This window comes from Phenylobacterium sp. (assembly GCF_030651185.1).
Classification (GTDB): Bacteria; Pseudomonadota; Alphaproteobacteria; order Caulobacterales; family Caulobacteraceae; genus Phenylobacterium.
Genome location: NZ_JAUSCJ010000022.1, coordinates 223,977 through 280,011 on the forward strand (window position 1 = coordinate 223,977; position 56,035 = coordinate 280,011).

The window sequence follows — 56,035 nt, forward strand, 5'->3', positions numbered from 1 at the left end:
GGGCGTTGGTCGTCCGCTCCCACTCGGCGCTGATCTGGCCGAAGATCTTGTCCCGCACCCCCGCATCCTCCACCAGGCACGAATAGCGCCGGGCGATGGCGATATCGGCCTTGGCCAGCACCATCTCCATATTGGCCAGGGTCGTGGAGAAGAACGGCCAGTTGCGGTGCAACTCGGCAAGCTGTTCGAGCGGGATGCCCGCGGCCTCCACCGCCGAACCGAAGCCGTACCAGCCGGGCAGCATCACCCGGGCCTGGGACCAGGAGAACACCCAGGGGATGGCGCGCAGGCCCTCGATGGTCCGCGTCGCTTGGCGCGAGGTGGGCCGGCTGCCGATGTTCAGATCGGCGATCTCGGCGATCGGGGTGGCGGCGAAGAAGTAGTCGGCGAAGCCTTCCGTCTCGTAGACCAGGGCCCGGTAGGCGCGGAAGCTTTCGTCCGACAGCCGGCCCATGATCACGCCATAGGCCTCGCGGGTGGAGACGTCGCGCTTGCGCAGCGAGGCCAGCACTACCCCGGCGGTCAGGGTCTCCAGGCTTTGCCGGGCAAGTTGCGGATCGGCGTACTTGTTGGCCACCACCTCCCCCTGCTCGGTGATGCGGATGTGGCCGTTCACGGTCCCGGCCGGCTGGGCCAGGATGGCGTCGAAGCTCGACCCGCCGCCGCGCCCCACCGTGCCGCCGCGGCCATGGAACAGCTGCAGGGATAGCCCCGCGGCCTTGGTGGCCGCCACCAGGGCCGTCGAGGTCTGGTGCAGGGTCCAGGTGGAGGTGAGGTAGCTGCCGTCCTTGTTGCTGTCCGAATAGCCGATCATCACCTCCTGCCGCCCCTTGCCCGCCAGCAGGGCGCGCACCAGGGGCAGGGCGAGATAGCGGGTCATGGTCTCGGGCGCGTCGCGCAGGTCGGCGATGGTCTCGAACAGCGGCTCGGCGAAGATCCCCGTGCCGGCCGGATCCTCGGGCCTGTAGAGGCCCACCTCCTTCAGCAGCAGATAGACCTCCAGCAGGTCGGAGACCGAGGTGGTGTTGGAGACGATATAGGCCTTGATGGCCTCGGGGCCGTAGAGGCGCACGGCCTCGGCGGCGGCCTGCAGCACGCCATGCTCCTGGGTCGTCTCCTCGCTGTAGGCGGCGTAGGGCGAGTGCAGCAGCCGCCCGTGCGAGAGCTCCTTGACCAGCAGGTCGCAGCGGTCGGCCTCGGGCAGGGCCTCGTAGTCGGGGCAGACCCCGGCCACCTTCAGCAGCTCGGCCGCCACCCGGGCGTGGACCGCGGAGTTCTGGCGCATGTCCAGGGTGGCCAGGTGGAAGCCGAAACAGTCGACGGCGCGGATCAGGTCGGGCAGGGCGCCCTCGGCGAACACCTCCCCGTGCTGGGCGATCAGGCAGTCCTGCAGCACCAGCAGGTCGGCTTTCAACTCGTCGGGGCTCGTATAGGGAGGGCTGAGGAAGGGCGTCGGCCGCGGGGAGCCCCCCGTCAGGCCGGGATAGGCCGCGGCCAGGCGGGCATAGATCCCGGTGAGCGCCCGGCGATAGGGCTCATCAGCCCGGTTGAGGGACCTGTCGGGCGAGCGGTCGGCCAGGGCCTGCAGCTCCGGGGTGATCTGGGCCAGGCTGGCGGAAATGGAGAGCTCGGCGCCGAGCGCGTTGATCCGCGTCAGGTGGCTGTCCAGCGCCGCCCGCGCCTGCCGGGCGAAGGCGTGGCGCAGGATGTCGGCGGTGACGAAGGGATTGCCGTCGCGGTCGCCCCCCACCCAGGACCCGACCCGCAGGAAGCTGGGCAGGGCGGTGTCGGGTGTCAGGTGTCGCCAGTGGGCGTAGAGCCGGGGCAGTTCGGTCAGGAAGCTGCGCTCGAAATAGGAGACCGCGTTCTCGATCTCGTCGGTGACCCCCAGCTTCACGCCGCGCAGCAGCCGGGTCCGCCAGATGATGGCGATCTGCCGGACCAGCTCGCGCTCGTGGGCCGCGCGGGCCGCCTCGTCGGGGGTGTCGTGGGCGTCCAGGGCCTGGGTGATGGCCCCGGCGCGGTCCAGCAGGCTCTTGCGGCGCACCTCGCTGGGGTGGGCGGTGATCACCGGGGCGATGACCGCGTCGGCCAGCAGTTCGGCGACCTTGTCGGGCCCGACGCCGGCCTCGGCCAGGGTGCGCAGGGCGCCGGCCAGGGTGTCGGCGCGGCCATCCCCCTCGCGGCTTCGACGGCGCTGGATCTGGTCCTCGGCGATGTTGGTGATTTGCAGGAAGCAGGCGAAAGAATGCGCGAACCGCACCGCATCCGGCAGCGGAAGGGCGCTCAGACGGCTTTCCACGCCCTTTTCGCCAACCTCCGGCCCATTCCTGTGCAGGGCCACGGAGGCCTGGCGGATCTGCTCGATCTCCTCATAGACCGCCAGCCCGTCCTCCGAACGGATCACGTCCCCCAGGATACGCCCCAGGAATCGCACGGTGGCGCGGAGCTGGACGGGCAGGGAATGGGGCATGGCGACCTCTCGACAAACGCTTATGACACCGGTGTCAACGGTCCCGCAAGCCGGGGGAACAACTTCATGCGGCGCCCAAACCTCAACGCCCCGGCCGGTAGGTTCGCTCCGTGTGGCCGGCCAGTTGCTCGGGATAGAAGTAGACCTCCCGCAGATCCCCGGCGGCGTAGCGGCCGGCCTGGTCGTTGAAGTGAGGGGAGGCCGGATCGCCGCTCTCGCCGCCGGCCGTCACCGCCCGGGCGCGCACCCTGTCGCCGAACTCCACCACGGCCACGAAGCTGTTGCCGCTGGTCCCGTAGTACCGCCGGGTCCCCGGCTTGCGGCCCGCCCCGAAGGAGGCCAGCGACCCCCACTGGGCCGAGGCGAAGGGCACGGGAATGCTGGGGGCGGCGTCGCTGAAGGGCTGCACCAGGTCGCCGGTCAGGCGCTGGAAGCGGTTGATCTCGCCCCAGGGCGTCTTCCAGTTTCCGAAGTCCGCGGCCAGCCGATCCGAGGCGGTGGCCAGGGCGGCCAGCTTCTGCTCGGCGGTGGTCCGGCTGACCATGTCGTCATAGACCGGCCGCCGCGCCGCGCGGGCGGCGACCGCCACCTCGCTCCACAGCTGCTCGCCCCAGAACACCGCCAGGGAGGTGGCCTCCGACCCTGCCGAGGACCGCCGGTCCCAGGCGCGGAGCAGGGCGATCTGGTCGGCCAGCCTGGCCTTCAGCGGGCTCGCCGCCGGGGTCCCGTCATAGGCCGCCAGCAGGGGCGGGATCAGCTGGTCGAAGGCGGTGAGATGCGGATCATAGGCCGCCGAGATCAGGCCCGGCAGGGTGAAGTCCTTGCGGTCCCTCAGCACCGCGATGGCGTGGATCCCGCGCGGGTTCTCGCCGGCTGAGTCCATGTAGCGGGGGAAGTCGGCCTTCCGGGGGCTCTCGGCGCCGGCCGCCGAATAGGGCCAGTTGTTAGTGTTGGTGATCCAGCCGTTGGCCGGGTTCAGCAGACGCGGCGCCTCGTCCAGCGCGTGCAGCCCCTTCCAGTCGGTGGCCGGGTCAGCGCCGTCCACCGGCGCGGTGTAGTCGAACTGGTCGTCTCGCCGGGGGATGAACTGCGGGTGCAGATAGGCCACCGCGCCCTTGGCGTCGGCGAACAGGGTGTTGTTGGACGAGTTGGCCTGCAGGGCCATGACCTTCATGTAGCCGGCATAGTCGCTCGCCTTGGTGCGCAGGAAGGACTGGCTGAGCGCGGCGATGGGCCGGTGCATCAGGGCCACGCTGATCGCCTTGCCGTCGGCCTCGCGGACGATCGGGCCATGGTGGGTGCGGTAGGTCGTGAAGGTCTTGGACTTCATCGCGCCGTCGGCGGCGCGGTAGGGGACGGTGATGAGCTTGCTAGTGACCGGGCGGTTCTCGGTCCCGTAGCGATAGGTGAGCTTGTCGCCGGATAGGGTCTCGGCGAACTCGTCGATCACGTCCACGCCGCTGGAGGTGTGCATCCAGCCGGCCTTGGCGTTGAAGCCCTGGTAGATGAAGAACTGCCCCCAGGTCGCGGCCCCGTAGACGTTCAGCCCCTCGTCGCTGGTGACCTGCTGTTCGGAGCGGAAGAAGAAGCTGGTGTGCGGGTTGATCAGCAGCAGGGCGTGACCGGCCGTGGTGTTGCCGGGCGCGATGGCGAAGCCGTTGGAGCCGGAGGGCTCCCTGAACCGGGCCAGCGCGAACTGTTCCTGGGCCATGGAGGTCTGGCGGCCGCCGTAGAAGGCCTCGAGCTGGCTGAGCGAGATGCTCTCGATGTCCCCGCCGATGCTGCCCTCGGTGAAGGACAGGGCCATCCAGGGCTCGAAGTGGGTGATCACCCGCGGGGTCACCTTCGGGTGGGTGGCCAGGTAGTAGTTCAGGCCGTCGGCCCAGGCGGTCATCAGGGTCTGCAGCCAGGCCGGGCTTTCCGCGTACTGCGCCTTCAGCTCCGCCGGATCGATGAACATCTTCATCCGCAGGTCCTGCCAGACGGCCTTCTCCCCCTCGGCCTCGGCCAGTCGGCCCAGGGCGTTGAGGTAGTTGGTCTCCACCCGGTTGAAGTCGTCCTCGGCCTGGGCGTAGATCATCCCGAACACCGCGTCGGCGTCGGTCTTGCCGTGGACGTGGGCAATGCCCCAGTCGTCGCGGGTGATGCTGATCCCAGCCGCCTGCCTGGCCCATCGAGCGCTGTCGCCGGTGGCGGCCGCCGCGGGCGAAGCGAAGACGATCAGGGCGACAAGGGCGAGGGCGCGAGGAAGCATGTGCATCCCGCGACGCTAGGGTCTGGGCCCGGCCACCACAACGTCGGTGGTGCGGAAATCGGCGCGGGCCGATCCAGCGCTAGCCGATCAGGCGCCGCGCGGCCGCCTCGAGCACGGCCTGGGTCTGTTCCGGGGTGAGGCCCTGCTCCTCGCGCAGCCGCGACCACGCTTCGAAACTCAGCAGCAGATCCAGCGCCTCGAGGATCTGGACGTCGACCTCGTCGCCCACCACCCGCTCGAGGATTTCCCGGAGTCGCTGGGACAGCCGGTTGGCGTCGTCGCCGAGGAACCGCGACCGGTGGCGGAACGCGTCCGAGGCCCTCCGGAAGGGGCCGATCTTCTCGAAGGCGACGCCACGCCGTCCGGCCAGTTCGACCACCCGGCCGCGCCAGTCCGTCGCCTTGAAGGGCTGGTCGGCCACGGCCTGGACCTCGGCCTCGATGGCTTCGGACATCTCGCGGTAGAGGCTGTCCATGTCGCTGAAATGCCTGAAGACCGTGCGCAGGCCGACGTCGGCCCTTGCGGCCACCTGTTCGGCGTTGGGGGCGATCTCGCCCGACTGGACGATCTCCAGCATGGCCGCGACGATGCGGGCGCGGTTGTCCTCGCCGCGCCGCCGCCGGCCGTCGGACGAGCCCCCCGCCGCGTCAATCTTCAGGTCCGCAAGGTCCGCCACGCGATCTCACTCATCCAGCCACAACCGGTGATTAAGGCCGCTCGCGCCGTCACGCCAGTGCTCAGGCGAAGAGGGCCATGCATCCCGTCGTCGCAAGCACGGCATCGACCCGTTCGCGGGCGCCTGCCTCCAGGTCCGCCCGCGACTGCCGCAGCCATTGCAGGCACTTGGCCTGGTAGGGGAAGGGCTGCTGGGTCCAGGCCTGGCCGTCCACCACCGCCTCGACCTCAGGGGCGCCGGCCATCACCGCCCGCGCATTGGCCAGCATGACCGGCGGATAGACCCGGCCGATCTCGGTCAGCAGGGCGGTCAGGGTCTGGGGCAGGTCGGCGATGTCGTTCCAGCCGTCCTGCGCGGGTTCGACCCCGGACTGGTCCTCCATCATCCCGACCCAGGCGGTGACGCGGGGCGCGGTCTTCAGGGTCAGCGCCATCGGCGTCGGGTCAAACTCCGCGAGCTGGGTCATCTGGCCGAACACGGCGAAATCGGCCGACGAAGGCCGCTGGCCCAGCAGGTAGGGCTGGCGCGTCAGGTGGGCGTCGAAGGCCTTCAGGAAGCGGACATAGGCCGCCTCGATAACCGGGCCGGTGACGGGGTTGGAGCCCACATAGCGCAACCGCCCGATCTGGCGCTCGGCGAACATCGCGCCTCGCGCGGCCAGCTCCTCGTCGGGCACGCAGAATCCGCGCCAGCAAGGCAGGATGGCAGCCGCCTTGGCGATGTCGGCCTGGTAGGCCCAGCGGTAGTGGAACATGGCCTTGGTCAGCCACTCGTCCGCATAGTCCTCGATCAGCTCGTTCAGGAAGGCCAGGGCCGGGTCATCGGGGATCAGGCTGCGGCCTTCGTGCTCCCGCTCCAGCCGCCGGATGATCGGGGTGGAGTCGGTGACCGCCTGCAATTCTCCCTCTTCACCGGGCAGGTAGAAGGTCGGCAGCAGGGCGACCTTCGGCTGCGGAAGGCCAGACAGGGCCGGGCCGCTGGGCGGCAGGAAGCGGTAGGGGATGCGCCGATAGCGCAGCACCGCCAGCATCTTGCGAGTGTAGGGCGAACCGGGCGCACCGGAGAGGGCGATGGGGTCAGACATGGGAGACATCCTCAGCGGAAGGTCATCAGCCGGTTGGAATGGGTGATCTCCGTGGAGCCGGCCGGCAGGCTTGCCAGGTCGCCGTCGTGGCCCACACGGATCTCGCCCTTGAAGATGTCCCGTGACTTGCCGAGGAACGGGCCCTCCAGGGCGCGGACCGGCAGGGGCGGGATGACGTGGGTGAACAACAGGGACTTCACCCCGGCCCGCTGGGCGATGCCGGCGGCCTGCTCCGGGGTGGTGTGGTAGCTGAGAATATCGTGGAAGATGGCCGCCAGGTTGGCGCGGCCGTCGGCCAGGGCGGCCTTCCGCTGCAGGCCCACCAGCTCCGGCGACAACCCCTCGTGCACCAGCAGGTCGGCGCCCTTGGAGGCCGCCTCCAGGCGCGGCGAGGCCGCGGTGTCGCCGCTGATCACCACCCGGCGGTCCTTGTAGATGAAGAGGTAGCCAACCGCCGGCTCCACCGGATTGTGGTGGACCGGGAAGGCGATGACCTTGAGGTCCGGCTCGTCGATCACCGTCACGTTGGGCAGGTCGGGCCGGGCCTCGAAGGGATGGGCCGCGCCGCCGAAGCCGGAGGGGGGCACCACGGTCGCCCCGTGGTGGGCGACGCGGTAGCCGCTGTCGAGGACATAGGCCGCCTGGAACCCCGCCACCACCTGGTCCACCCCGGTCGGGCCATAGACCGGCAGCGGGCTGGTGTTGGGCCCGCTGGCCCAGCGCTGCAGCATCAGCTCCCCAAGGCCGTCGATGTGGTCGGAGTGGAAGTGGGTCAGGAAGACCGCATTCACGCGGGCCGGCGGCAGGTTCATGAGGGAGAGGTTCTTGGTGCTGCCGGCGCCAGCGTCGATGACGAACAGCTTCTTGCCGGCCAGCACCACGGTGCAGGGCCCGGCCCGGGTAGGATCGGGCATGGGCGAGCCGGATCCGCAGAGGCCCACGTGCAGCCCGTCCGGCAGCCCGGCATAGGGATCGGCGGCCATGACCCGCAGATAGGTCCGCTCCATCGCCGCCGTGGCCAGCTTGCCCCGCATCAGCCAGGCGCCTGCCAGGACCACCGCCGCCACACCCATCAGAACCAGGGCTGCTGTCCGCCGCTTCGACATATCTTGTCCTCCCACCCGCTTGACCCGGGAATGTATTGGCACTCATATTGCCACTAGTTTTGATCAAGGGCCAGAGAGAACTGGCGAGAGGATTGGCATGCAGGTTCTGAGGACCCCGGACGAACGCTTCGAGCGCCTGGCCGACTGGCCCTTCGCGCCCCACTACGCGCAGATCAAGGATGCCGACGGCACGGTCCTGCGGCTGGCCTATGTGGACGAAGGTCCCCGCGATGGGGCCGTCGTGCTGCTGATGCATGGCGAGCCGTCCTGGTCCTACCTCTACCGCACGATCATCGCCGCTCTGGCGGCCAAGGGGCATCGGGTGATCGCGCCCGACCTGATCGGCTTCGGGCGCTCGGACAAACCCACCCTGCGCACCGACTATACCTATGCCCGCCACGTGGATTGGATGAGCCAGTGGCTGACCCAGATGGATTTGAAGCAGGTCACCCTCTTCTGCCAGGACTGGGGCGGGCTGATCGGCCTGCGGTTGGCCGCCGCCTTCCCCGAACGGTTCGCCGGGCTGGTGATCGCCAATACCGGCCTGCCGACCGGATCGGGCATGACCGAGGGCTTCAAGGCGTGGCTGGAGTTCAGCCAAAGCATCCCGGAAATGCCGATCGGCATGATCGTCAACATGGGGACCGGCCGCGAGCTGACACTGGCAGAGATCGCCGCCTATGACGCGCCCTTCCCAGACGAGACCTACAAGGAAGGCGCGCGCCAGTTCCCGACCCTGGTGCCCGTGACGCCCGAGCACGGCCAGGTGGCGGAGAACAAGGCTGCCTGGGAGATTCTGGAGCGGTTCGACAGGCCCGTGGTCACCGCCTTCAGCGACGGCGACGCCGTCAGCCGCGGCGGCGACGCCGTCTTCCAGACCCGCGTCCCCGGCGCCAAGGGTCAGCCCCACGTCACCACCAAGGGCGGCCACTTCCTGCAGGAAGACTGCCCAGACGACATCACCGCCATCATCGACACCCTGATCCGCGCCCGGAGCTAAGCCCCATGAACGTCGTCAACGCTGTCCTGCCCCCCATGCAGCAGGCCATGGAATTCTTCGGGGCGCCCGAGGAGGGGCCCTTCGTCATGGTCAACCTGTTGAAGTTCAAGCCGAAGGCCGAGTATGCCGACGGCAGCGACGCTCACCTCAGCGGCCGCGAGGCCTATGCCCGCTACGGCGAGGAGGTCGCCCGGCTGGTGGAGGGGCTGGGGGGAAAGATCCGCTACAGCGGCGAGGTCACGGGCCTGATGATCGGTGAGGTGGAGGACCTGTGGGACATGGTGGCGCTCGCCGAATACCCCTCCCTGGCGGCCTTCCGCGAGATGGCGATGTCGCCGGCCATGCACGCCATCGAGCATCACCGCGTCGCGGGCCTGGCCGGCCAGCTCAATATCAAGACCAAGCCCGGGGGATAGGGGCGTGATCTCGGAGCTGTTTCTCTAGCGGCGTTCCGAGCGAATCTGGACGCCCACGAAAACCAGCGAGGCAAAGACTGCGATGGCGCCACGGGCTGTGAGGTGTCCAGCAGGCCCGCGAAGGTTATTCAGGTCGCCGTGGGAGGGCATGCCCTAGCCCGCAACTTCGCCCACACAATCTGTTGCTCGGCCCGGCGGCGGCGGGCGGGCCTGGCTATTCCAACGCCATTGGCGCTCTTCAGCCTCGACGCGGACGCAGGGCCAGAATTAGGAACACCAGGGCCAGGGCCACAAACACGGGGCTGCCATAGTGGGCAGGAGGGTGGTGGCCGCTGACCGGTGGCGACAGCACCCAACCGTGCAGGCTCATCAGGCCGCGCTCAACGATCACCAGGGCCAGGAACAGCGCCGTGAGGGTCTGATAGCGCAAGGCCACCGCCAGCAGTCCCATTCCCAGCGCCAGCTGGGTCGCGCCCTCCCATCGGAACAGACCGATCACCATGTCGCGCCTGTCACCCATATCCAGGCCCCCGATCACACCAGCTCCGCCGTCGGGAAGAAAGCTGTGGATCAGACCGGGGACCAGGGTCAGGACCGCGGACAGTCCCAGGAACCAGACCGAACTCCGAGCCCCGAGGTACTGAGAATTGGTCGAGGGCGGAAAGAAGCTCATGGCTGGGCCTTCATCTGTTCAAGCACGATCTCGGCGATCGCCTCGCCGTGCGTGTCTTGGAGAAAGTGTCCGGCGTCGGGCAGCAGGTGGAAGCTGGCCTGGCTGTAGTTGGCCGCCCAGGCCCGGCCCCAGTCCTCGGTAAACACCGCGTCGTTGCCCCCCCAGATGAAATGGATTGGCTTTGGCCAGTCCAGCAGTGTTGCAAACCATTGCGCCTGGACCTCAGCGGCTCCGCCCACCGGATTGTCGAAGGGCAGGCTGAGGGGAAACCGTCGCGGACCGGCATGGCCAGCACGATCAAGGCCGACAAAGGGCGCATCGTAGCCGCGACGGATGGCCTCCTGTTCCGCCGTCAGGGTGGGATAGGTCCCAGTGGTGATGATGCCAAACAGGTCGGCCGGCTTCATGCAGCCGAGCGGCAGCATCATGAACCAGCCCAGGGACAGCTTTGCCGGGATATTGATTCCGAACAGGCCGTCGGTCTGCCATTGGGCGTTCCACTGCCTCAGGGCGTCGGTGTAGGCGTAGGTGGCATGGTGCAGCCAGGTGTTCATCACCACCAGGCGGGAGAACCGCTCCGGGTGCTCGGCGGCCTGGGCCAGGCCGATCGGGCCGCCCCAGTCCTGGCAGAACAGGGTGACGCCCCTCAGGTCTAGGGCCTCGATCAGCAGCTGGTGGGCCGCGACGTGCCGCGAGATCGAGTACCAGGCGTCGTCCGTCACCTTATCCGATCGCCCGAACCCAATGTGGTCGGCCGCCACGCAGCGCCAGCCGGCCGCGACCAACCGGTGGATGATCTTCCGGTTCAGGTAGCTCCACGTCGGCATACCGTGCATCAGCAGCGCAACCGGGCCGTCGCGCGGGCCTTCGTCCACATAGTGAAGCCGCAGTCCCTCGAAGCTCAGATAGTTGGGCGCGAAGGTGTAGTCGGCCAAGGCTTCAAAGGCCCCATCTGACGACCGGATGAAAGGCACGCCGGCCTGAGTCGCGTGGATCTGCGGCATATCAATTGTCCCAGAGGATGTATTCCTCGCCCGCCTTCTGCGGCTGGCCACTCGGGTGGTCGATGAAGACCGGACCCTGGAGCAGGGACGGCCACATGGGCTTTTTCGTCTGCGCGTCCTGGGCCTTCAGCAGGGCCTTCAGCGCCGCCACCTTCTCTGGATTGGTCTTGGAGAGGTCGCGCTGCTCGGTGGGGTCGGCGGCCAGGTCGTAGAGCCAGACCTTGTCCCGGGCGCCGCTGACCTGAAGTTTCCACTCGCCGTCTAGAACGCTGCTGTATTGGCCTGAGCGCCAGAACAGAGTCTGGTGCGGGCGGCCCGTGGCCTTGCCCTGCAGATAGGGCGTCAGGTCGACGCCATCGATCACCCGGTCGGTGGGGACCGCCGCTCCGGCTGCCCCGGCGGCCGTGGCGAAGATGTCGATGTGGCTGACCGGGCTGGCGTAGCGGGAGCCCGGCGCGATCTTGGCGGGCCAGCGCATGAAGAAGGGCGCGCGGATGCCGCCTTCGAAGAAGGTCGACTTGAAGCCGCGATAGGGGCGGTTGATCTCCGGCAGGCCGACATAGCCCGCGCCGCCGTTGTCGCTGGTGAAGATCACCAGGGTGTTGTCGTCCAGGCCCTCGTCCTTCAGGGTCTGCAGCACGCGGCCCACATTGCGGTCCAGGTTGCGGACCATGGCGGCATAGACCCGCAAGCGGTGATCCTTGATCTGGGGCAGGGCGTCATAGTCGGCCTTGGTGGCCTGCAGCGGCGTATGGATGGCGTTCGGCGCGTAGTACATGAAGAATGGCCGGTTCTTGTTGGCCTTGATCGCGCTCACCGCCTCATCGGTGAGGTAGTCGGTCATGTAGCCCTTCGGCGCGAACATGGCCGAGTTGTTGTACTGCACCTGATAGGGAAGGTTCGGCCACAGGAAGCGGTCGATGGGGTCCCAGGGCTGCTTGGCGTTGACCACGTCAGGCGCCTTTTCCGGCAGGTACATCGAGCCGCCGGCGATAAAGCCCAGGCTCTCGTCGAAACCCTGCGCCTCGGGACGCGACCCTTCCGCCCCGCCCAGGTGCCACTTGCCCAGGTGAATGGTGTGGTAGCCGCGGGTCTTCAGGACCTCAGCTATGGTCACTTCACTGGCGGGCACGCTCAGGGTGTTGACGGCGGTGGGCGACGGCGCGGTGCTGCCGGGGGGCATGTCCTTGACCCGGTCGCCGAAGAACTTCGGTTTGACGATGGAGTCCGGCTCCGCCTCGGTGCCCACCAGCTTGGCGAAGCCGACGGGGGCTGGTGTGAATTCGAAGCCGAAGCGCGTGGGGTAGCGGCCGGTCATGATGGCCGCCCGGGACGGGGCGCAGGTGGCGTTGCCGGCATAGCCGTTGGTGAAGTCGACCCCGTCGCGACCGATGGAATCGATGTTCGGCGTGGGGACGACGCCACCCGCCACCCCCCCGCCGTTGATGGTGATGTCGTTGAAGCCCATGTCGTCGACGAGGATGAAGACCACGTTCGGCGGCGCTTCGCCGGGCGCCGGGGCTGTTGGGCCCTGGGCCCAGTTCACCGGACGGTTGGGTTCGATGTGCGGCAGCCTCGCACGAGCGATCATCCCAATGATGGCCGGCTTGTTCATCGACGCGACGCCGACGCCGGCGGCGATCACCAGGGCGGTGGCGCCCAGCCAGATGCGCTTCTTCATCGGTTTCCCCTACGACGATCAGATCGCTTTTATATATTGGCACTCAACGTGTCATTATATTCCGACCGTGTCCAGGCTCGACGGGCGCCCCCGGCGCGTTGATCTCGGTCAAGGCGCCGGCTCGGTTCCCCCTGGATATTTCGCATTCGAGAGAATGGGCTGCGGAGCGCCTTTCCGAGCGCCAACGGAGGATCGATGGGATGACAAGGGTGCTGAGGATTCGCGCCATTGGCCGGCTCTGCGCGCCGCTGTTGCTTGTCGCGGCCTGCGCCAGCGCCGCCGCATCGACCCCGTCGCCAAGCCGACCTGCCGCGGATGTGGCGGTCGAACGCGGCCGAGACCTGGCCGAACTCCGTTGCGGCGGCTGTCATGGCCTGGGCCTCTACGGCGAGAGCCCCCGGTCCCCCTCAACCCCGTTTCGCGACATGCGGCGGGGCATGACCGCCCTGAGCTTCCAGCAGCGCATGGAGAACATCGCTGAGGGCCGCCACTACGACATGCCCAAGATCGGTCTGACCGCCGGCGAGGCCGATGACATCGCCGCCTATATCGAGAGCCTCGAGCTCCCCTGAGGTCATCGCCGCGATGATAGGCGCCCGGACCCGCCACTGCCTAGGAGACGGGCGCCGGACGAGTTGATGTCGTTGGTGACGTATTACGATTTGAGCGGATCGTAATACTGACCGCACATCGGCGCATGAACGTCGAAACCCTTCCCCTGGCGCGATTGAGTCTGAGCATGCCCGCCGAACTGGTGGCCCAGCTCGACGCCATGGTCACCGAACGCGGCCTGCCCAGCCGGTCTCAGATGATCGCCGAACTGATCCGCCACGAACTGGCCGAGCATGGCGAGACCCGGCCCGCGACGGTCCTGGCGGGCGCCATCACCCTGATCTACCGCACTGAGAGCGGCCGGGTCCGCCAGGCGCTGGCCCAGGCCCAGCAGGCCTATCTGGAGGAGGTGATTTCCTCCCAGCACGTCTTCCTGGAGGACGACCAGTCCCTGGAGGTGCTCCTGGTCCAGGGGCCGTCGGAGCGCCTGCGGGACCTCTGCGACGAGCTGCGCAAAATCCGGGGCGTGCAGCAGCTGAAGCTGGTGACCACCACCGCTCTGCTGCCGCCCCTGCATGCCCTGTTCGATCCCGAGGACGCGACATGACCGACACCGCCAACCCCTATGCCGCCCAGGCCCACGCCCGGGCCATGGCCGGGACGCAGGTCGAGGCCATGCCCACCGTGCCCGCGAGTTCGGCGACCGACCTGCCGGTCGAAGTGTCGCCGGCCGACATGCTTTGGGCCGAGACCGTCGCGCCGGGTGGCTACGCCGCCAAGCGCCTGGACCGCGGCGCGCGGCTGCAGCTCACCGACCTGGCCGGCGACGCCTGCGCCTCGATGCTGGTGTTCAACGCCGAGCGGCCCATCGAGCGGCTGAACGTGGCCGACACCCTGAAGGTCCAGTGGAACGCCTATCTGGGGGCCGGCAAGCTGGTCCTGTCGGACATGGGCAAGGTGATGTTCAGCGTGCTGGAGGATGGCGCGGGAACCCACGACGCCTTCTGCGGGGCTTCCAACCAAATGACCAACGCCGCCAGGTACGGGACCGGCGACAACTGGGGGCCGCACCCGAATGCGCGGGACCGCTTCAGTCTGGCGCTCGCCAAGTTCGGCCTGGGCCGCCGGGACATCCACCCCTGCCTCAACTGGTTCAAGGGCGTGAAGGTGGAGGCCGACGGGTCGCTGACCCCACAACATGGCCCCTTCGCCGGCAGCCGGAGCCTGACCCTGCGGGCCGAGATGGACCTGATCGTGGTGCTGGCCAACTGCCCCCACGTGTTGGACGCGCGGTCGGACTACAGCGTCACGCCCCTGCGGGTCGCCGCCTGGCGCGGCCCGGTGACCCCGGCGGACGACCCCATCCGCAACGCCACCCCGGAGGGCCAGCGGGCCTTCCTGAACGTCGAGGCCGAGTACAGCCGATGAGTAGCCCCCTGGACGGCCTGACCGGACCCATCGCCCGGGACGACGTCGTCCCGGCCCGCGCGCCCTGGGACGCTGTGGTGCGCAAGGGCCAGACCCTGCGCATCGTCGACCTGGAGGGCAACCAGGCCGTGGACTTCCTGATGTATGCGCTGGCCGACGACGCCGAGCGCTACTCGGCCCAGGACACCATGGCCGCGCAGGGGAACATCTTCCTGCGCAACGGCTCGGTGCTGCTGTCCAATGAGGGCAATGCGATGGCCACCGTCACCGCCACCTCTGTGGCCTATCACGACACCATCGGTGGCGCCTGCTCGTGCGAGAGCAACACCCTGCGCTATGGCCACCACACCAAGAGCCAGCACGCCTGCGTCGAGAACTTCCTGCAGGCCAACGCCAAGCACGGGCGCGGCAAACGCGACATGGTCTCCAACATCAACTGGTTCATGAACGTGCCGGTGGAGGCCGATGGGGCGCTGGGCATCGTCGACGGCATCTCGGCGCCGGGCCTCTATGTGGACCTGCGCGCGGAGATGGACCTGGTGGCCATCGTCTCCAACTGTCCGCAGATCAACAATCCCTGCAACGGCTTCAATCCGACGCCCGTGCGCATGATCATCGCGGGGTAGGGCGGTTGTTCACCAAGGTCCTGATCGCCAACCGGGGCGCCATCGCCTGCCGGATCATTCGTACCCTGAAGACCATGGGGGTTGGCTCCGTGGCGGTGTTCTCCGACGCCGACGCCGGCAGCCTGCATGTCTCCCAGGCCGACGAGGCCGTGCACATCGGCCCCGCGGCCGCCGCCCAGTCCTATCTCGACATCGACGCCATCCTGGCCGCGGCCCAGGCCACGGGCGCCCAGGCCATCCATCCGGGCTACGGCTTCCTCAGCGAGAACACCAATTTCGCAGAGCGCTGCGAGGCGGCGGGGATCGCCTTTATCGGCCCGACCCCGGCCAATATCCTGGCCTTTGGCCTCAAGCACACCGCCCGCGACCTGGCTCAGGCCCAGGGTGTGCCCCTGGCGCCCGGCACCGACCTGCTCACCGACGCCGAAGTGGCCCGCGAGGCGGCCGAGCGGATCGGCTTCCCGGTGATCCTCAAGGCCACGGCCGGGGGCGGCGGCATCGGCATGCGGGTCTGCGAAACGCCAGAGGCCGTGGCCGAGGCCTTCGCCGCCGTGGCGCGGCTGGCGGGCTCCAACTTCTCCGACGCCGGGGTGTTCCTGGAGCGATATGTGCGCAAGGCGCGCCACATCGAGGTCCAGGTGTTCGGCGACGGCGCCGGCAAGGTCGTGGCGCTGGGCGAGCGCGACTGCTCCCTGCAGCGCCGCAACCAGAAGGTCATCGAGGAGACGCCCGCCCCGCACCTGCCGGTCGCCACCCGCGCCGCCCTCATGGCCGCCGCCGTCCGTCTGTGCGAGGCCGCCGACTATCGCTCCGCCGGCACCGTCGAGTTCCTCTACGACGCCGAGCGGGACGACTTCTTCTTCCTGGAGGTCAACACCCGGCTGCAGGTCGAGCACGGGGTGACCGAGCAGGTCACCGGCGTCGATCTCGTCGAATGGATGATCCGCGGGGCGGCCGGCGACTACGCCTTCCTCGACAGCTTCGACGGCGCCGCCAAGGGCGCCTCGATCCAGGCCCGGCTCTATGCCGAGGATCCGGGCCAGGACTACAGGCCCTCCTCAGGCGTGCTCACCAAGGCCAGCTTCCCGGAGGGCGTCCGGGTCGACACCTGGATCACCGACGGCTCTGAGGTCAGCGCCCACTACGACCCCCTGCTGGCCAAGCTGATCGTCACTGCCGACGACCGAGAGACGGCCGTCCGCGCCCTGCAGCAGGCCCTGGACCGCACCGCCCTCTACGGCCTGGAGACCAACCTCGAATGGCTGCGCCAGGTGGCGCGCAGCGAAGCCTTCGTCAGCGGCGAGGTCTCGACCCGTGCTCTGGCCGACATCGTGTTCAAGCCCCGCACCATCCGGGTGCTGAGCGGCGGCCCGGCCACCACGGTCCAGGACTATCCGGGCCGCCTCGGCTACTGGGACGTGGGCGTACCGCCGTCGGGGCCGATGGATGCGCTCGCCTTCCGGCTGGGCAACAAGCTTCTGGGCAATCCGGAGACTGCGGCGGGGTTGGAGATCACCGCGCTGGGCCCCAGCCTGATCTTCAACCACGAGGCCGTGGTCTGCCTGACCGGCGCCGAACTGGAGGCCCGTCTCGATGGCGAGCCGGTGGCCACCTACGCGCCGTTTGCCATCGCGGCGGGCCAGACCCTGAAGATCGCCCGGGTGAAGGGCGCGGGCCTGCGGGCCTATCTGCTGGTGCGCGGCGGGCTGGATATCCCGGCCTATCTCGGCAGCCGCTCGAGCTTCACCCTCGGCGGCTTCGGCGGTCATGCGGGGCGCACCCTGGCGGCCGGCGACGTGCTGCACCTGGGCGACGCGCAGGTCGAGGATGTCGCCCAGCCGCTGGCGCCGTCCGCGCGGCCCAAGCTCGGCAAGGCCTGGGCGATCCGGGTGCTGGCGGGACCGCACGGCGCGCCGGACTTCTTCACCCCCGGCGACATCGCCATGGTCCGCTCGGCCGAGTGGAAGGTGCACTACAATTCCAACCGCACCGGCGTGCGCCTGATCGGCCCCAAGCCGCACTGGGCGCGGCGCGACGGCGGCGAGGCGGGGCTGCATCCCTCCAACATCCACGACAACGCCTACGCCATCGGCGCTGTCGACTTCACCGGCGACATGCCGATCATCCTGGGGCCGGACGGGCCGTCGCTCGGCGGGTTCGTCTGCCCCTTCGTGGTGATCCAGGCCGACCTGTGGAAGGTGGGCCAACTGGCGCCCGGCGACACCGTCAGCTTCGACGTGGTGGACGACACCGCCGCCACCCTGGCCGAGGCCGAGCTGGACCGGCTGGTGGCCAGCCTGGAGCCCGGCCCGCCGCCGACTCCTGCGCCGCATCGCGAACTGCCCGGGGGCGACATCATCAATCCGGTGCTGGCGGTCATCGAAGCCACCGGTCACCGGCCCCAGGTGGTTTACCGCCGCCAGGGGGACCGGCACCTCCTGGTCGAATACGGCCCCATCGTTCTGGACCTCGAACTGCGCCTGCGCATCCACGCTTTGATGCTGGAACTCCAGGCCAAGGCCCTGCCCGGCGTCATCGACATCACGCCCGGCATCCGCTCGCTGCAGGTCCACTATGACAGCCGCGTCCTGCCCCAGGTCGGCCTGCTGCAGACGCTCGCCGACATGGAAGAGCGCCTGGGGGGGCTCGACGACTTCGAGATCCCCAGCCGGGTGATCCACCTGCCGCTGTCCTGGAAGGACCCGGCGATCTACGAGACCATCGACAAGTACATGGCCTCGGTGCGCGACGACGCCCCCTGGTGCCCGGACAACATCGAGTTCATCCGGCGCATCAACGGCCTGGAGAGCGAGGACGACGTCCACCGCATCGTCTTCGACGCCCGCTACCTGGTGATGGGCCTGGGGGACGTCTATCTGGGCGCGCCGGTGGCCACCCCGGTCGATCCGCGCCACCGGCTTGTCACGACGAAGTACAACCCCGCCCGCACCTGGACCCCGCCCAACGTGGTGGGCATCGGCGGGGCCTATATGTGCATCTATGGGATGGAGGGGCCGGGCGGCTACCAGCTGTTCGGGCGCACCATCCAGGTGTGGAACACCTATCGCCAGACCAACGCCTTCACCGAGGGCAAGCCCTGGCTGCTGCGGTTCTTCGACCAGATCCGGTTCTTCCCCGTCAGCCACGAGGAGCTCACCGAATGGCGCCGCGACTTCCCCCTGGGCCGCCGCGAGATCCGCATCGACGAGGAGACCTTCCGGCTTTCCGACTACCGCAGGATGATGGCCGACAACGCCGAGTCCATCGAGGCCTTCCAGGCGACCCGCCAGGCCGCCTTCGAGGCCGAGCGGGCCGATTGGGAGGTGAAGGGCGAGTTCGCCCGGGTCGAGGCGCTCTCCAGCGAAGCCATCGATGACGCGCCCGCCGCCGCCTTCGAGGCGCCCGGCGGTTCGGAATTCGTCGAGGCGCCCCTGGGCGGCAGCGTCTGGAAGATGCTCGTCGAGGTGGGCGACCACGTGGAGAAGGGTGCGATCATCGCGGTCATCGAGGCCATGAAGACCGAGTGCGACGTGGCCAGCCCCAGCGCCGGCGTGGTCCGCCAGGTCTATGCCCAGGAACGCCAGCCCATTGCGCCGGGCGCCCCGATGATCGCCCTCGAACCGGCCTGAAATCCCATGACCCGTCTCTCCATCGCCGCCATCGCGTCCGACGTCTCCAGCGGCAAGCGTTCCGCCGAGGCCGTCATCGCCGAGGCCCTGGACTCCATCGCCGCCTATGACGAGGTTCAGGCCCACGCCTGGATCATGCGGCCAGATCCGCAAGTCGTCCTGGCCCAGGCCCGCGCCATCGACGCCCGCGTCGCGGCGGGCGAGACGTTGCCCCTGGCCGGCGTGCCCTTCGCGGTGAAGGACAATATCGACGTGGCGGGCCTGCCCACCACGGCGGCCTGCCCCGCCTACGCCTACGAGCCGCAGGCGACCGCCACCGTCGTCGCCCGGCTGCTGGCGGCGGGCGCGATCCTGATGGGCAAGACCAACCTGGACCAGTTCGCCACCGGCCTGGTGGGCGCCCGCAGCCCCTATGGCGCGCCGGCCTGCGTCTACAACCTGGCCTATGTCAGCGGCGGGTCGAGTTCCGGGTCGGCGGTGGCCGTAGCGGCGGGGCTCGTGGCTTTCGCGCTGGGCACCGACACGGCGGGCTCGGGCCGGGTGCCGGCGGCCTTCAACGGCCTGATCGGCTTCAAGCCCACCAAGGGCCGCTGGAGCACCTCGGGCGTTGTGCCGGCCTGCCGCTCCCTCGACTGCGTCACCGTGCTGGCCAACGACGTCGCCGACGCGGCTCTGGTGGACAGCGTCGTGGCGGCCTTCGATCCCACCGACGCCTATTCGCGGCCCGCGCCAGCCGCGCCCGCCCTGCTGGGGCCGAGCTTCCGGTTCGGGGTTCCGAAGGCGGATCAACTGATCTTCATGGGCGATGACCAGGCCCAGGCCTTCTACGCCAAGGCGGTCGAACGCCTCACCGCCACCGGCGGCGTCCCGGTCGAGATCGACATCGAGCCCCTGCTGGAGGCGGCCAAGCTGCTCTACAGCGGCCCGTGGGTGGCCGAACGCACCGCCGCCACCGAGTCCCTGCTCCGCGAGACCCCGGCGGCCGTGAACCCCACGGTCCGCGCCATCCTGCAGGGCGGCTTCGGGGTCACAGGCGTGGACACCTTCCGCGGCCTCTATGCGCTCGCCGACCACGCTCGGGCGGCTGAGGCGATCTGGCCCCAGGTCGACGTCCTGCTGCTGCCCACCACGCCGACCATCTACCGCCTGCGCGAGGTCATGGCTGAGCCCTTCGCCCTGAACGGGGCGCTCGGCCTCTACACCAACTTCGTCAACCTGCTGGACATGAGCGCCATCGCGGTCCCGGCCGGGTTCCGCGACAACGACACCGGCTTCGGCGTCACCCTGGTGGGTCAGGCCTGGGCCGACAACCTCCTGCTCGACCTGGCCCGCCGCTACGAGGAGATCTCCCCCATGCCCGACGCCCCTGTCCTCGACGCCACCGGAAAGGCCCAGACCGTGAAGCTCGCCGTGGTCGGCGCCCACCTGGCCGGCATGCCGCTGCACTGGCAGCTCACCTCCCGCGAGGCCAAGCTGATCAGCCGCACCAAGACCGCCCCGGCCTACAGGCTGTTCGCCATGACCAACACCACGCCGTTCAAGCCGGCTCTGATCCATGTGGGCGAGGGCGGCGGGGCCATCGAGGTGGAGGTCTACGAGATGGGCGTCGAGGCCTTCGGCAGCTTCGTCGTCGAGGTGCCCGCGCCGCTCGCCATCGGCACCGTCACCCTGGAGGGGGGCGGCTCGGTGAAGGGCTTCGTCGCCGAACCTCGCGCCATCGTCGGCGCAGAGGACATCACGGCCCTGGGCGGCTGGCGCGCCTATATCGCCAAGCTGCCGGCCTAGCGGATCACAGCGGAGCCTTGATAGAAGGGAGCCGACGCTCCTCTCGACAACAAGGCCGCCATGCTGAGCTGGATCCATTCGACCCTGGGCTACGCCTGGGGACCTCTGCGGCTCTTCGAGTCCTTCTTCTTCCTGGCGGGCATCGGCTTCGCGCTCTGCGCGCTCTCCACCTGGATTCTTCTGCCCAGGCTCTGGTCGCGCCTGCCCACCGACCGGGGCCGCGCCTTCGCTGTCAACGCCGAGATGAGCGTGGGCAAGCCGATCAGCGCAGGCCTGATCTTCGTCAGCATTTTCTGCCTGGCCTGTCTGATCTTCGTGCCCTTTGGCGCGCGATGCCTCCTCACCCTGCCGTTGATGGTGGCGGCCATGCTGGTGGGCTATTTCGACGATCGGCGCGGCGGTTTCTCGGAGTACCAGCTGGCCCTGATGGACGCGGCCATCGCAGTCGGCGCGGCCATGGTGATCTGCGGCTTTGAGCCCGTCACCATCTGGCTGCCGATCTGGAAGGGGACCCTCATCCTCGGCCCCTGGCTCTCCATTCCGCTGGCCTCGGGCCTGATCTGGCTTTCCATCAACGCCACCAACTGCTCCGACGGGGTGGACGGGGTGTCGGGCAGTCTGACCGGCACCGCCATCCTGCTGCTGGGCGGCCTGCTCTACGCGGTGCTCGGCAACGAGGTGGTGGCCGGACACCTCAACGTCCCCTTCACCCGCGAGGGCGCCAACTGGGCGATCATGGCCTTCCTGATGGTGGGCTGCGTGGCCGGCTACCTCTGGTACAACGCCGCCCCCAGCCTGGTGCTGATGGGGGATGCCGGATCGCGGCCGCTGGGTCTGCTGATCGGCATGCTGGTGGTGGCCACCAACAACCCGCTGTTCCTGCTGCTGGTGGGCTCGGTGATCCTGATGAACGGCGCCACGGGCCTGGTGAAGGTCGCCCTGCTGCGGTTCTTCGGCCTGAAGATTCTGGCCGGCATCCGCTTCCCCCTGCACGACCATTGCCGCAAGGAACTGGGCTGGTCCAACACCCAGGTGCTGGTGCGCTTCATGCTGGTGCACCTCGGCCTCTCGGCCCTGCTGGTGATCCTGGCCCTGAAGGTCCGTTAAGTGCTCACGAGGCCCTTCAGAACCGGCGGCACGGCGCGGCTCTTCTTGTCGTCCAGCGGGAAGTCGTAGACCGCGGTCGAGCCGTAGCGGTGCGGCGCCTGGGGATCGTGGCGGCGCTTGTCGAAGGCCACCACGCGGGTGCCCAGCTTGAAGGCCTCCTTGATGTCGTGGGTGACCATCAGGATGGTGAGTTTGTGCTCGGTCCACAGCTCGGTGATCAGGGCGTGCATGTCCAGGCGCACGCCTGGGTCCAATGCGCCGAAGGGCTCGTCGAGGAGCAGGATGCGCGGCCGGGTGATCAGGGCCTGGGCGAGGGCCAGCCGCTGCTGCATGCCCCCCGACAGCGCGCGCGGATAGGTCTTGAAATTGTGCTCCAGCCCGACGCGGGCCAGCAGGGCCTTGGCCGCCTCGCGGGCCAGTTTCTTGTCCTTGCCCCCCAGCCGACCGCGCAGGGGGGAGCCCGCGCAGTCCAGGCCGAAGGTGACGTTGTCGAGGGCGTTCATGTGCGGGAACACCGAGTAGCGCTGGAAGACCACGCCACGGTCGGGGCCGGGCTCGGGCGACAGCGGCTCGCCGTCCAGCAGAATCGAGCCCCGCGTCGGCGCCTCCTGGCCGAGCGCCAGCCGCAGGAAGGTGGACTTGCCGGCGCCAGACGGCCCGATGATGGAGACGAAGGCCCCGTCGGCGACCTCCAGGTCGACCTTCTCCAGGACGATCTTCGAACCGTACTCGACCCAGACGTTTCGGAAGGCCAGCTTGCTCATCGGACGTTTCGCGGCGGATGGGCCCAGGCGAAGCTGGTGCGGCTCCAGGCCTGCAGGGCCAGGTCCATGATCACCGCCAAGAGCGAGATCCAGACGACGTAGGGCAGGATGATGTCCATGGCCAGGTACCGGCGGACCAGGAAGATCCGATAGCCGAGGCCGACGTCCGAGGCGATGGCCTCGGCGGAGATCAGATAGACCCAGGCGGGGCAAAGGGAGAGCCGCAGGGAGTCGATCAAGCGCGGCAGGGCCTGGGGGAGGGCGACCCGCAGCAGGGTCAGCCAGGTCGAGGCGCCGAGCGTCTGGGCCTTGACGATCTGTTCCTCGGGGATGGCCGCCACATGGGTCGCGAGGTCGCGGACCATGACCGGGGTGATGCCGACGAAGATCAGCACGATCTTCGAGGTCTCCCCCAACCCGAAGACGATGAAGAGTATGGGCAAGACCGCGATGGGCGGGATCACCGAGATGGTCGCCACAAGGGGGCCGAGGCTGGCGCGCACATAGGGGAGCAGGCCGATGGTGAGGCCCAGGACCAAGGTGGTGGCCGCCGCGAGCCCGACGGCGATCCCAAGCCGGCTCAGGCTGGCCTTGGTGTCGGCCACCAGCGGCACCTCGCCGGTGCGGGGATCGGGCTCGAAGGCCATGGTCTGGATGCCGGCGGCCATGGCGGCCGGGATCGGGGTGATCTTGTCGCGGGGGTTCTCGGTGTGCCGCGCAGTGGCGATCACCAGGTAGAGCAGGACCAGGGCCAGGATCGGCAGCAGGCCCAGAAGGAGGCGACCCCCGACACGCGGCCGCGCGTTCAGCAGACGGCGCATCGGAAGGTCACCTCCAGAGGGGTAAGTGAGTACTTGGAGCGCGGGGCCTAGAGCTTGCCGTCCGCGGCCATCTGCACGTAGGTCGGGTCGAAGCGCAGCTTCACGTTCTTCGGGTCGCCGAGGATCTTGCCGCCCGGGAACTCGATGCCGATGTCGTCCACCGACTTGGCGCCCTGGCCGAACAGGCCGGCGGTGAAGCTGAACTTGCGCACCTTGTCGTTGGCGGTGACCAGGTCGGGACTGGTGGTGGCCGCCAGCGCCGCCTTGGGATCGTAGTAGAGGTAGGTGGTCTTCAGCTGGCTTTCGTAGCCGGCAAGGTCGGTGCCGGAGATCTTGGCCATCGCCTCGCGGGCGGCCTTACCGGCGGCGTCCTGCTGGTTCATCAGCATGGTGGTCTCGTACCAGATGCCGGCCAGGGCCTTGGCCAGGTTCGGGTTGGCCTTGGCCACCTCGGTGGAGATGATCATGCCGTCGAGGATCTCGCCGGGGATCTTGGACGAATCGAACACTTCCTTGGCCCCGGCCATCTTCTTGATTTCGGTGAGCTGCGGGTTCCAAGGCACCACAGCCTTGGTCTCCGGCGCGCCGAAGGCGGCCACGATGTCGGCGTCGGACGTGTTGACCACCTTCACGTCGGTCATCTTCAGGCCCGCGCTCTCCAAGCCCCGAGCCAGCAGGTAGTGGGAGACGGAGTTTTCCACCAGGTTGACCGGACGGCCCTTGATGTCGGCCAGGGTCGCGCCGCCCTTCAGGACGATGCCGTCATTGCCGTTGGAATAGTCGCCGATCATCACGAAGGTCGTGTCCTTACCGGCGGCGGCCGGAATGGTCAGGGCGTCCATGTTGGTGGAGGTCACCGCGTCCAGCTTGCCGGCGGTGAACTGGTTGAGGCTTTCGACATAGTCGTTGATCTGCACCAGCTTGATATCGACGCCGTACTTGTCGGACCACTTCTTCACGATCCCGGCCTGCTCGGCATAGGGCCAGGGCATCCAACCGGCATAGATGGTCCAGCCGACGGTGTAGGTCTTGGCGGCCGGCGCCGCGGCGCTCTCGGTCTCCGTCTTCGGGCTGCAGGCGGCGAGCGCCAGGCCGACAAGGGCCGCCGTGGCGGCGACTTTCACTCCGGTAAGCCACTTGGTCATCTCGATCCCCTGTTCCGCAGACCGGCCTCGCCCGTCTTTCGAGCGATATTACTGAGTGCGCAGATCGTAATAATCCACGGCTCCGGCGTGCGCGGCGCGGAGAGGCGGAAAGGCGCCGCAAAACGAGGCAGGGAGGCGGCCGGATGACCGTCCAGGCGTCAATCGAGGGGGCCGTCGCGGCCGCTTCGCGTCGAGGGTGACTGAATACGAACAGTTCAATTGGTAATACGTGCGACGCCTGGGAGACCGCTCGTGACCCGCAATTTCCAGTCTGTGCCGGTGGTGGATATTGCCCGCCTCGGCTCGCCCGACGCGGCTGATCGCCAGGCCGTGGCCGAGGCCCTTGGCCGCGCGGCGCGGGAGGCCGGCTTTCTCCACGTCACCGGCCACGGGCTGAACCCGGCCCTGATCGACGATCTGCTGGCCGCCGCCCAGCGCTACTTCGCCCAGCCGATGCCTGTGAAAATGGGGTGCTATATCGGTGGCTCCACCAACCACTCCGGCTACGTCCCAGAAGGTGAGGAGGTCTTTCCGGGCGGCAAGATCGACAGGAAGGAGGCCTATGACATCGGCCTCGACTGGCCGCACGGCGATGACCGCGCCCCGATGATGGGGCCGAACCTCTGGCCCGACGACGCGGGCTTCAAGGCCGCCGCCGAGGCCTATTATTCCGCGATCTCCGGCCTGGCCCGGCGGCTGTTTGGCGGCTTCGCCCTGGCGCTGGGTTTGCCCCAGGACGCCTTCGAAGCCCACCTGACCTGCCCGCCCAGCCAGCTTCGCGTCATCCACTACCCCTTCGATCCCCATGCCGAGCCTGACCAGCAGGGGATCGGCGCCCATACCGACTATGAGTTCTTCACCCTGCTGCACGGCACCGCGCCGGGCCTGGAGGTGATGAACGGGGAGGGGCGTTGGGTCGACTGCCCGCCGATCCCGGGCGCCTTCGTGGTCAATATCGGCGACATGCTGGAGGCCTGGACCAACGGCGAGTTCGTCGCGACCTCGCACCGGGTCCGCAAGGTCGGCGAGGAGCGCTACAGCTTCCCCTTCTTCGCCACCTGCGATTACTGGACGGTGGTGGCGCCGCACCCGGCCTTCGTCAGCGACGAGCGTCCTGCCCGCTATCGGCGCCTGGTGTCGGGCGACCACCTGATGGCCCAGACCATCGCGACGTTCGGGTATCTGCAGGACCGTCGCGACGGCGTGTCGGCGACCCTGGCCTTCGGACAGGAAGCGAAGGTCGTCTAATTCCTCCCCTCCGGGGGAGAGGGACCGCGAAGCAGTGGAGGGGGTTAGGGCCGTAGGGTTCCCAGCGTCCGAGCCCCCTCCGTCTCGCGGCCTTTGGCCACGATCCACCCCCCCGAACCGGCCTGCGGCTTGGGGGAGGAATTTGGGCGGCGCTGCCCTGTATCGGCGTGTTCGGACGATTTACTGCTCAGGCATTGGGCAGGCGCGTTGAGTTCGCTGAGTCCTGGCCGCGCCGCCATATCCGCCGCCCGCGCCGCGCCTACCCTCGAACCTCGCCTGGAGGTTCCCATGACCCCTCGAAAGATCACCCCGAAAGCCACCCAGCCCCTCGCCGCCGTCCCGTGGGTCGTGCTGCTGCGTTCGGCCCTGTTCCAGGCGATGACCGTGCGGGCCGACAGACTGGGTTAGCGGGCGCCGGCCCGGCGGCGCATGGGCGCCACGGGCTCGGCCGCCCCATGAGCATGCAGCGGCGGCAGCAGGGAGCGCGTCGTCACCAGTTTCAATTGCTGAACCGCGCGGACCCGGCGCAGCCGGTCGCAGAGCTGTTGCAGACGCTCGGCGGAGCCCTGGACCAGCAGCACTTCCAGCGAGCGATCCTCTTCCAGAAAGACGTGCTGCGAGGAGATCACCTCGGGGAGGTACTCGGACTGGACGCGGGCGAGCGCATGACGCACCCGGCCGCTCTCGGCGCGATAGATCAGGGTGATGGTGCCGGCCATGACGCCGTCGGCCAGACCGTCCTCGGTGTCGGCCAGTTCATGGCGGATCAGTTCGGCGATCATCTGCGAGCGACTGGGAAGGCCGCGGCGCGAGACCATGGCGTCCAGTTGCGTCAGCAACTTGCTGGGCAGGCTGATGCCGATGCGGGCGAGTTGCGGGAGCAGGTCCTGGGCCACGGCGTAATCCAACTATGACTGACGGCTCAGCCGCGCATAACATTCGCATGGTGCGTATGCGGCGATCAACGCGCCAGGGTCGATTTGGCGGAGTCTTGGTTTGTCGCCTCAGGAGAGGGCAGGCGCCGGGACGTCGCAGTCGATCAGCGTCCACTCGGCCGGGTCCACCGCGCCCAGGTCGGTCCCCTCCAGCCAGGGATAGGACGACAAGGTCACCTGACGCGAGGCGCCGTCGATCTTGCCATGACAGAGCCGCATGGAGAGCGCGGCGATGGCGGCCTCGCGCTTCCCGGCCGCGAGCGCCTCGGTGACATAGGCGGTGAGCGACTCGGCCGGCGCCAGGGGTGTCGCCCGGTCGCGGATTTCCAGGAAGTACTCGCCCGCGATCACCAGCAGGCCCTTGGCCTCGCCGGCCAACCTGTAGGCCGCCAGAGGGGTCGCGCTGAGCGCCTCCTGACGCCAGATTTCCTGGTACTCCGAATGGATGCCGTCCTCGATCATGACGCCGTCCTTCACCGCGAAGGTCGCCTCATCCACCGAGTCGTTGGGGGGCTGGTAGTCCAGGTCGCGGCGCCACAGGCAGACATTCCCGGTGGCCGTCAGCTCGCCGGCGAACCCCTGCACGGCGGCCATCTGGATCAGCTCGGTGTCGGTATAGTCGGCGAAACCCAAGGCGCCGTCGCGCGTGGGCCGATCGGCCTTGACCCGGATGTCGGCGTACCAGGACCGGGTCTGCAGCCACAGCACCCGGGTGGTCTCGTCGCGATAGCCCTTGGGTGTGGTTATAACCTCGCGGCGCCACAGGCCGGTGAGGTCTGGGGGGACATGGGCCGACATCGTCTTACGCCTCCAGGGGCCGGTGGCGGCCCATCAGCTTGGGCAGGTCGCCGATGGCGGCCAGCAGGCTGAAGGCGGCGAAGCCCAGCAGGATGAAGATCACCGCGCCCACGCACATGGTGGGTTCATAGCCGGAGCGCAGGCTGGTGAACACGCGGATCGGCAGGGTCTGCACCGAGAAGCCGGCCACCATGTAGGCGATCAGGTACTCGTTCAGGCTCAGCACGAAGACATAGACCAGCGCGCAGAGGATGTAGGGGGTCATGGCCGGCCGCACCACCATGCGGAAGGCCTCGGCGTCGCCGGCCCCCATGGTATGGGCGGCCTCGATCAGCGCCTTCTCGATGGACTGGAAGCCCACCGACAGCATGGCCACAGGGATGCCCAGCAGGATCACCGAGTGGCTCAGCACCACGTTCTCGATGCGGCCCACATGGCCCATAACGCCCCAGAAGGCCGAGAACATCAGGGCCGTCACCACGCCGGGCAGCAGGAAAAGTCCCGAGCCGACTCCCGCCAGGGCCTTGGCTGCCTTGGAGTTATACCGCCAGACCGCGTAGGCGATCGGCAGGGCTACGGTCACCGCGATCACCGAGGCCAGCGTGCTGATGGTGAGCGAGGTCTCCAGCGACTTCATCCAGCCGGCGTCGGTGAAGAAGGCTCTGTACCATTTCAGGCTGAGATCGCTGGGCGGGAAGGTCATCCGCCGGCCCTCGTTGAAGGAGACGCCGATCACCACCACCAGGGGGGCGGCGATGAACAGGGCCACCAGGCTGAGGAAGCCGCGGCGCAGGATCGTGGCGAGCAGGCCTTCGTTCATGACGCGGGGCTCCCGGCCCGGCTGAGCAGGCGCACCAGGCCGAGCAGGCCCACCATCAGCGAGACCAGGGCCACGGCCTGGGCGGCGGCCAGGGGCAGGTTGCCGGTGGTCATGGCGCCGTTGGAGATGAGGATGCCCACCGTCCACTGCTGCGGTCGTCCCAGCACCAGCGGGGTCAGGTAGGAGCCGACGGTGAAGATCACCACCAGCAGGCCCGCCGACAGCAGCGGCCCCTTCACCATCGGCGCCACCACGGTCAGGAAGGCCCGCGCCGGCGAGGCGCCCATGGTGGTGGCCGCCGCCGGGATGTCGTCGTCCAGCTGCGACATGGCCGGGTAGAGGAAGAGGATGATGTAGGGCAGGACCAGATAGACCAGGCAGACCATGACGGCGGCGAAGTTCGGGTAGAGCGAGTGGGCCTGCTCCATGACCCCCAGCGCCACCAGGGTCTTCACCAGGCCGCCGCTGCCCGACAGCAGCACCTGGAAGGCAAAGACGATCAGCACCTCCGACAGCGACAGCGTCGAGAGCAGGCCCACCAGCCAGGTGATCTGGGCCCGGCGCTTCATGCGGCTGATGAAATAGGCGACGGGGAAGGCCAGGGCGACGCTGATGACGGCGGTGGTCAGCGCCAGGGTGAAGGAGAACAGGGCCACCTTCAGGAACTGCGGCGTCATCAGCTGGCGGTACTGGGTGAGTTCGAGACCGGCCCGCCACAGGCCGCCATCCTCTCGGTGCGCGAAGCTCAGCTGGACCAGCAGGAACAGCGGGATCAGGCACAGCACGATCAGGAACAGGGTGGGCAGGGAGAGCAAGCCCGCCAGCACGACCGGGTCGCGGTCGGGCGCCTCGGCGTCGGTCTTCAGCGGGACGGCGAGGTCGGTCATGCGGCGAGCACGCGGCACTGGTTCTGCGGCAGGCGCAGGTGGGCGATGTCGCCGGTCCCCGCCCCCATCCAGTCGCGGGGCTGGACAACGCTGAGCACGTCGCGGCCGTCGCAATCCAGGTGGACCTCGACGCTGGAACCCATGTCGCGAATGAAGGTGATCCGTCCAGAGACTGTATTGTCGCCCGCGCCGTTGGCGGCGGTGAGCTGGATGTCCTCTGGCCGGATGGAGAGCGTCGCCAGACCTCTGGCGCTGGTGGGCTGTGTCATCGGCGCGACCTTGAGAATGTTGGCGCCGAACCGGACAGTTTCGTGGTCCAGAACCTCCACCGGCAGCAGGTTGGACAGGCCGATGAAGTTGGCGACGAAGGTGTTGGCCGGCGCGCGGTAGATCGACAGCGGACTGCCGTACTGCTGGATCTTGCCATCCCCCATGACGGCGATGCTGTCCGCCATGGACATGGCCTCGCGCTGGTCATGGGTCACCAGGATGGTGGTGATCTGCAGGCGCTTCTGCAGCAGGCGCAGCTCGATCTGCATTTCCTCCCGCAGCTTGGCGTCGAGAGCCGAGAACGGTTCGTCCAGCAGGAAGATCGGCGGCTCCTGGGCCAGAGCCCGGGCGATGGCGACGCGCTGGCGCTGGCCGCCGGAGAGCTGGCTGACCGCCCGCTTCTCCATGCCGGGCAGGCGGACGAGTGTCAGCAGTTCGTCGACGCGGGCCTTGCGCTGGCGGGCGTCCTGCCCCTGCAGGCGCAGGCTGAAGGCCACGTTCTCGCCCACGGACAGGTGGGGGAAGAGGGCCAGGGACTGGAAGACCATGCCGAACTTTCGGACATTGGCCGGCTGCCGGGTGATATCGCGGCCGTTGAGGGCGATCGACCCCTCGCCGGGCTGCTCCAGTCCGGCGATCATCCGCATCAGGGTGGTCTTGCCGCAACCGGAGGGGCCGAGGAAACAGACGAACTCCCCCTGCGGAATCGACAATGACACGTCGTCGACAGCGAGGTGGGCGCCGAAGGCCTTGGTGACCTTGCTGATCTCAAGTCCGAACATGGCGGAGCCCCTCAGCTCGAGATCATCTTGGTGAAGTTGGTCGCCATGAAATCCAGGTGCCGGGCGCGGGCCTCATAGTTGGTGGTGATCGGCGGGATCTCGCTGGAGACCCTGTTGAACTCCTCCGACGTCAGGTCCAGCAGTTCGCGCCGGATCAGTGGTGGGGCGTTCACCTTGCGGGCGATCAGGTTCTGGGCCTGCGGCGAGCACATGAAGTTGATGAAGGCGTCGGCCTCGGCGACCTTGGTGGAGGCGGCGGGCTGGCACCAGGAGCCGAAATCCATCACGGCCCCCTCCTTGGGGAAGACGATGGAGAGCGGCGTGCCACTGGCCTTCAGGGTGGCGGCGACGTCGGCGAAGTAGACGCCGCCCTTCACCTCCCCATTCTCCAGGGCCGTTTGCATGGTGCCCTCCGACTCCCACCACAGCTTGGTGTTGGGCTTCAGCTCGGCGATCTTGTTGATCACCTTCAGGATCCCGGCCTCGGTGTCGAGGGTCGCGGGGCCGTCGAAATAGGTCTTGGCGGTGATGTCGAAGATCGGCCCCGCCCCGGCGCCGGCCAGGCCCCAGGCGTCGCGATAGGCCGGTTCCCAGAGGGCGGTCCAGGTGTCGATGGGGGTCTTGATCTGGTCGGGATTGACCACAAGGGCCAAGAACCAGCCCAGGGCGCCGACGCCGTCGATCCCCTTGGGGCCTGACAGTACGTATTGCCAGGGCAGGTTTCCGAGGTTCGGCAGGGCCTTGGGGTCGCGCTGGCGCCACAGGTTGGCTTTACGGCCGCGGTTCACGTCCACCGCCGTCGAGATGCAGAGGTCCATGGGGGCGATGCCGGCCTTGTTGGCCTCGATGAGCTGAAGCAGGAACTGCAGACCCGCCGGCTGGGCAATGGATTCCACCTTGATGCCGGTGGCCTTCTCGAACACCGGATAGACGTGGGCCGACATCGCCTCCTCGAAGTTGCCGCCGTAGCTGGAGACCTTGAGGGTGTTGGCGCCGCCGCCCGAGGCTTTGGGCGAGCAGGCCGCCAGGGTGAGTCCCGCGGCCCCCATCAGCAGGCCTCGCCGGTTCAGGAAGCCGGGTCGTCGGCCGTCTTGGTCTGCGTCCATAGCCACGCTCCATCGGTGCCCCCTGACAGTCGATCCGCGCCGGAGGGCTTGCAAAGCCTGGCCGACCTGGCTGGGAGCACCTGTCCCGTTTGCCCTGAACCCGTGCAAGGAAGGGGCGCCTGGAGACTACGTTTCGAGCAGTTCGTACTACTGGGCAGGCGCCGCGCCACAGACTCCCGTTCGATGAGCCACCGTGGGCGGCGCGGGGACGGGAAGCGGGGAAGTATGGCGGCGGTATCCAAGTTCCAATGAGGCCCGGCCCATGCCCTTTGACATCGACATCGACGCCGCCGACCGGCCGCTGCTGATCGATAATGTCTGGCGCGCGGGCGGGGGCGGAGAGTGGCTGCCGATCCTCAACCCGGTGGACGAGAGCTTGCTGGGGCGGTTCGCGGTGGCGACGACGGCAGACCTCGACGAAGCCCTGGCCAGCGCGCAGGCGGCCTTCCTGACCTGGCGCGATGTCGGCCCCTTGGCCCGCGCCCAGGTGCTGCGCGCCGCCGCCGCCCTGATACTGCAACGGGCCGATGCCCTGGCCACCGCGCTCACCCGCGAACAGGGCAAGCCGCTCGCCCAGGCGCGGATGGAGATCGAGGGGTGCGCGCGCGCCTTCGACTGGGCCGCCGAGGAGGGCCGCCGCACCTATGGCCGGGTGATCCCCTCCAACACGCCGGGCCTGATGTGGACCACCGGCCGCTTCCCGGTCGGGCCGGTGGCGGCCTTCACCCCCTGGAACTTTCCCGCCTCGCAGGCCGCGGCCAAGATCGGCAGCGCCATCGCCGCGGGCTGCTCGATCATCCTGAAGGGCCCGGAGGACGCGCCGAGCGGCTGCGTGGGTCTGGCTCAGGCCTTGGTGGACGCGGGCCTCCCGCCCGGCGTCCTCACCCTGGTGTTCGGCCGCCCGCCGGAGATTTCCGAGCACCTGATCGCCTCGCCGATCATCCGCAAGGTGTCCTTCACCGGTTCGGTCCCGGTGGGTAAGCACCTTGCGGGCCTGGCCGCGGCCCAGATGAAGCCCTGCACCATGGAGCTCGGCGGCCACGCGCCGGTGCTGGTGTTCGGCGACGTCGATCCGGTGGCCGCCGCCAGGACCTTGGTGACCGGAAAATTCCGCAACGCTGGCCAGGTGTGCATCTCGCCCACCCGCTTCATGGTCGCTCAGTCGATCTACGAACCGTTCGTCGAAGCCTTCACGGAGGGCGCAAAGGCCCTGGTGGTGGGAAACGGCCTGGAGCCCGAGACGGAGATGGGGCCCCTGGCCAACGACCGCCGCCTAGCCTCGGTGGAGGCCATGGTGGCCGATGCGGTGGCCAAGGGCGCGACCCTGCGCACCGGCGGCGAACGGATCGGCAATACCGGGTACTTCTACAGGCCCACCGTCCTCACCGACGTGCCGGAGACTGCGCGCGTCCTGCATGATGAGCCCTTCGGCCCCCTCGCGGTCCTGACCCCCTTCGCCGACCGGGAGGAAGCCATGGCGCGCGCCAACGCCACCCCGTTCGGCCTGGCGGCCTACGCCTTCACCCGCAGCCAGGAGGACGCCGCCTTTGTCGCCCGGCGCTTCGAGAGTGGCATGGTGGGGATCAACACCTTCATGATCGGCGGCGCCGAGGCGCCCTTCGGCGGGATCAAGGAAAGCGGCTATGGCCGTGAAGGCGGCATGGAGGGCATCGACGCCTATCTGACCACCAAGGTCGTCGCGCAGATGCCCGCCTAGGGCGCGGCCTCGACCTTCGGGGCGCTGGGGAACTCGTTCACGGCCTTGCGCTTGAACGGGTTCTCCTTGTGGATCGGGAAGTCGATCTTCAGCTCGCCCAGGCAGATCTTCTTGCGCAGGTGCTTGGCGCCGTTGACGCTGAAGCCGGCCAGGTGGTCTCCGGCGACGATGCGGTTGTACTTGGCCGGAACCTCGCCGGAGACGAACTGCGGCAGGGGTTCGATCACCGTGTGATAGTCGACGGCGAAGAACAGCGGCATCGAGAAGCGCTCCTTGCCGGTGTTCACCACCCGGTGCTGGGTGGCTTTGAACCGGCCGTTGGTCCAGCCCTCGATCAGGTCCCCCACATTGACGATGAATGTGCCGGGGATCGGCGGCGCGGCGACCCATTCGTCGGCGGCGTTCATCACCTGAAGGCCGGGACCGCCCTGGTGCAGGATGGTGAAGCACTCGAAGTCGGAGTGGGCGCCGATGCCCAGGTTGTCGTTGTCCATCGGCCGGTCATTGGGCGGATAGTGCAGCAGGCGCAGTTGCGACGGTGGCTTCTGGGTAAGCTTGGCGAAGAAGTCCTCGGGCAGGCCCAGCGCCACGGTGAAGGCGTGGAACAGGCTGTCTCCGACCGCCGTCACCGCGTCATAATAGGCCATCACCTCGTCGCGGAATCCGGGGATGAAGTCGGGCCACTGGTTGGGCACCAGCATCAGGTTGCCGGCCAGGAAATCAGGGTCGGTCTCCGGCAGTTCGATGGAGACGTCGAAGGCCGCGTGCAGGCGCGGCTTGGTCAGGTAGTCGTGGTCGGGATTGGGCTCCACCAGGCGGTAGAGTTCCGGGTCGCCGTCGTCATCCTTGTCACCGTCCGGAATCCAGCCGCGGGTGCCTGGCGAGTTGGAGATGTGGACCTGCTGCTTCAGGTCCTTGGGCGAATAGTGGAACTGGCGCGAGAGCTCATAGGTGCGCTCGATCAGCGCCTCGGGGACGCCGTGGTTCTTGATGTAGAAGAAGCCCACCGTCTCGCAGGCCCGGCCGATTTCCGCGGCCGTGGCCTCCAGGGCCTCGCGGTCCGTCCCGCGCAGGGCCGAGATGTCGATCACCGGAATAGACGAGAAGGCCAGCAGCTTGGCGCCCATCTCGGCGGTGGCCGGCTCGGCCTCGGCTTGGCGGCTCGCGGTTGTCGACTGGGGGCTCATCACCGGCTCCTGGCGCACTGTCCAAGGGACCCTAGGCCTCGCGGGCCGTCTGTAACCTCAAGACTGCGCGAGGCCGAGGTTTCACCGTCATCGTAACACGTTTTGCTCAGGTCGTACTCAGCGGCGCCCCTGTGGCGCCCAGGATTTCCGAGCGTCACAAACAAGAACCCCGACCCGGGCCTGCAGCCTGAGTCGGGGCGATAGCGCGCCGGTATGTGTGTGGAGCCCTTAGAAGCTCCGCTCAAATCGGATGCCGATCCGGCGGGGCGGCAGGACGGCGTAGAAGAAGCCGCGCTGGTAGACGTTGGCGCCGGTGTCGTCGCTGACCACCTGGTTATAGGCCGGCGTATTGCGCACGCCGGTCTTCACGAAGGTGTCGAACAGGTTGTCGGCGTAGAGCGTCGCCTTCCACATCTCGGCCTGATACTCGACCGACATGTTGTGGATGGCGTAGGCGGGCAGGGTGACCCCGCCGCCCTTGTTCCCGGCTCGGGTCAGGACGTCGCCGGCGGCGGTGACGCCATAGCCGAAGGCCAGGTTCCCCTCGAAGATCGGCATCTCGTAGCGGGCATAGAGGCTGCCCTGGTCCTGCGGAGAACCCGGCAGGCGGTCGCCGGCCGCGCCGGCGGCGTATTGCAGGGTGCCCTGGAAGCCTGGTGCGGTGATGTAGGGGATCAGGTTCGGCGTGCCCTCAGTGAACTCCGTGAGGTTGTGCATGTAGCTGCCGCGCAGGGTGAAGCCCTCGAACAGGTCGGCGGCGAAGTTGACCTCGACCCCCTTGGACTCCGCGTCGCCGCCGTTGATCGTGATCGGCTGCAGGCCGTTCTGAGTGGCGGAGTCGACCTGCGGCTTCTTCCACTGGATGTAGTAGAGCGCGCCGTTCAGGGTCAGGCGCTTGTCGAACCACTGGCTGTGGAGCCCCAGCTCGTAGTTCAGGGTCTTGTCAGGGTTGTACTCGGTCTCGTTGGGCAGGGCGCAGACGATCTGGTTCACGGGCAGGGGGTTGGGGCAGGCGGCCACGCCGTTGTCGCTGCCGATCCGATACCCCTCGCTGATGGTCAGATAGGTCATCACATCGTCGCTGAACTTGTACGAGGTGTTGAACTTGAACAGCCAGCCCTTGTCCTTCTGGCTGACCGTCGAATAGTTCACAACCAGGGCGTCCACCGGGGTCCGGCCGCCTACCGTGGTCGCCCAAAGCGGCAGATCGACACCGCTCTCGACCTCAAGATCATAGGTGTAGTAGCGCCCGCCGACGGTGACCTGGAAGGCGTCGTTGAACTGGTAGCTGAGCTCGCCGAAGCCCGCGGACTCGGTGAGCTTGCGGTTGGTGACGCTGTAGTACTCGACCGAGTCGGGCCGCAGCGGGCCGGTGGCGAACACCGACTTCAGGTAGGCGTCGTAGAAGGGGGTGAACTCCTTGCTGAAGCCATCCTCGGTCTTGCGGTTGTAGTAGGCCCCGACGATCCAACTCAGGGGGGAGTCGCCCTTGGACACCAGGCGCAGTTCCTGGGTGAAGCCCTTGTCTTCCCGCTGCTCGTTGGTGAAGGCGGTGAAGCTCGGGAAGGCCTCGTAACTGTACTCCAGGCCGATCAGCAGGTCGGTTTGATCGCGCCGGCCGTCAGCCTCGTACCGCGAGACGCCTGTCGCCGAGGTGAGCTCGGCGAAGCCGAGATCGAAGGAGCCCTCCAGGGCCAGAAGCTGGTTGGTCACTTCGTTGGGCTCGGTCACCCGCATCAGCGACGACCACTTGTCGACCTTGACCGGGAAGCTGGTGACCCCGGCGCCGCTCACCTGGCGGCCGCCCACCTGGGCGTTCTGGTAGTAGTAGGTGAGGTTCAGGTCGATGGCGTCGGTGGGCGCCCAGCGGAAGCCCAGGCGGCCGGACAGGGTCTTCTCGGTGTTGACGTCCTTCTTGCGGTGCAGGTTGGCGCGGACCGCCGCGGGATTGGTGAAGTCGGGGTCGGGATCTGAGACCCCTACCTGGTTCACCAGGAAGGGCTGATCGATGAAGCCCTGGTCGTTCAGCCAGTCGAGGTTGAACCGAACCGCGAAGGTGTCGCCGATCGGCGCGTTCACGGTGAACCCGAAGTCGGTGCTGGGGTTGCGGCCGTGGGTGTAGCCATAGGCGTCGCCGCGGACGCCGCCTTCCCAAGATCCCAGGCGCGGCCGGGTGGGGATGTAGCGGATCGCGCCGCCCAGGGTGCCCGCGCCGTAGAGCGTGCCCTGCGGACCCAGCAGGAATTCGACCCGTTCGATGTCGTTCAGCTTCAGGTCCACGAACAGCGGGATGTCGCCCACATAGGTGGCCACCGTACCGCCGCCGTCATTGTTGTTGTCGTTGGAGCCCAGGGCCGTGGCGTTCAAGCCGCGCACGATGATGTTGTTACCCTGGCGGGCGCCCTGGTCGACGATGAAGATCCCCGGCACGAAACGGGTGATCTCGGCCAGGTTGTCGAATCCCTGCTCCTTGATCTCCTCGCCGCCCACCGCGGCGATGTTTACCGGCGTGTCCTGAATCGTGGTGTCGCGGCGGGTGGCCGTGACGATAAGCTCCGAAACACTCGCCGCATCACCGGCGTCGGCGGCGAAGGCGGCTTGGGGCGCGAGCGCCACCAGGGGCAGGGCGAGCGCGCTGATCGAGCTCAGCAGCGCTGTTCGCGATATCGATCTTAGGAACATATTCCCCTCCATATACAGATTGAGGAGAGGCTCGGTTGACGGGGTCGGTCGTCTCAAGTGCAATGTTGCGGTGCAGCGTGGTTATGCCCATTCTGGACAAAACGTATGCGCTCGGCGCATGGAAAGAGGGCGTGCGACGTGGCTGAAACGCCCAGTCTGCTGGATTTGGCTGAGGGGCTTATGTCCCGGGGCGCCTATGAACAGGCGCACAAACTTTGTCTTTCCGCGCTTGGCGAGGACGCCGCCGACGGTCGCGCCTGGTTCCTGTTGGGGGTGATCGCCGCCGATCATGACAACCCGCTTCGGGCCGCTGAACTGTTCGCCAAGGCCGTGGACCTGGCGCCCGGCGCGGCCCGTCACCACGCCTATCTGTCGCGCACCCTCATAGCCTTGAACCGACGCCCCGAAGCTCTTGGCGCTGCCGAGCAGGCGGTGGCCCTGGCCCCGACGGATGCCCTGACCCTGGACACCATCGGGGTGGTCTTTACCCGGGCCGGCGATCATGCCCGGGCCCTGCCGTTCTTCGAGACCGCCGTGGCTGCGACACCGGACAATGCGAGCTTCCTCTACAACCTGGCCGCCTCGCGCCAGTTCGCCGGCGACTTCGAGGGCGCCGAGACCGCCTATGCGCGCGCCTTGAGCCTGGCGCCTGGCCTCTACCGCGCCTGGTCCTCGCGGGTGCAGCTGGCCCGCCAGACGCGCGAGCGCAATTTCGCGGCCGAGCTCGAGGCCCTGTTCGGCCAAGGTTCGCCTGATCCGGACCGCGCCCTGCATCTTGGCCACGCGCTCGCCAAGACCCACGAGGATCTCGGCGATCATCCAGTGTCGCTGGAGTGGCTGAAGAGGGCCAAGGCGGCCAAGCGCCAGGTCATCGGCTACAGGCCAGAGCACGACGCCGCCCTGTTCGAGGCCGCCGCCCGGACCTTTACCGCGGGGACTGTGGCCGAAGGCGATCCTTCGCAGGAGCCGATCTTCGTGGTGGGCCTGCCCCGCAGCGGCACCACCCTGATCGACCGCATCCTCTCCAGCCACCGCGACGTCGCCTCGGCGGGCGAGCTCAGCAACTTCGCCCTGCTGCTGAAGCGGGCGGTCGGGACGCCGTCGAACCTGGTGATGGATGTGGAGACCTTCCAGGCCGCGGGGGCGGTCGACATGGCCCGCCTGGGCGCCGACTACCTGGCCAGCACCCGGCCACTGACGGGGAGCACGCCGCGCTTCACCGACAAGATGCCGCTCAACCTCCTCTATGCGGGCCTGATCCACCAGGCCCTGCCCAATGCCCGTATCGTCTGCCTGCGCCGCGATCCGATGGACGTCTGCCTGTCCAACTTCCGGCAGCTCTTCGCCACCACCTTCTCCTACTACAACTACGCCTTCGATCTGGAGGATGTGGCCCGGTACTATGTCGACTTCGACCGCCTGGTGGCCCACTGGCGGGAGGTGCTGCCGGCCGACCGCTTCACCGAAATCGCCTATGAGGACATCGTCGCCGACCAGGAGGCGCAGACCCGGCGTCTGCTGGCGTTCTGCCACCTGGCCTGGGACCCGCGCTGCCTAGCCTTCCACGAGAACACCGCCCCGGTGGCGACCGCAAGTTCCGTCCAGGTGCGCCAGCCGCTCTACGCCTCTTCCGTGGGGCGCTGGCGGCGTTACGGCGAGGGCCTGGCTCCCATGCGGCGCATCCTGGCCCAGGCCGGCCTGGTCGGAGACACGCCATGACGCTGCCCATCGCCGCGCGCTGGTTCGAGCGCCGCGACATCGACGCCGATCTGACGCTGATCTGGGAGCCGCACGTCCACCCGCTGCTTCGCTGCAACATCTGGCGACTGCGGGGGCGGGACGCCGACCTGCTGGTGGATACCGGCATGGGCATCGCCAGCCTGCGCGAGGCCGGGGCCGACCTGTTCGAGAAGACCCTGCTGGCTGTCGCCACCCACGCCCACGCCGACCATGTCGGCGGCCTGCACGAATTCGACTGCCGCCTCTGCCACGGCGCCGAGGCCGAGGCCCTGAGCCAGGGGCGCGACTCCTATTCTCTCGACCTGGCGGACTTCAGCACGGAATCCCAGGCCCGGCTGGCTAAGGCCGGCTACGATATTTCCGATGGCCTGCTGACCGCCGTCCCCCATGCCGGCTACCGCCCCGCCGCCCATGTGCTGAAGGGCTGCGAGCCGACCCGCGTCCTGGCCGGGGGCGATGTGGTTGACCTGGGCGACCGGGCCTTCGAGGTGCTGCACCTGCCGGGCCATTCGCCGGGCAGTATCGGCCTGTGGGAGGCGGCCACCGGCATGCTGTTCTCCGGCGACGCGATCTATGACGGACCGTTGCTGGACGAGATCTCGGGCGCGGACATACCGGCCTATCGCGCGACCATGGAGCGGCTGCTCGGCCTGCCGGTGCAGGTGGTGCATGGCGGCCATGACGACAGCTTTGGCGCCGAGCGCCTGCGGGAGATCGCCCTGGCCTACCTGCGCAGGACCGCTTCCTGAGCGCTGCTCGCACTACCCTAGTGTGCGGCCGCGCGGGCTTACCCGGACCCAGGGATGCAGCGCCTTGCCAGATGGTTAATGAACTCCTTACGGTCAGGCTTCGCGCCTTGCGGCCATGGTGCTCCAAGGTCGGCAGCTGGCGCGAACACGGTCTCGTCTCGATCTGGGGGTTGCCTTGAAGTACATACTGATCGCTGGCGTGGGTGCGCTTCTGATGTCCGCCGGCAACGCTGGCGCGCAAGACCGCTACGGCTATGACCGTCCGCAGATGGTTCGAGATTGCCCCGACGAATCCTATCATCGCCCCGAGGATGGCTGCCTCTGCGACAAGGAAGCCGTCTTCTATCGCCCGACCGGGCCGTGGGCCGACATCCGCGTCCAGAGCCCCGGCGTCCGCGTCTATGGCCGTCCAGTCTATGTCGCCTCGGGCCGCATCGATATCCAGGGGCCGCCGGTCTATGTCGACGCGCCGCCGGTGCGTATCGCCGCGCCGCAGATCTATCTTCACCGGCCCCAGGTCTATGTCCGGCCTTCGGACGTGACGGTGGAGCCGCCGCAGATCCACTATTCGGGCTGCGAGGATGGCACGACCTGCGGGCCGGCGCCTGCGCCGCGCCGCTAGAGCCAAGTACCGAAACGCACATGGGCCGGGCGTAAGCTCGGCCCATTGTCATGTTTAGGGCGTGCAGAATTCCCGCGCTTCTCGCGCGAGGGGCATGTCGCCGGCCGCCAGGGCGGTCTTCACCGCCTCCGGGCACCTGTTCTCACTCAGCAGATGCGAAACCTGGGTTCGCAGGGCGGCGCTGGCCGTCGCGGCGTCCTTCAGCCGGCGGGCTTCCCGGCGGTCCTGGGGCAGGCAGAGCGACATCCAGCCCGCATCCGCGCAGTTGGCGATGAGCCGGGCCTGTCGGCTCGCCTCCGCGCTGTTCGGCGCGGCGGGCCTCGGGGCGGTCGCCGAGGGCGGAAGGGTCGGACTCAGGGTGACGATTGGCGGCGGCGCGTTGGCTGCCCCCAGCAGGGTGACAGCGGGTATGGTGTAGTGGCAGACCCACCCGCTGGACGTCATTTCGCAGGCCTGCAAAGTCGCATGCTCGCCCTCGGGGGGCGGGGCCCCTGCAAGGGCCAGCAAGAGCGAAATCATGACCATCTGCGTCCGGCTCGTCCTCCAGTGCTCACCATAGCCGATGCCGGCCAGCGACCAAAGTCGGTCAGGCGGTCGCCATGTAGACAAAGCGGGCGATGAACAGACCGGCCAGGACGAAGAGCAGCCCGTCGGTCTTCTCGATCCGCCGGGCGGCCAGTTTCAACACCGCATAGGCCACCACCCCGAAGGCCAAGCCATTGGCGATGGAGAAGGTCAGCGGGATGGTGATCAGGGTCAGGAAGGCTCGAATGGCGATCACCGGGTCGTCCCAGGCGATCTCCGACAGCGGCCCCATCATCATGGCGCCCGCCAGGACCGGGGCCGGGGCCGGGGCGGTGGCCGCCGCCGGAATCACCTGGGCCCAGGGGGCGACGAACAGGGTGGCCAGGATCAGCAGGCCGGTGGCGATGGCGGTAAGCCCGGTGCGGCCGCCGACCGAGACCCCCGTGGCGCTTTCGATATAGCTGACCATGGTCGAGGCGCCGGCCAGAGAGCCCACCACCGTCGGTGCGCCGCCGCCTTAGCTGGCGTCGAGGCGGTCGGTGATGGCCCATAGGCCATCGACAACCGACTTCAGCTGTTCAGCGTCCTTGTCGTCCTTGCTCCAGATCAGGCGCAGAGCGTTCACGTGCACGCCGACCGAGCCCCAGTCCTGGCGGTCCTTGGTCCGCAGGCGGTCGGTCAGTTCGCACAGGCTGTAGGAAGCGTCGCACAGGGTGCGCATGTCGAACATGCCGGCGATGTCGAGAACCACCGCGCTCTCGACATAGATGTCGTCGGCCGAGGCGGTCTTCTCGGCGCACATGGCTTCCATGCGGCCGATGGTGACCCCCAGCGACTTCTTGGCGTCGCCGGCCTGAGCGGCCAGTTCGCGGCGCGCGCGCTGGGTGGCGATGTCGGCGGTCATGCCGCCCGGTTTGGCCAGCTGCTGTGACAGGCGGTTCTGGACCTTGATGAACTCGGTCTTGCTCAAATTTGCACCCGTGCAGGCTTCATAAGCATGTCGACTTCGTTCTGATCCATGTTGGGATCGGTGGCGGCGCCGACGTGGGTGGACAGATCGTCCTTGCGGCGGCCCTTGATCCCAAGGGGCGGGCCGAGATTCTTGAAGCGGCGGTCGGGCCCGACATAGTTCGTGGCCTTGACCATCTGGCGTTCGTCCCGGGCCACCCAGAAGATCCGCTGGAGCAGGATCTCGGGGGTGAACGGGCGTGTGAGGATGAAGTTGGCGCCGGAATCGCGGCTCTTCTCGACCATGCTGCGCGGGGCGTGGCCGGTGAGCATGATGACCGGCGTGAAGATCAGCTCGGGTGGCGCGTCGCGGCGCAGCCAGCGGACGAAGTCGTAACCGTCCATGTCGGGCATCTGGGCGTCGGTGATGATCAGGTCGAGTTCCTGATTCTTCACGTAGTGCATGGCCTCCGCCCCCGAGCCGCACTTGAACTGCTTGCGAACCCCGAACCCACGGACCATCGCGCTCAGGGCCTCGAGCGCTTGGGGATTGTCATCCACAAGCAGCACGACCGAGCGGTCGAGGTTGATCCGGATGTTGGGGTCTAGGGCCATGGCGTTCGGGGGTTTCGCTGTGGGGACTTAGAAGAGGTCGAGGTCGCCGGACTCGGCGGCGGAAAGCGCTTCGGCTTCACGCGTCACCTGGGCAAGGCGCATGGCGAGGTCGCCAAGGGTCACGCCGGCGATGGCGTCCGACAGATCGTATTCGCCGCCAGCATGGGCCTGGGTCGAGAGCCGGCGGGTGAAGGTGGCCAGGGCCGCCAGATGCTGGGTCAGCACATCGACGGTCTGGGCCTCATGCAGGGCGATCTCCAGCGTCTCGCCGCGGCTGGCGCGGACAAGCTGGGTGACGAGCATCTCCAACCGGTCGCAGAGCGCGCCGGCGTGTTCCAGCTCGTCGGCCAGGGAGGCTAGGACCCGAGGGGTCTGGGCGGCGGATTGGCTCATCAGAACAGCTCCAGATCCCCATCGTCCTCGACCACCGGAACGGGTTTTGGCGGCGTCTTCAGGCGCGCCACTTCGTTGGTGTCGGTGACGGTGCGTTGTTGTGCGCGGCCGGTGGTCGGCCAGTATTGGACTCGTCGGGCGCCGAAGCCCCCCAGGCTGCCGCCCACCACTGGAATGCCCTCGTCGCGGAGGAATTTCTCGGCGAAGGCGGCATTGGAAGCGCCGACGTCGGAGAGGCCGCCGAACATGCGGGCGCCGCCGAACAGCTTGGCCTCCATGCGCTCGCGCCGCCCGCCGTTGCGCAGCAGTTCGTTGATCAGCAGTTCCATGGCGAAGGCGCCGTAGCGGCGGCCCTCGTCGAGGCCCTCGGCCTTACCTTCGGGCAGCAGGAAATGGTTCATGCCACCGAAACCGACCGCGGTGTCGCGCAGGCAGACCGCGACGCACGAGCCAAGAATCGTCGTCAGCATGACGTCCGGGTCGGAGGAGACATGGTGCTCCCCCTGGACGACATGGACCCGTTTTCCGGGACGATTCGAGACGTTCTCAACGATCATGAAAGGGGCCCAAACACCGCTTCGATTTTTTCTTTTAGGGTCTGCGTCGTGAACGGTTTGACCAGATAATTATTGACGCCGAATTGAACCGCACGCTGAACCAGTTCGCGATCAGCCCGGCCGGTCAGCATGATCACGGCCACCTTCGAGGTGGGGCCGTGGGCGCGGATGGCGCGCAACAGGCCCAAACCGTCCAGCTTGGGCATGTTGAAGTCGGTGATCACCAGGTTCACCGGCAGGCTCAGCATGGCCCGCAGGGCCTCCTCGCCGTCGGGCGCCTCCCGCGTCTGGGTGATCCCAAGCGCGTGCAGACTGGTGCGGATCAGCGACCGCATCGTCTGCTGGTCGTCGACAATCAAGGTTTTCAGGGCGGACGCGGCAGGCATCACACGCTCCTTTGAGACTCGGCCGCGGCCGAGCAGACATTGAGAATGGCCGGGCCCATGCGCGACAGGCCGACCTGCTTTTCCACCGCCCCGATCTCAAAGGCCGCCTTGGGCATGCCATAGACCACACAGCTGGACTCGTCTTGACCCAAGGTGCGGGCGCCGGCCTTGCGCATCGCCGCCAAACCGGCCGCGCCATCACGGCCCATGCCCGTTAGGATCACGCCGACGGAGGGCCGATTCAGTTTCGCCACCGAGTCGAAAAGGACGTCCACGGACGGACGGTGACCGTTCACCGCCTCTGACTCCCGCAAGCGGCAGACGGGATGGGTCGAGGAGACCACCTCCAGGTGGGACGCCCCGCCGGGGGCGACATAGACGTGGCCCGGCAACAGCCGCGCGCCGTCATGGGCCTCGGCCACGATGGCGCCGGAGATACGGTTCAGGCGCTCGGCGAAGCTCTTGGTGAAGGTCGCCGGCATGTGCTGCGTGATCACCGTCGGGGGGCAGGTGTCGGGGAAGTTGGCCAGGATGGTCATCAGGGCCTCGACCCCGCCCGTGGACGAGCCGATCGCCAGGATCAGTTCGCCCCTGGCGGCGTAGTTCTTCTCGCGATCCACGGGGGCGACGGGTCCGGTGTAGGGCCGCACCCGCGCGCGGGCCGCGGCCTTCACCTTCTCCGCCAGGTCGGCGAAGGCGTCATGCGGGCTCACACCGTCGCCTGGCACCGGCTTGCCGACGCAGTCCACCGCGCCCAGCTCGAGGGCCTCGATGGTGATCTCCGCGCCCTTCTGGGTCAGGGTGGAGACCATGACCACCGGCGTCGGACGCAGGCGCATGATCTTTTCCAGGAACTCGATGCCGTTCATATGCGGCATCTCGACGTCCAGCGTGACCACGTCGGGATTGAGCTTCTTGATCTGCTCGCGGGCTTCCAGCGGATCGTTGGCGAAGCCCAGGACCTCGATGTCCGGGTCGCGCTTCAGGGCCGCCGCGATCAGGCCGCGCATGGTCGCCGAGTCATCGACGACGAGGACTCCAACTGTCATCGGCCGCTCCTCAGCGAATAGGTGGTGAGACCCGTGGTCTCGAAGATGTTGGTGGCCGCGCCGGTCACGCGCTCGGAGTGGCCGATATAGAGCGTACCGCCGGGGTTCAGCATGGGCGCAAAGCGGCTCCAGATGCGTTCCTGGGTCGGCTCATCGAAATAGATCACGACGTTGCGGCAGAAGATGGCGTCGAACTTTCCCTTCATCGGCCAGTCGCCGATCAGGTTGAGTTCGCGGAAGGCCACCAGGGCGCGCAGCTCGTCGGCCACCTCCCAGCGGCTGTCCTGGCCGCCCGTGGCGGGCTTCTTGAACCAGCGGCGGCGTAGCTCCACCGGAACCGGGGCGACGGCGTCCTCGCGATAGATCCCCGCCCGGCCTTCGGCGACCATGTTCGGGTCGATGTCGGTGGCCAGGATCTTGACGTCGAGGTTGGCGGCTTCCGGCAGGGCCGAGAGCACCGTGATGGCCATGGAGTAGGGCTCCTGGCCGTTGGAGCAGGCCGCCGACCAGAGGCGAATCTTGCCACCCTTGCGGGCGCGCTCCACCAGGGGCGGCAGGACCACATCACGCAGGTGGTCGAAGTGGTGCGGCTCGCGGAAGTAGCGGGTCACGTTGGTGGTGAGCGCGGCCATCATGGCCTGGCGTTCGTCCACCTCGCGGACGTCCTCCACCAGGGCGCAGTACTCGCGGAAGGAGCGCAGACCGAGCGAGCGCAGGCGCTTGGCCAGGCGCGAATAGACCAGCGCCGCCTTGCCCTCGGCCAGAGCGATACCCGCGTGGGAGTGCAGGATCTGGGCGATCTGCTGGAAGTCCTCGTTGGTAAAGAGGAACTCGCCCTCGACGAGGTTTCCGGTCTTGCTGGGGAAACTGCTCATGCGGCCTCCGCTTCGATTTCCGGCAGGACACGATCCAGCGAGATCAGGCTCACCATGCGGCCCTCAATGGCGAACAGGCCTTTCACGAAGGTTTTCACCTGGTCGCAGGCCACGTCCGGGGTGGGCTGCACCATGTCCTCGGTGACATTGATGATGTCGCTGACCGCTTCCACCAGCAGGCCGAGCGTCCGGTGGCCCTGGTTGACCACCATGATCACGTGACGGGCGCTGGGTTCGGCGGTGGTCAGGCCGAGGCGCGCACCCAGGTCGACGATCGGCAGCACCGCGCCGCGCAGGTTGATGACGCCCTTCATGTAGGCCGGGGTGCGGGGCAGGGGCGTGGCCGTCGTCCAGCCGCGGATTTCCCGCACCTGCATGATGTCGACGCAGAATTCCTGGTCGCCGATCCGGAAAGCGATGAGCTCCCGGGACGGTCCGGTTGAAGTTGTGACGGGCGCGGTCATGCTCAGCTGGCCATTCGCTTTTCGCTGGGACGGGCGGCCGGCTTGCGGCGCTGCGTGGTGACGAGGGCGTCGACGTCGAGGATCAGGGCCACACGACCGTCACCCAGGATGGTGGCGGCGGCCACGCCGTCGATCTGTTGGTAATTGGCTTCCAGGCTCTTGATGACCACCTGGCGCTGGCCCTGGATGGCTTCCACCAGCAGGGCAGCCTTGCCGCCGCCTTCGCTCTCCACCAGGACCGCGACGCCGGAGGCAGGGTCGATGGCGGTTTCGCGGAAGCCGAGGGCCACGCCCACGTCGATCAGGGGCACGAAGGTGTCGCGGATGCGGATCACCGCGTCCTTGCCGCCGATGTAATGCACATCTTCGGTGCGGGGGGTCAGGCTCTCGACGATGGCCGACAGCGGGGCCACCAGGGTCTGCTCGGCGGCGGTCACCACCATGCCGTCCAGGACCGCCAGGGTGAGTGGCAGGGACATGGTGAACTTCGAGCCCTTGCCGGGCTCCGACGAGATGGAGATGCGTCCGCCCAGGCCCTGGATGGAACGGCGAACCACGTCCATGCCGACGCCGCGGCCGGAGATGTCGGAGATCACCTCGGCGGTCGAGAAGCCCGGCAGGAAGATCAGGTTGTCGATCTCTTCGTCCGACAGCACCTGATCCTCGGTGATCAGGCCCCTGGCGACGGCGATGCCACGGACGCGGGGGCGGTTGATGCCGCGACCGTCATCCTGCAGTTCGATGACGATGCGGCCGCCGCGGTGGAGGGCGCGCAGGCGCACGACGCCCTCGGCGGGCTTGCCGGCCTCGGCGCGGCCCTCAGGATCTTCCAGGCCGTGGTCGATGGCGTTGCGCAGCATGTGGGTGATCGGGTCGGCCAGGCGCTCGATCACGGTCTTGTCGACCTCGGTGCCTTCGCCTTCCATCACCAGCTTGACGCGCTTGCCGGTCATGTCGGCCACTTCGCGGGCCAGTCGCGGCATCCGCTGGAACACCGATTTCACGGGCTGGGCGCGGATCGCCATGACGCTGTCCTGGATCTCCCGGGTCAGGAGCTCCAAGTCTTCGAGACCAAGCGCGACGTTGGACGATCGCGCCAGGCCGCTCTCCAGCACCCGCTGGGAAAGCATGGCTTGCTGGATGACCAGCTCGCCGACGGCGTTGATGAGGCGGTCGACCCGGTCCAGGTCGACGCGAATGGTGACGCTTGCGGCCGCGGCGGGCGCGGCGTTTGCGGCTGCTGCTGCCGGCGCTGCGGCTGCGGCCGGTGCGGCTGCGGCTACAGGAGGGGGCGTCGGGGCCGGCGTGGGGGCCTTCGCGGCGGGCGGGGGCGCCACGCTCTGGGCGCGGGCGATCAGCGCCGCGACATCTTCCGCCGGGGCCTCAGGAGGCGCCTCGGCGACGATTTCGGGCGCGGCTTCGGCCGGTGCGTCACCGCCGCCGACGCGGGCCAGCAGCGCGGCGATATCGAGATCGGCGTTGGCCGAGTCGGCGGCGGCGCGGTCGTCGTCGCTCAGGCCGTCATCGGTGGGCGCGGCGACCGAGGGCTCGGCGCCGTCGCGGGTGATGATCAGGTTGCAGTCATCCTCGACGAATTCAAAGACCTCGCGGATGGAGGCCTCGTCGGAGTCGGTGAACAGCTGGATCCGCCAGCTTACATAGGCCTGCTCGGCTGAGAGCTGGTCGAGAGGCGGCAGGGTTTCGTCAATCAGGGTGACGCGGGTCTCGCCGAGGCGGGCCAGTTCGCGCAGCACCAGGCCGGCTTCGTTGGCCTTGGCGTACATCTCCGACTTGGGGGAGAATTCCACGGTCCAGGAGGCGAGCTCGTCCTGCGGCGCTTGGTCCGGGGCCGGAAGCTCGACGCCGGCCTCGGCGTTCTGGGCGTCCAGGTCGATGAAGCCGCCGGGGGCGTCTTCGCCCTCGATGCTCAGGGTGAGGGGGACGAAGCCGAAATCCTCGTCGCCGCCGCCCATGGCGTCGTCGTCTTCTTCCTCGCCGCCGATCAGGCCGCGGAGTTCGCCGTAGGCGCCTTGCGACCGGCCTTCCTCCACCTTCCCGCCATCGCGGGCGGCGGCCACGTGGTCGGCCAGGACGTCAAAGGCCCGCAGCAGGGTCTTGGCGACCTCGTCCGTCAGCTCCATCTTGCCGGAGCGGATCTCGTCCATCACCGTTTCGAAGACGTGGGCGAACCGGATCAGGTCTTCCAGCCCGAAGGCCCCTGCGCCGCCCTTCACCGAGTGGACGGCGCGGAAGACGGCATTGATCGTCTCGTCGTCAGCCTCGCCCGATTCCATGGCCAACAGGCCCTGTTCGGCGTCGGTCAGGAGTTCATCGCACTCCTGGAAGAACGTCTGTTTGATGCTCTCGAACGGATCCAACGGAACGCTCCGAAACGGCTTCTAGAGGGTCAGGCGGCGACGCGGCGAACGGCGTCGACCAGCTTCACCGGGTTGAAGGGCTTCACGATCCAGCCGGTGGCGCCGGCCGAACGGGCCCGCTCCTTCTTGGCCGCATCGCTTTCCGTCGTCAGCACCAGGATCGGCGTGGCGCGGTGCTCGGGATTGGCGCGGACGCCCTCGATCACCCCGAAGCCGTCGAGGCGGGGCATGTTGATGTCGGTGATCACCACGTCCACCTGGCCCGCATTGGCTTGGAGGACTTCCAGGCCGTCCACGCCGTCCACGGCCTGGATGACGCGGTAGCCCGCCTCGACCAGTGCGTGGTTCAGCATCTCCCGCATGGTGCGGCTATCGTCGATGGTCAGTACAGTCTTGCTCACGAAAGTTCCCCTTCCGGCTCGGATTGAAGCTCGGGTCCACCGAACGCAGCCAATTGCTCTGAAAACGCCAAAGACGGTTGATCCACCGTTAAGCAGACGCCGTCCTCGGACCAGATTTTACGCGCAGACATCAAAACCTGCAGGCAGAGGCCACCCATGCGCGTGACCTGCGACGCATCGAGGTCCAGCGGACGGCCGCGCAGGGCCATCAGTTCGGCCCGCAGCGGCTCGGCCGCCTGCAGGTCGAGGACCGGCGCCAGGCTGACCGTCGCCCGGTCCGCGGTCGTTGCGGTATCCGTGGACATCAGAATTCTTCCCATTCATCGGCGCCGGACTGCGGCGCAGGTTTGCGGAGCGCGGCGCCGTCGCGGGCCGAGGTGCGGACCTGTGGCGCGCCGTGTCGGGCGGCGAAGGCGGCGGGCGGCGGACGGCGGGCGGGTGTGGCGGTGGTGGCGTTGCGAGCGACGGCAGGCGGCGGCGCGAGCTGCGCGCCGATCTGGAACAGGGCGACGGACCCCGCGAGGCCTTGAGCTTCCTGGGCCAGGTTGTGGCTGGCGGCGGTGGACTGCTCCACCATGGCCGCGTTCTGCTGGGTCACCTGGTCCATCTGGTTGACCGCGGTGTTGACCTGGGCGAGGCCGACGGACTGCTCCTGGGCGCTGGCGGCGATCTCGCTCACCAGGCCGTCAATCTCGGCGACACGACTGACGATGCGCTGCAGGGCCTCGCCGGTCTGGCCCACAAGCTGCACGCCCGAGCTGACCTGGGCGGTGGACGCGCTGATCAGCGCCTTGATCTCCTTGGCCGCTTCCGCCGAGCGCTGGGCGAGCGCCCGGACCTCCGACGCGACGACGGCGAAGCCGCGGCCGGCCTCGCCCGCACGAGCGGCTTCAACGCCGGCGTTCAGGGCCAGCAGGTTGGTCTGGAAGGCGATCTCGTCGATGACGCCGATGATCTGGCTGATCTGCTGGGCGGAGCTCTCGATCTGGCTCATCGCCGCGACGGCCTGTTGCACGACGTCGCCGCTGGTCTGGGCGTCGCCGCGGGCGGACAGCACCACCTCGGCGCAAGCCTTGGCGCCGGTTGCGGTCTTGCGGACGGTGACGGTGATCTCGTCCAGGGCCGCCGCGGTTTCTTCCAGGGTCGCGGCCTGCTGTTCGGTGCGGCGCGAGAGATCGTCGGCGGCGGTGCTGATCTCATCGGCCCCGGCATGAATGCCGGAGACGTTGCCGGCGATCGCCCCCATCACCTCTTCCAGGTGGCTGATGGCTTTGTTGAAGTCGGCGCCGAGCTTGGCGTACTCGCCGGCGAAGTTCTGCCCCATGCGGTGGCGCAGGTCGCCCTCGCTGAGCGCCTGCAGGGCGCCGGCCAGGCCGTGAATGGCCTTGCGCTGGTCGATGTCCATCTCACCCCGCAGGCCGGCGGCCTCCAGGTGCTGGTGCTCGACGATTTCGTTCTGCACCGACAGCAGCAGGTCCATGTCCAGCAGGGCGGCCTTGATCACCGCGCCGATGGCGTCGCCGGCCTTGTCGCGCTGGCCGGACTGGCCACCGAAGCCCTTGGGCCAGTGCGCCGCCAGGATGGCGCGCACCAGTTCCTCCAGGATGCGGGCATAGCCGCCGATGGCCCATTCGGGCCGGAAGCCGATATTGACGTGAGCCTCGCCGATGGCGCGGACGTCCCTCAGATAGGCCTCGTCATATTGGGCGGAGAGCACGCCACCCCAGCGGCCGATCTGCCGCTGCTGGGCCTTGGCCATGTGTTCGGGGCCTCCGAACACGCTGCGGGTCTCGTCGTGGCGGCCGAGCTGTTCGTAGAAGGCGGCGATGGCCATCGGCAGCGCACGCTCGACGACGGGCTTGGCGTCCACCAGGGCCGCGCGGGCCTTAGCGTCCAGGCCGATGAAGTCGAGGCGGTGATCGAGGGCGATAGCCTTGGTGTCAGCCATGCTGGCGCCCGGCGTTCTGAGCAGCCGCGACGGGCCTCGGTTCGGGGTTGAGTCGGAGACTCGGCGAACGCGACTCTTCGAATCGGGGGAGACTCGTGGGCGACGCCGTGATGCTGTCGCAGAGCGAGGAATACTTTGATGTACTTTGAATGATCATCGTAAGCCCCCTCGTTATCTACTCGTCTGCATCGATTTCTGGGGCGACAGCGGGCGCGCCAAGGCGAGTTCGATCAGACGTCTCAATTGGGTACGGTGTTTGGCTTGAAGAAATGGTTACCAGAATCTTGGCCCGCCTTGGCCGTAGGGGCGGTTCCCCAATAAAAGCCGCGACTTGATAGTGGCCGCGACAATCTGGCGCGCGTGATCGGGCTAAGTCTTGCGAAGTCGGGGTTCCGCGAGGTCAGACTTGCGAACAGGCTCGGACGGTGCTCGCCTGTCCGGAGACAAGAAGCCGCCGGAGGAGGACGCCATGGACCTGAGGCTTACGCCCGAAATGGAGGCGTTCCGCGACGAGGTGCGCGACTTCCTTGACCAGCACAAGGATCGGTATGCGCCAGGCGCCGGCGTTGAGCGCCCCCGGGAAGCGGCCATGGAATGGCAGGCCCTGCTGATCGACAACGGCTATGCGGCCCGCACCATCCCGAAGGCCTATGGTGGTTATGGCGCGGAACCCGACATTCTGAAGTCCCGGATCATCGCCGAGGCGTTCACCGCCGCCGGCGCGCCCCGCGGCTTCGCCAACCAGGGCATCTCCATGTTGGTCCCGACCCTGCTGGAGGTGGGCTCAGAAGAGCAGAAAACCCGCTGGATCGCGCCCACCCTGCGGGGCGAGGTGGTCTGGTGCCAGGGATACTCCGAACCGGGCGCGGGCTCGGACCTCGCCAACCTGCAGACCAAGGGCGTTGAGGATGGCGAGGACTTCCTGATCTCGGGCCAAAAAATCTGGACGAGCACCGCGGCTCAGGCCGACATGATCTTCTGCCTGGTGCGGACCGAGCTGCAGGCGCCCAAGCATGACGGCATTTCCTACATCCTGTTCCCCATGACCACGCCGGGGATCGAGGTGCGGCCGTTGAAGACCATGACGGGGTCGGCGGAGTTCAACGAGGTGTTCTTCACCGATGTCCGGGTTCCTCAGAGCGCGGTGGTGGGCGGTCGCGGGCGGGGTTGGTTCGTGGCCAATGCGACCCTGAAGCATGAGCGTGGCATGCTGGGGGACCCCAACGCCACCGAGGCGCGGTTCGCCGCCCTGATCGACCTGATGAAGAGCGAGACGGTGGACGGCCAGCGGCTGATCGACAATCCGGTGATGGCCGACCGGCTGATGCAGCTTCAGGCGCGGCTCATGACCATGAAATTCAATGGGTTAAGGACTCTGACGGCCTCGCTGAACGGAGAGGCGGCTGGGATGGCCGGCATGGTGGTCAAGCTGCAGGGCTGCGAGCTGAACCACCAGATCGCCGCGCTGGCCATCGATGCGCTGGGCGAGCTGGGGGTGCTCTATGAGGATGGGCCGCATCTGCGCGCCAAGGGGAGCTGGCAGCGGAACTACATGTTCGACCTGGGGCTGATCATCGGCGGGGGCACCGCCCAGATCCAGAAGAACATCATCTCTGAGCGGGGGCTGGGCCTGCCGCGCGAACCCAAGCTGGCGGTGGTCTGATGGATTTCTCCCTCACCGAAGACCAGCGGATGATGCAGGAAAGCCTCAGCCGCACCCTGGCCGAGGCGGCCTCCCTGGACCGGATACGCAGGTTCGCGGGCGATCCCGGCGACCGGGGCGCCGATGTCTGGGCCGCGCTCACCGATTTCGGCCTGCCGGGCATCGTGATCGCCGAGGAGTATGGCGGCCTGGGCCTGACATTGCTGGACGCCGCCCTGATGTCCGAGGCGCTGGGACGGGCGGTGACGCCGGTTTCCTTCCTCGGCGCGGTGCTGGCGCCGCTGGCCCTGCGGCTGGCGGGGTCGAGCGAGCAGCAGAGCCGGTGGCTGCCAAGGCTGGCCTCGGGCGAGGTGACGGCGGCGGTGGCCATCTCCGAGGCCGTGGCCGGGGCAAGGGATGGCGCGGGGGTCACGGCGTCCGGCGGCAAGCTGTCGGGCAAGGCGTTGTTCGTGCCCGGCGGATTGGGCGCGGAGCTGCTGATTGTCGCTGACACCAGTGGCGCCCTGCATATCGTCGAGGGCGGCGCGGCGGGCCTGACCCGCGAGATCATGACCGGCATCGACCTGACCCGCCGGATGGCCGAGCTGACCTTCGACCAGGTCGCCGCCGAGCCGCTCACGGGCGGCCAGGGCGGCCAGGGCGTGCTGGCCCGGCTGCGCGACGCCGGTTGGGTGCTGTTGGCCGCCGACACCCTGGGCGCCTGCGACCTGATGATCGAGAAGGCGGTCGCCTACGCCAAGGAGCGCAAGCAGTTCGGCCGGGTGATCGGCTCGTTCCAGGCGGTCAAGCACCTCTGCGCCGAGATGGCCGCCGAGCTGGAGCCCTGCCGGTCGCTGGTCTGGTACGCCGGCTACGCCTTCGACGCCGCGCCGGAGGAGGCCTCGCTGGTGGCCGCCCACGCCAAGGCCCACCTGTCGGAGGTCTCCCGCTTCATCGCCCGCACGGCGACCGAGGTGCACGGCGGCATGGGCATCACCGACCTGCTGGGCCTGCACTTCTGGTTCAAGCGGGTGGGTCTGAACCGCCAGCTGCTGGGCGGTCCGGAACGGGTCCGGGCGCTGGCCGCCCAGATGCAGGGGCTGACCGCTTAAGGAACGCTGAGCCCCTCGCGCATGTCAGGATGCACCAGGTCGTGCAGCTCCGGCCGCTTGGCGATGTAGGCGTGGAAGAAGGCGCAGGTGGGCTTCACCCAGAGCTTGTTCTCGCGGGCATAGGCCAGGCCCGCCTGGACCAGCTTGCCGCCGACCCCCTTGCCGCCGAAGGCTTCGGGCACGACGGTGTGCGGGAAGGTGATGGTGTCGCCCGCCAGCTGGTATTCGGCGAAGGCTGTCTCCGCGCCGAGCTTGACCTCGAAGCGATGCGTGTCGGTGTTCATGGTCACGGTCAGGTCATCGTCGGCCATGGGGCTCTCCCGAAAGGGGTTGTCGGCGCAACCAAACACGGGGACCCGGGCGGCGGCTAGGCCCTCTCCTCCGTTTCAGCTCTGTTTCAATCCCGAGTTTGTGACTGACATCAAGGCGCGCCCCGGCCGTGCGAGCTTGGATGCAGGTCTCCAAGGAGGAATTCGATGATCAGATCCGCAGCCGCCGCCGCTATCGGCCTGTTCGTACTCGCCGGTCCCGCCGCCGCCCAGCCGCCCGGCCCTCCGCCCGGCATGGGGCCAATGGGTGGGATGCACGCCATGCATGGCATGGGCGATCCCGGCGCCATGAAGGCCAAGATGGCCGAGCACATGGCCCAGATGGACAAGGACATGCACACCATCCTGCGCCTGCGTCCCGACCAGGAAACCGCCTGGCGCGCCTTCCGGGACGCCATGCATCCCCAGGCCATGCCGATGGCAATGGCCGCGCCCAAGCCCGGCATGACCACGCCGCAGCGGCTGGACGAGATGGACAAGAAGGCGGCTGAGCGTCAGGCCGGGCACGACAAGATGGAGGCCGCCACGCGGGCCTTCTACGCCGCCCTGTCTCCCGACCAACAGGCCGTCTTCGACGCCCTGCACCGGATGCATGGCGCCGGCGCCATGATGCACGGGCCGGGGCCGATGATGGGCCGGCAGGTCATGATGATGCACGGCGGCTCCGGCGGTCCGCCCCACGACTGACGGACGCGGCGGGGCGACGAATTGTGGCGGGCGTGCGATAGAGCCGCCACTTTTGGCCTGCACTGACGCTTGCATGACACCCGCCGCCAACGCCTTTGCCGCCCCGCAGATCCTGGTCGTCGACGACGACGTGGCGCTGCGGGGCGCGATCGCCGACTATCTCTCCCAGCATGGCTACGAGGTCATCCAGGCCGGCGACGCCACCGCCATGGAGCGGGCGCTGGCCGTCGCCTCCATCGACCTGATCGTTCTCGATCTGATGCTGCCGGGCGAAGACGGTCTCTCCATCTGCCGGCGGATCGCCGACGGTGGCGGTCCGGCCATCATCATGCTGTCGGCCATGGGCGAGGAGATCGACCGCATCCTGGGCCTGGAGCTGGGGGCCGACGACTATCTGGCCAAGCCCTGCAGTCCTCGCGAACTGCTGGCCAGGGTGCGCGCGGTGCTGCGCCGCCGCGAGGAGGTCCGCACGCCGGGTCCGGTGAAGGGCAAGGCCTGCCATTTCCTGGGTTTCACCCTGGACCAGGTGCGCCGCCAGCTGCGCGCGCCCAACGGGGTGAGCATTCTGCTGACCGCCGGTGAGTTCTCCCTGCTCAGCGTCTTCCTCGACCATCCGCAGCGGATTCTCTCGCGGGACGAGCTGATCGAGCGAGCCCGCGGCGGCGAGGCCGATGTGTTCGACCGCGCCATCGACGTGCAGATCAGCCGCCTGCGCCGCAAGCTGCACGACTGCGCCCCCGATGAAGTGATCAAGACCTATCGCGGCGCCGGCTACCTGTTCGACGCCAAGGTGACCCGCTCGTGAGCGGGGGGGGGCGCACCCGCGCGCCCATCGCCCTGCAGCTGGTGGCCCTGCTGGTGGTCAGCCTGATCGCCGCCCAGGTGATGACCTTCGCCGTCGTGGTGCTGATGCCGCCGCCGCCGCGGGCGGTCTACCGGATCGAGGACGTGGCCCAGGCCCTGAAGGGCGGCTCGCTGACCCCGCGCTTCGGGCGGCCCCTGTTGCGCCAGGTCCAGGCCGCGCCGCCGCCCGAGCCCGCCAGCCAGCCCTTCCCCCGCGAACACGGCGCCTCGCTGCTCGCCGCCCTGCTGGGGGTGCGGGAGGCCGATGTGCGGCTGGCGCAGCATCTGGACTTCCCGAGCCGCCTGCACCGCAGCCTGGGGATTGTGGGGCCTCACATGAACATGCGCCGCCAGGTCCTCGAGGGCCCGGGCGGGCGGCCGCCGCCGGGCGAAGGGCCGCCCCCGCCGTCCGGCACCCGGCGTGACGTCTTCTTCGCGGCGGGGCCGGGCCAGCCGGCCCAGATCATGACCTTCCACGATATGGGGCCGCCGCTGTTGGGGGAGTTCAGCGCCGCGGTGCGCCAATCCGACGGCCGGTGGCTAGTGGTGCGTCCGCTGCCGGAACCCATTCCCAACGACTGGCAGCGCCGGGTCTTGCTTTGGCTCGGGGGCTGCCTGCTGCTGGTGGCGCCGCTGGGCTATTTCTTTGCCCGCCGGATCACCGCGCCGCTGGAGCAGTTCGCCCGCGCCGCCGAGACCCTGGGCCGCGACCCCAGCGGGCCGCTGATGGCGTTGTCGGGGCCTGCCGAGGTGGGCGCCGCGGCGCGCGCCTTCAACGACATGCAGGTCCGCCTGAAGCGGTTCATCGACGACCGCACCGCCATGGTGGGCGCCATCTCCCATGACCTGCGCACGCCGCTGGCCCGAATCCGCTTCAAGCTGGAGGGGGCGCCGGGGCCGGTGAAGGACGCGGTCCTGGCCGACGTCGCCCAGATGGAGGCGATGATCTCCTCGGTCCTGGCCTTCATCCGTGACGCCAGCGCCGCGAGGCCCCGCGAGCGGCTGGACCTGCTGTCGCTGCTGGAGTGCCTGGTGGACGACGCCGGGGGCCAGGATCTGACCGTGGTGGAGGACAGCGCCCCGGTGACGGTGGAGGCTGATACGCTGGGCCTGCAG

At 68.2% G+C, this 56,035-nt stretch carries 53 protein-coding genes (2 of these 53 only partly in view); 19 read left to right on the top strand and 34 right to left on the bottom strand.

The window, feature by feature from the left end:
- The 5 genes from ppc to Q7J39_RS10075 form a co-directional block, all read right to left on the bottom strand.
- Positions 1–2,473: the 5' portion of a phosphoenolpyruvate carboxylase gene (gene ppc, locus Q7J39_RS10055; RefSeq protein WP_304823757.1), read on the bottom strand. It extends 212 nt beyond the left edge of the window; only the first 2,473 of its 2,685 coding nucleotides appear in the window; the start codon lies at positions 2,471–2,473; the stop codon falls past the left edge of the window.
- Positions 2,474–2,555: 82 nt separating this feature from the next.
- Positions 2,556–4,727 (bottom strand): penicillin acylase family protein, encoded by a 2,172-nt coding sequence (locus Q7J39_RS10060; RefSeq protein WP_304823760.1) that lies wholly within the window; start codon positions 4,725–4,727, stop codon positions 2,556–2,558.
- A 79-nt stretch (positions 4,728–4,806) separates the two neighbouring features.
- Positions 4,807–5,403: a TetR/AcrR family transcriptional regulator gene (locus tag Q7J39_RS10065; protein WP_304823763.1), complete on the bottom strand. Its 597-nt coding sequence runs from the start codon at positions 5,401–5,403 to the stop codon at positions 4,807–4,809.
- Positions 5,404–5,464: 61 nt separating this feature from the next.
- A complete protein-coding gene (locus Q7J39_RS10070; protein ID WP_304823766.1) occupies positions 5,465–6,487 on the bottom strand; it encodes a glutathione S-transferase family protein in 1,023 nt (340 codons plus the stop codon).
- 11 nt (positions 6,488–6,498) lie between these two features.
- Positions 6,499–7,593, bottom strand: coding sequence for an MBL fold metallo-hydrolase (locus Q7J39_RS10075; protein WP_304823769.1), 1,095 nt, complete (start codon positions 7,591–7,593; stop codon positions 6,499–6,501).
- Positions 7,594–7,690: 97 nt separating this feature from the next.
- Here Q7J39_RS10075 and Q7J39_RS10080 point away from each other — a divergent pair, with 97 nt between their 5' ends.
- The gene (locus tag Q7J39_RS10080) at positions 7,691–8,593 is read left to right on the top strand and encodes a haloalkane dehalogenase (protein ID WP_304823773.1); all 903 of its coding nucleotides are present in this window, start codon (positions 7,691–7,693) and stop codon (positions 8,591–8,593) included.
- 5 nt (positions 8,594–8,598) lie between these two features.
- Positions 8,599–9,009 (top strand): DUF1330 domain-containing protein, encoded by a 411-nt coding sequence (locus Q7J39_RS10085; protein WP_304823776.1) that lies wholly within the window; start codon positions 8,599–8,601, stop codon positions 9,007–9,009.
- A 238-nt stretch (positions 9,010–9,247) separates the two neighbouring features.
- Here the strand turns inward: Q7J39_RS10085 and Q7J39_RS10090 are convergent, their stop codons facing one another.
- Genes Q7J39_RS10090 through Q7J39_RS10100 form a run of 3 tightly spaced genes read right to left on the bottom strand, consistent with a single transcriptional unit; the run spans position 9,248 to position 12,367 of the window.
- Positions 9,248–9,682 (bottom strand): hypothetical protein, encoded by a 435-nt coding sequence (locus Q7J39_RS10090; RefSeq protein ID WP_304823779.1) that lies wholly within the window; start codon positions 9,680–9,682, stop codon positions 9,248–9,250.
- Complete coding sequence (locus tag Q7J39_RS10095; protein ID WP_304823782.1) at positions 9,679–10,686, bottom strand: alpha/beta fold hydrolase; 1,008 nt, start codon at positions 10,684–10,686, stop codon at positions 9,679–9,681. Before Q7J39_RS10095 ends, Q7J39_RS10090 begins: the two co-directional genes overlap by 4 nt.
- A gap of 1 nt (position 10,687) precedes the next feature.
- Positions 10,688–12,367 (bottom strand): sulfatase-like hydrolase/transferase, encoded by a 1,680-nt coding sequence (locus tag Q7J39_RS10100; protein WP_304823785.1) that lies wholly within the window; start codon positions 12,365–12,367, stop codon positions 10,688–10,690.
- A 209-nt stretch (positions 12,368–12,576) separates the two neighbouring features.
- Between Q7J39_RS10100 and Q7J39_RS10105 the strand changes: the two genes are divergently transcribed.
- From Q7J39_RS10105 to Q7J39_RS10135, 7 genes are all read left to right on the top strand, one after another.
- Positions 12,577–12,939: a cytochrome c gene (locus tag Q7J39_RS10105; RefSeq protein ID WP_304823788.1), complete on the top strand. Its 363-nt coding sequence runs from the start codon at positions 12,577–12,579 to the stop codon at positions 12,937–12,939.
- A 125-nt stretch (positions 12,940–13,064) separates the two neighbouring features.
- The gene (locus Q7J39_RS10110) at positions 13,065–13,526 is read left to right on the top strand and encodes a CopG family ribbon-helix-helix protein (RefSeq protein ID WP_304823791.1); all 462 of its coding nucleotides are present in this window, start codon (positions 13,065–13,067) and stop codon (positions 13,524–13,526) included.
- Entirely contained in the window at positions 13,523–14,347 is an 825-nt protein-coding gene (locus Q7J39_RS10115) for an urea amidolyase associated protein UAAP1 (protein ID WP_304823794.1), read from the top strand. The genes Q7J39_RS10110 and Q7J39_RS10115 overlap by 4 nt, the downstream gene beginning before the upstream one ends.
- Positions 14,344–14,973, top strand: a complete 630-nt coding sequence (locus Q7J39_RS10120) for an urea amidolyase associated protein UAAP2 (RefSeq protein ID WP_304823797.1) — start codon at positions 14,344–14,346, stop codon at positions 14,971–14,973. Before Q7J39_RS10115 ends, Q7J39_RS10120 begins: the two co-directional genes overlap by 4 nt.
- Before the next feature lie 5 nt (positions 14,974–14,978).
- Entirely contained in the window at positions 14,979–18,602 is a 3,624-nt protein-coding gene (uca, locus tag Q7J39_RS10125; RefSeq protein ID WP_304823800.1) for an urea carboxylase, read from the top strand.
- A gap of 6 nt (positions 18,603–18,608) precedes the next feature.
- Complete coding sequence (gene atzF, locus Q7J39_RS10130) at positions 18,609–20,387, top strand: allophanate hydrolase (protein ID WP_304823803.1); 1,779 nt, start codon at positions 18,609–18,611, stop codon at positions 20,385–20,387.
- Between the two features lie 60 nt (positions 20,388–20,447).
- Positions 20,448–21,494, top strand: coding sequence for a hypothetical protein (locus Q7J39_RS10135; protein ID WP_304823806.1), 1,047 nt, complete (start codon positions 20,448–20,450; stop codon positions 21,492–21,494).
- Here Q7J39_RS10135 and Q7J39_RS10140 read toward each other — a convergent pair.
- From Q7J39_RS10140 to Q7J39_RS10150, 3 genes are read right to left on the bottom strand one after another with little or no spacing between them, the layout of a single operon-like run.
- The gene (locus tag Q7J39_RS10140; protein ID WP_304823809.1) at positions 21,491–22,258 is read right to left on the bottom strand and encodes an ABC transporter ATP-binding protein; all 768 of its coding nucleotides are present in this window, start codon (positions 22,256–22,258) and stop codon (positions 21,491–21,493) included. The two genes, Q7J39_RS10135 and Q7J39_RS10140, sit on opposite strands and share 4 nt — an antisense overlap.
- Entirely contained in the window at positions 22,255–23,079 is an 825-nt protein-coding gene (locus tag Q7J39_RS10145) for an ABC transporter permease (protein ID WP_304823813.1), read from the bottom strand. The genes Q7J39_RS10140 and Q7J39_RS10145 overlap by 4 nt, the downstream gene beginning before the upstream one ends.
- A 47-nt stretch (positions 23,080–23,126) precedes the next feature.
- Positions 23,127–24,224, bottom strand: coding sequence for a putative urea ABC transporter substrate-binding protein (locus Q7J39_RS10150; protein ID WP_304823817.1), 1,098 nt, complete (start codon positions 24,222–24,224; stop codon positions 23,127–23,129).
- A gap of 252 nt (positions 24,225–24,476) precedes the next feature.
- Here Q7J39_RS10150 and Q7J39_RS10155 point away from each other — a divergent pair, with 252 nt between their 5' ends.
- Entirely contained in the window at positions 24,477–25,472 is a 996-nt protein-coding gene (locus Q7J39_RS10155) for an isopenicillin N synthase family oxygenase (protein ID WP_304823820.1), read from the top strand.
- Between the two features lie 404 nt (positions 25,473–25,876).
- On the opposite strand, the gene Q7J39_RS10160 is transcribed toward Q7J39_RS10155, so the two are convergent.
- From Q7J39_RS10160 to Q7J39_RS10185, 6 genes are all read right to left on the bottom strand, one after another.
- The gene (locus tag Q7J39_RS10160) at positions 25,877–26,368 is read right to left on the bottom strand and encodes a CopG family ribbon-helix-helix protein (protein WP_304823823.1); all 492 of its coding nucleotides are present in this window, start codon (positions 26,366–26,368) and stop codon (positions 25,877–25,879) included.
- 108 nt (positions 26,369–26,476) lie between these two features.
- Positions 26,477–27,205, bottom strand: coding sequence for a hypothetical protein (locus tag Q7J39_RS10165; RefSeq protein ID WP_304823826.1), 729 nt, complete (start codon positions 27,203–27,205; stop codon positions 26,477–26,479).
- A 4-nt stretch (positions 27,206–27,209) separates the two neighbouring features.
- The gene (locus Q7J39_RS10170; protein ID WP_304823829.1) at positions 27,210–28,025 is read right to left on the bottom strand and encodes an ABC transporter permease; all 816 of its coding nucleotides are present in this window, start codon (positions 28,023–28,025) and stop codon (positions 27,210–27,212) included.
- A complete protein-coding gene (locus Q7J39_RS10175; protein ID WP_304823832.1) occupies positions 28,022–28,912 on the bottom strand; it encodes an ABC transporter permease in 891 nt (296 codons plus the stop codon). The genes Q7J39_RS10170 and Q7J39_RS10175 overlap by 4 nt, the downstream gene beginning before the upstream one ends.
- Positions 28,909–29,964, bottom strand: a complete 1,056-nt coding sequence (locus tag Q7J39_RS10180) for an ABC transporter ATP-binding protein (RefSeq protein WP_304823835.1) — start codon at positions 29,962–29,964, stop codon at positions 28,909–28,911. The genes Q7J39_RS10175 and Q7J39_RS10180 overlap by 4 nt, the downstream gene beginning before the upstream one ends.
- Positions 29,965–29,975: 11 nt before the next feature.
- Entirely contained in the window at positions 29,976–31,070 is a 1,095-nt protein-coding gene (locus tag Q7J39_RS10185) for a PotD/PotF family extracellular solute-binding protein (RefSeq protein ID WP_304823838.1), read from the bottom strand.
- Between the two features lie 262 nt (positions 31,071–31,332).
- Here Q7J39_RS10185 and Q7J39_RS10190 point away from each other — a divergent pair, with 262 nt between their 5' ends.
- Positions 31,333–32,787 carry an NAD-dependent succinate-semialdehyde dehydrogenase gene (locus Q7J39_RS10190; RefSeq protein WP_304823841.1) on the top strand — a complete coding sequence of 485 codons (1,455 nt, stop codon included), beginning with the start codon at positions 31,333–31,335 and terminating at the stop codon, positions 32,785–32,787.
- Here the strand turns inward: Q7J39_RS10190 and Q7J39_RS10195 are convergent.
- Both Q7J39_RS10195 and Q7J39_RS10200 read right to left on the bottom strand, forming a co-directional pair.
- Positions 32,784–33,974, bottom strand: a complete 1,191-nt coding sequence (locus Q7J39_RS10195; RefSeq protein ID WP_304823845.1) for an isopenicillin N synthase family oxygenase — start codon at positions 33,972–33,974, stop codon at positions 32,784–32,786. The two genes, Q7J39_RS10190 and Q7J39_RS10195, sit on opposite strands and share 4 nt — an antisense overlap.
- Before the next feature lie 228 nt (positions 33,975–34,202).
- A complete protein-coding gene (locus tag Q7J39_RS10200; RefSeq protein ID WP_304823849.1) occupies positions 34,203–36,656 on the bottom strand; it encodes a TonB-dependent receptor in 2,454 nt (817 codons plus the stop codon).
- Positions 36,657–36,794: 138 nt separating this feature from the next.
- Between Q7J39_RS10200 and Q7J39_RS10205 the strand changes: the two genes are divergently transcribed.
- The 3 genes from Q7J39_RS10205 (at position 36,795) to Q7J39_RS10215 (ending at position 39,767) form a co-directional block, all read left to right on the top strand.
- The gene (locus tag Q7J39_RS10205) at positions 36,795–38,375 is read left to right on the top strand and encodes a tetratricopeptide repeat-containing sulfotransferase family protein (RefSeq protein WP_304823852.1); all 1,581 of its coding nucleotides are present in this window, start codon (positions 36,795–36,797) and stop codon (positions 38,373–38,375) included.
- The gene (locus Q7J39_RS10210; RefSeq protein WP_304823855.1) at positions 38,372–39,145 is read left to right on the top strand and encodes an MBL fold metallo-hydrolase; all 774 of its coding nucleotides are present in this window, start codon (positions 38,372–38,374) and stop codon (positions 39,143–39,145) included. Before Q7J39_RS10205 ends, Q7J39_RS10210 begins: the two co-directional genes overlap by 4 nt.
- 214 nt (positions 39,146–39,359) lie before the next feature.
- A complete protein-coding gene (locus Q7J39_RS10215) occupies positions 39,360–39,767 on the top strand; it encodes a hypothetical protein (protein WP_304823859.1) in 408 nt (135 codons plus the stop codon).
- Positions 39,768–39,821: 54 nt separating this feature from the next.
- Here Q7J39_RS10215 and Q7J39_RS10220 read toward each other — a convergent pair whose 3' ends face one another.
- From Q7J39_RS10220 to Q7J39_RS10285, 14 genes are all read right to left on the bottom strand, one after another.
- Positions 39,822–40,211, bottom strand: coding sequence for a hypothetical protein (locus Q7J39_RS10220; RefSeq protein ID WP_304823862.1), 390 nt, complete (start codon positions 40,209–40,211; stop codon positions 39,822–39,824).
- 142 nt (positions 40,212–40,353) lie between these two features.
- The gene (locus tag Q7J39_RS10225) at positions 40,354–40,791 is read right to left on the bottom strand and encodes a hypothetical protein (protein ID WP_370690040.1); all 438 of its coding nucleotides are present in this window, start codon (positions 40,789–40,791) and stop codon (positions 40,354–40,356) included.
- 18 nt (positions 40,792–40,809) lie between these two features.
- Positions 40,810–41,262 carry a hypothetical protein gene (locus tag Q7J39_RS10230; protein ID WP_304823865.1) on the bottom strand — a complete coding sequence of 151 codons (453 nt, stop codon included), beginning with the start codon at positions 41,260–41,262 and terminating at the stop codon, positions 40,810–40,812.
- Positions 41,259–41,855 carry a response regulator gene (locus Q7J39_RS10235; RefSeq protein ID WP_304823867.1) on the bottom strand — a complete coding sequence of 199 codons (597 nt, stop codon included), beginning with the start codon at positions 41,853–41,855 and terminating at the stop codon, positions 41,259–41,261. The genes Q7J39_RS10230 and Q7J39_RS10235 overlap by 4 nt, the downstream gene beginning before the upstream one ends.
- A 27-nt stretch (positions 41,856–41,882) precedes the next feature.
- Positions 41,883–42,248, bottom strand: a complete 366-nt coding sequence (locus tag Q7J39_RS10240) for a hypothetical protein (RefSeq protein ID WP_304823870.1) — start codon at positions 42,246–42,248, stop codon at positions 41,883–41,885.
- Positions 42,248–42,805 (bottom strand): chemotaxis protein CheD, encoded by a 558-nt coding sequence (locus Q7J39_RS10245; RefSeq protein ID WP_293496937.1) that lies wholly within the window; start codon positions 42,803–42,805, stop codon positions 42,248–42,250. The genes Q7J39_RS10240 and Q7J39_RS10245 overlap by 1 nt, the downstream gene beginning before the upstream one ends.
- A complete protein-coding gene (locus Q7J39_RS10250; protein ID WP_215338423.1) occupies positions 42,802–43,191 on the bottom strand; it encodes a response regulator in 390 nt (129 codons plus the stop codon). Before Q7J39_RS10250 ends, Q7J39_RS10245 begins: the two co-directional genes overlap by 4 nt.
- The gene (locus Q7J39_RS10255) at positions 43,191–44,240 is read right to left on the bottom strand and encodes a chemotaxis response regulator protein-glutamate methylesterase (protein ID WP_304823874.1); all 1,050 of its coding nucleotides are present in this window, start codon (positions 44,238–44,240) and stop codon (positions 43,191–43,193) included. Before Q7J39_RS10255 ends, Q7J39_RS10250 begins: the two co-directional genes overlap by 1 nt.
- Positions 44,237–45,115 carry a protein-glutamate O-methyltransferase CheR gene (locus Q7J39_RS10260; RefSeq protein WP_304823877.1) on the bottom strand — a complete coding sequence of 293 codons (879 nt, stop codon included), beginning with the start codon at positions 45,113–45,115 and terminating at the stop codon, positions 44,237–44,239. Before Q7J39_RS10260 ends, Q7J39_RS10255 begins: the two co-directional genes overlap by 4 nt.
- On the bottom strand, positions 45,112–45,579 hold the full coding sequence (locus tag Q7J39_RS10265) for a chemotaxis protein CheW (RefSeq protein ID WP_304823880.1): 468 nt from the start codon (positions 45,577–45,579) through the stop codon (positions 45,112–45,114). Before Q7J39_RS10265 ends, Q7J39_RS10260 begins: the two co-directional genes overlap by 4 nt.
- A 2-nt stretch (positions 45,580–45,581) precedes the next feature.
- Entirely contained in the window at positions 45,582–47,957 is a 2,376-nt protein-coding gene (locus Q7J39_RS10270) for a chemotaxis protein CheA (protein ID WP_304823883.1), read from the bottom strand.
- Between the two features lie 29 nt (positions 47,958–47,986).
- The gene (locus Q7J39_RS10275; RefSeq protein ID WP_304823886.1) at positions 47,987–48,358 is read right to left on the bottom strand and encodes a response regulator; all 372 of its coding nucleotides are present in this window, start codon (positions 48,356–48,358) and stop codon (positions 47,987–47,989) included.
- Positions 48,355–48,663, bottom strand: coding sequence for an STAS domain-containing protein (locus Q7J39_RS10280; RefSeq protein WP_293496928.1), 309 nt, complete (start codon positions 48,661–48,663; stop codon positions 48,355–48,357). The genes Q7J39_RS10275 and Q7J39_RS10280 overlap by 4 nt, the downstream gene beginning before the upstream one ends.
- Complete coding sequence (locus tag Q7J39_RS10285) at positions 48,663–50,306, bottom strand: methyl-accepting chemotaxis protein (RefSeq protein ID WP_304823890.1); 1,644 nt, start codon at positions 50,304–50,306, stop codon at positions 48,663–48,665. The genes Q7J39_RS10280 and Q7J39_RS10285 overlap by 1 nt, the downstream gene beginning before the upstream one ends.
- Before the next feature lie 469 nt (positions 50,307–50,775).
- On the opposite strand from Q7J39_RS10285, the gene Q7J39_RS10290 reads away from it, so the two are divergent.
- The gene (locus tag Q7J39_RS10290) at positions 50,776–51,969 is read left to right on the top strand and encodes an acyl-CoA dehydrogenase family protein (RefSeq protein WP_304823894.1); all 1,194 of its coding nucleotides are present in this window, start codon (positions 50,776–50,778) and stop codon (positions 51,967–51,969) included.
- Complete coding sequence (locus Q7J39_RS10295) at positions 51,969–53,060, top strand: acyl-CoA dehydrogenase family protein (protein ID WP_304823897.1); 1,092 nt, start codon at positions 51,969–51,971, stop codon at positions 53,058–53,060. Before Q7J39_RS10290 ends, Q7J39_RS10295 begins: the two co-directional genes overlap by 1 nt.
- On the opposite strand, the gene Q7J39_RS10300 is transcribed toward Q7J39_RS10295, so the two are convergent.
- Complete coding sequence (locus tag Q7J39_RS10300) at positions 53,057–53,371, bottom strand: GNAT family N-acetyltransferase (protein WP_304823901.1); 315 nt, start codon at positions 53,369–53,371, stop codon at positions 53,057–53,059. The genes Q7J39_RS10295 and Q7J39_RS10300 overlap by 4 nt on opposite strands.
- Before the next feature lie 165 nt (positions 53,372–53,536).
- Between Q7J39_RS10300 and Q7J39_RS10305 the strand changes: the two genes are divergently transcribed.
- From Q7J39_RS10305 to Q7J39_RS10315, 3 genes are all read left to right on the top strand, one after another.
- Positions 53,537–54,076: a Spy/CpxP family protein refolding chaperone gene (locus tag Q7J39_RS10305; RefSeq protein WP_304823904.1), complete on the top strand. Its 540-nt coding sequence runs from the start codon at positions 53,537–53,539 to the stop codon at positions 54,074–54,076.
- Between the two features lie 73 nt (positions 54,077–54,149).
- Complete coding sequence (locus Q7J39_RS10310) at positions 54,150–54,881, top strand: response regulator (RefSeq protein WP_304823907.1); 732 nt, start codon at positions 54,150–54,152, stop codon at positions 54,879–54,881.
- A protein-coding gene (locus Q7J39_RS10315; RefSeq protein WP_304823911.1) for an ATP-binding protein crosses the window boundary here: on the top strand, positions 54,878–56,035 show its 5' portion. The gene runs 312 nt beyond the window's last position; 1,158 of the gene's 1,470 nt are visible here — the first part of the coding sequence; its start codon is at positions 54,878–54,880; its stop codon lies beyond the right edge, outside the window. The genes Q7J39_RS10310 and Q7J39_RS10315 overlap by 4 nt, the downstream gene beginning before the upstream one ends.

Bases quoted from the DNA above. Each gene is read 5' to 3' on its own strand.
- Q7J39_RS10060 (WP_304823760.1), bottom strand. From the start codon at position 4,727: ATGCTTCCTCGCGCCCTCGCCCTTGTCGCCCTGATCGTCTTCGCTTCG.
- Q7J39_RS10070 (WP_304823766.1), bottom strand. From the start codon at position 6,487: ATGTCTGACCCCATCGCCCTCTCCGGTGCGCCCGGTTCGCCCTACACT.
- Q7J39_RS10075 (WP_304823769.1), bottom strand. From the start codon at position 7,593: ATGTCGAAGCGGCGGACAGCAGCCCTGGTTCTGATGGGTGTGGCGGCG.
- Q7J39_RS10080 (WP_304823773.1), top strand. From the start codon at position 7,691: ATGCAGGTTCTGAGGACCCCGGACGAACGCTTCGAGCGCCTGGCCGAC.
- Q7J39_RS10085 (WP_304823776.1), top strand. From the start codon at position 8,599: ATGAACGTCGTCAACGCTGTCCTGCCCCCCATGCAGCAGGCCATGGAA.
- Q7J39_RS10090 (WP_304823779.1), bottom strand. From the start codon at position 9,682: ATGAGCTTCTTTCCGCCCTCGACCAATTCTCAGTACCTCGGGGCTCGG.
- Q7J39_RS10095 (WP_304823782.1), bottom strand. From the start codon at position 10,686: ATGCCGCAGATCCACGCGACTCAGGCCGGCGTGCCTTTCATCCGGTCG.
- Q7J39_RS10100 (WP_304823785.1), bottom strand. From the start codon at position 12,367: ATGAAGAAGCGCATCTGGCTGGGCGCCACCGCCCTGGTGATCGCCGCC.
- Q7J39_RS10110 (WP_304823791.1), top strand. From the start codon at position 13,065: ATGAACGTCGAAACCCTTCCCCTGGCGCGATTGAGTCTGAGCATGCCC.
- Q7J39_RS10115 (WP_304823794.1), top strand. From the start codon at position 13,523: ATGACCGACACCGCCAACCCCTATGCCGCCCAGGCCCACGCCCGGGCC.
- Q7J39_RS10120 (WP_304823797.1), top strand. From the start codon at position 14,344: ATGAGTAGCCCCCTGGACGGCCTGACCGGACCCATCGCCCGGGACGAC.
- atzF (WP_304823803.1), top strand. From the start codon at position 18,609: ATGACCCGTCTCTCCATCGCCGCCATCGCGTCCGACGTCTCCAGCGGC.
- Q7J39_RS10135 (WP_304823806.1), top strand. From the start codon at position 20,448: ATGCTGAGCTGGATCCATTCGACCCTGGGCTACGCCTGGGGACCTCTG.
- Q7J39_RS10140 (WP_304823809.1), bottom strand. From the start codon at position 22,258: ATGAGCAAGCTGGCCTTCCGAAACGTCTGGGTCGAGTACGGTTCGAAG.
- Q7J39_RS10145 (WP_304823813.1), bottom strand. From the start codon at position 23,079: ATGCGCCGTCTGCTGAACGCGCGGCCGCGTGTCGGGGGTCGCCTCCTT.
- Q7J39_RS10150 (WP_304823817.1), bottom strand. From the start codon at position 24,224: ATGACCAAGTGGCTTACCGGAGTGAAAGTCGCCGCCACGGCGGCCCTT.
- Q7J39_RS10165 (WP_304823826.1), bottom strand. From the start codon at position 27,205: ATGTCGGCCCATGTCCCCCCAGACCTCACCGGCCTGTGGCGCCGCGAG.
- Q7J39_RS10170 (WP_304823829.1), bottom strand. From the start codon at position 28,025: ATGAACGAAGGCCTGCTCGCCACGATCCTGCGCCGCGGCTTCCTCAGC.
- Q7J39_RS10175 (WP_304823832.1), bottom strand. From the start codon at position 28,912: ATGACCGACCTCGCCGTCCCGCTGAAGACCGACGCCGAGGCGCCCGAC.
- Q7J39_RS10180 (WP_304823835.1), bottom strand. From the start codon at position 29,964: ATGTTCGGACTTGAGATCAGCAAGGTCACCAAGGCCTTCGGCGCCCAC.
- Q7J39_RS10185 (WP_304823838.1), bottom strand. From the start codon at position 31,070: ATGGACGCAGACCAAGACGGCCGACGACCCGGCTTCCTGAACCGGCGA.
- Q7J39_RS10190 (WP_304823841.1), top strand. From the start codon at position 31,333: ATGCCCTTTGACATCGACATCGACGCCGCCGACCGGCCGCTGCTGATC.
- Q7J39_RS10195 (WP_304823845.1), bottom strand. From the start codon at position 33,974: ATGAGCCCCCAGTCGACAACCGCGAGCCGCCAAGCCGAGGCCGAGCCG.
- Q7J39_RS10200 (WP_304823849.1), bottom strand. From the start codon at position 36,656: ATGTTCCTAAGATCGATATCGCGAACAGCGCTGCTGAGCTCGATCAGC.
- Q7J39_RS10210 (WP_304823855.1), top strand. From the start codon at position 38,372: ATGACGCTGCCCATCGCCGCGCGCTGGTTCGAGCGCCGCGACATCGAC.
- Q7J39_RS10215 (WP_304823859.1), top strand. From the start codon at position 39,360: ATGTCCGCCGGCAACGCTGGCGCGCAAGACCGCTACGGCTATGACCGT.
- Q7J39_RS10220 (WP_304823862.1), bottom strand. From the start codon at position 40,211: ATGACGTCCAGCGGGTGGGTCTGCCACTACACCATACCCGCTGTCACC.
- Q7J39_RS10235 (WP_304823867.1), bottom strand. From the start codon at position 41,855: ATGGCCCTAGACCCCAACATCCGGATCAACCTCGACCGCTCGGTCGTG.
- Q7J39_RS10240 (WP_304823870.1), bottom strand. From the start codon at position 42,248: ATGAGCCAATCCGCCGCCCAGACCCCTCGGGTCCTAGCCTCCCTGGCC.
- Q7J39_RS10245 (WP_293496937.1), bottom strand. From the start codon at position 42,805: ATGATCGTTGAGAACGTCTCGAATCGTCCCGGAAAACGGGTCCATGTC.
- Q7J39_RS10250 (WP_215338423.1), bottom strand. From the start codon at position 43,191: ATGCCTGCCGCGTCCGCCCTGAAAACCTTGATTGTCGACGACCAGCAG.
- Q7J39_RS10255 (WP_304823874.1), bottom strand. From the start codon at position 44,240: ATGACAGTTGGAGTCCTCGTCGTCGATGACTCGGCGACCATGCGCGGC.
- Q7J39_RS10260 (WP_304823877.1), bottom strand. From the start codon at position 45,115: ATGAGCAGTTTCCCCAGCAAGACCGGAAACCTCGTCGAGGGCGAGTTC.
- Q7J39_RS10265 (WP_304823880.1), bottom strand. From the start codon at position 45,579: ATGACCGCGCCCGTCACAACTTCAACCGGACCGTCCCGGGAGCTCATC.
- Q7J39_RS10280 (WP_293496928.1), bottom strand. From the start codon at position 48,663: ATGTCCACGGATACCGCAACGACCGCGGACCGGGCGACGGTCAGCCTG.
- Q7J39_RS10285 (WP_304823890.1), bottom strand. From the start codon at position 50,306: ATGGCTGACACCAAGGCTATCGCCCTCGATCACCGCCTCGACTTCATC.
- Q7J39_RS10290 (WP_304823894.1), top strand. From the start codon at position 50,776: ATGGACCTGAGGCTTACGCCCGAAATGGAGGCGTTCCGCGACGAGGTG.
- Q7J39_RS10295 (WP_304823897.1), top strand. From the start codon at position 51,969: ATGGATTTCTCCCTCACCGAAGACCAGCGGATGATGCAGGAAAGCCTC.
- Q7J39_RS10300 (WP_304823901.1), bottom strand. From the start codon at position 53,371: ATGGCCGACGATGACCTGACCGTGACCATGAACACCGACACGCATCGC.
- Q7J39_RS10305 (WP_304823904.1), top strand. From the start codon at position 53,537: ATGATCAGATCCGCAGCCGCCGCCGCTATCGGCCTGTTCGTACTCGCC.
- Q7J39_RS10310 (WP_304823907.1), top strand. From the start codon at position 54,150: ATGACACCCGCCGCCAACGCCTTTGCCGCCCCGCAGATCCTGGTCGTC.